Annotated in this window: 45 protein-coding genes and 1 other RNA gene (2 of these 46 cut by a window edge); 23 read left to right on the forward strand and 23 right to left on the reverse strand. The window is 33.6% G+C overall.

The genetic code is table 11. The annotated features are described in order from the left end of the window. Positions 1 to 565 carry the 5' end (the start) of a DUF1963 domain-containing protein gene (locus tag IRZ83_RS11730; protein ID WP_194568964.1) on the reverse strand. 584 nt of this gene lie to the left of the window's left edge, so only the first 565 of its 1,149 coding nucleotides appear in the window; the start codon lies at positions 563 to 565; its stop codon lies beyond the left edge, outside the window. 214 nt (positions 566 to 779) lie between these two features. Here IRZ83_RS11730 and dnaX point away from each other — a divergent pair, with 214 nt between their 5' ends. Both dnaX and IRZ83_RS11740 read left to right on the forward strand, forming a co-directional pair. Then, on the forward strand, positions 780 to 1,865 hold the full coding sequence (gene dnaX, locus IRZ83_RS11735; protein WP_194568966.1) for a DNA polymerase III subunit gamma/tau: 1,086 nt from the start codon (positions 780 to 782) through the stop codon (positions 1,863 to 1,865). Positions 1,866 to 2,128: 263 nt separating this feature from the next. Next, positions 2,129 to 2,545: a hypothetical protein gene (locus IRZ83_RS11740; RefSeq protein WP_029273641.1), complete on the forward strand. Its 417-nt coding sequence runs from the start codon at positions 2,129 to 2,131 to the stop codon at positions 2,543 to 2,545. 77 nt (positions 2,546 to 2,622) lie between these two features. Here the strand turns inward: IRZ83_RS11740 and IRZ83_RS11745 are convergent, their stop codons facing one another. The 4 genes from IRZ83_RS11745 to IRZ83_RS11760 are packed head-to-tail and all read right to left on the reverse strand — an operon-like array spanning position 2,623 to position 6,719. Further along, entirely contained in the window at positions 2,623 to 3,201 is a 579-nt protein-coding gene (locus IRZ83_RS11745) for a TMEM175 family protein (RefSeq protein ID WP_029273642.1), read from the reverse strand. A gap of 25 nt (positions 3,202 to 3,226) precedes the next feature. Next, positions 3,227 to 4,117: a Ppx/GppA phosphatase family protein gene (locus tag IRZ83_RS11750; protein WP_029273643.1), complete on the reverse strand. Its 891-nt coding sequence runs from the start codon at positions 4,115 to 4,117 to the stop codon at positions 3,227 to 3,229. Positions 4,118 to 4,143: 26 nt separating this feature from the next. Beyond that, positions 4,144 to 6,228, reverse strand: coding sequence for a polyphosphate kinase 1 (gene ppk1, locus IRZ83_RS11755; protein WP_029273644.1), 2,085 nt, complete (start codon positions 6,226 to 6,228; stop codon positions 4,144 to 4,146). Positions 6,229 to 6,233: 5 nt separating this feature from the next. Next, positions 6,234 to 6,719, reverse strand: a complete 486-nt coding sequence (locus IRZ83_RS11760; RefSeq protein ID WP_029273645.1) for a SixA phosphatase family protein — start codon at positions 6,717 to 6,719, stop codon at positions 6,234 to 6,236. 497 nt (positions 6,720 to 7,216) lie between these two features. Here IRZ83_RS11760 and IRZ83_RS11765 point away from each other — a divergent pair, with 497 nt between their 5' ends. The 4 genes from IRZ83_RS11765 (at position 7,217) to IRZ83_RS11780 (ending at position 17,280) form a co-directional block, all read left to right on the forward strand. After that, positions 7,217 to 7,765, forward strand: a complete 549-nt coding sequence (locus IRZ83_RS11765; protein ID WP_194568968.1) for a hypothetical protein — start codon at positions 7,217 to 7,219, stop codon at positions 7,763 to 7,765. Positions 7,766 to 7,803: 38 nt separating this feature from the next. Then, positions 7,804 to 14,259: a gliding motility-associated C-terminal domain-containing protein gene (locus IRZ83_RS11770; protein WP_194568970.1), complete on the forward strand. Its 6,456-nt coding sequence runs from the start codon at positions 7,804 to 7,806 to the stop codon at positions 14,257 to 14,259. A 154-nt stretch (positions 14,260 to 14,413) separates the two neighbouring features. After that, a complete protein-coding gene (locus tag IRZ83_RS11775; protein ID WP_029273648.1) occupies positions 14,414 to 15,331 on the forward strand; it encodes a type IX secretion system membrane protein PorP/SprF in 918 nt (305 codons plus the stop codon). Positions 15,332 to 15,342: 11 nt separating this feature from the next. Further along, a complete protein-coding gene (locus tag IRZ83_RS11780) occupies positions 15,343 to 17,280 on the forward strand; it encodes an OmpA family protein (protein WP_194568972.1) in 1,938 nt (645 codons plus the stop codon). A 122-nt stretch (positions 17,281 to 17,402) separates the two neighbouring features. On the opposite strand, the gene IRZ83_RS11785 is transcribed toward IRZ83_RS11780, so the two are convergent. From IRZ83_RS11785 to pyrR, 6 genes are all read right to left on the reverse strand, one after another. Then, complete coding sequence (locus IRZ83_RS11785; RefSeq protein WP_029273650.1) at positions 17,403 to 17,906, reverse strand: CAP domain-containing protein; 504 nt, start codon at positions 17,904 to 17,906, stop codon at positions 17,403 to 17,405. Positions 17,907 to 18,078: 172 nt separating this feature from the next. Further along, a complete protein-coding gene (pdxH, locus tag IRZ83_RS11790; protein ID WP_194568974.1) occupies positions 18,079 to 18,723 on the reverse strand; it encodes a pyridoxamine 5'-phosphate oxidase in 645 nt (214 codons plus the stop codon). 381 nt (positions 18,724 to 19,104) lie between these two features. Beyond that, a complete protein-coding gene (locus tag IRZ83_RS11795) occupies positions 19,105 to 20,010 on the reverse strand; it encodes a ribonuclease Z (protein ID WP_194568976.1) in 906 nt (301 codons plus the stop codon). Positions 20,011 to 20,104: 94 nt separating this feature from the next. Then, complete coding sequence (locus tag IRZ83_RS11800; RefSeq protein ID WP_029273653.1) at positions 20,105 to 20,437, reverse strand: hypothetical protein; 333 nt, start codon at positions 20,435 to 20,437, stop codon at positions 20,105 to 20,107. Positions 20,438 to 20,546: 109 nt separating this feature from the next. Then, entirely contained in the window at positions 20,547 to 21,473 is a 927-nt protein-coding gene (locus IRZ83_RS11805) for an aspartate carbamoyltransferase catalytic subunit (protein ID WP_029273654.1), read from the reverse strand. 94 nt (positions 21,474 to 21,567) lie between these two features. After that, the gene (gene pyrR / locus IRZ83_RS11810; RefSeq protein WP_029273655.1) at positions 21,568 to 22,107 is read right to left on the reverse strand and encodes a bifunctional pyr operon transcriptional regulator/uracil phosphoribosyltransferase PyrR; all 540 of its coding nucleotides are present in this window, start codon (positions 22,105 to 22,107) and stop codon (positions 21,568 to 21,570) included. Between the two features lie 184 nt (positions 22,108 to 22,291). Here pyrR and IRZ83_RS11815 point away from each other — a divergent pair, with 184 nt between their 5' ends. From IRZ83_RS11815 to IRZ83_RS11840, 6 genes are all read left to right on the forward strand, one after another. Further along, positions 22,292 to 22,885: a hypothetical protein gene (locus tag IRZ83_RS11815; RefSeq protein ID WP_194568978.1), complete on the forward strand. Its 594-nt coding sequence runs from the start codon at positions 22,292 to 22,294 to the stop codon at positions 22,883 to 22,885. 140 nt (positions 22,886 to 23,025) lie between these two features. After that, positions 23,026 to 23,658 (forward strand): class I SAM-dependent methyltransferase, encoded by a 633-nt coding sequence (locus tag IRZ83_RS11820; protein WP_194568980.1) that lies wholly within the window; start codon positions 23,026 to 23,028, stop codon positions 23,656 to 23,658. 136 nt (positions 23,659 to 23,794) lie between these two features. Further along, a complete protein-coding gene (locus IRZ83_RS11825; RefSeq protein WP_194568982.1) occupies positions 23,795 to 24,220 on the forward strand; it encodes a helix-turn-helix domain-containing protein in 426 nt (141 codons plus the stop codon). 11 nt (positions 24,221 to 24,231) lie between these two features. Then, complete coding sequence (locus tag IRZ83_RS11830) at positions 24,232 to 24,627, forward strand: VOC family protein (protein WP_194568984.1); 396 nt, start codon at positions 24,232 to 24,234, stop codon at positions 24,625 to 24,627. 42 nt (positions 24,628 to 24,669) lie between these two features. After that, a complete protein-coding gene (locus IRZ83_RS11835) occupies positions 24,670 to 25,263 on the forward strand; it encodes a dihydrofolate reductase family protein (protein WP_194568986.1) in 594 nt (197 codons plus the stop codon). Between the two features lie 206 nt (positions 25,264 to 25,469). After that, a complete protein-coding gene (locus IRZ83_RS11840) occupies positions 25,470 to 25,640 on the forward strand; it encodes a hypothetical protein (RefSeq protein ID WP_194568988.1) in 171 nt (56 codons plus the stop codon). A 58-nt stretch (positions 25,641 to 25,698) separates the two neighbouring features. Here the strand turns inward: IRZ83_RS11840 and IRZ83_RS11845 are convergent, their stop codons facing one another. After that, complete coding sequence (locus IRZ83_RS11845) at positions 25,699 to 27,318, reverse strand: ABC-F family ATP-binding cassette domain-containing protein (RefSeq protein WP_029273662.1); 1,620 nt, start codon at positions 27,316 to 27,318, stop codon at positions 25,699 to 25,701. Positions 27,319 to 27,446: 128 nt separating this feature from the next. Further along, on the reverse strand, positions 27,447 to 28,220 hold the full coding sequence (locus IRZ83_RS11850; protein ID WP_194568990.1) for a TlpA family protein disulfide reductase: 774 nt from the start codon (positions 28,218 to 28,220) through the stop codon (positions 27,447 to 27,449). A 218-nt stretch (positions 28,221 to 28,438) separates the two neighbouring features. Between IRZ83_RS11850 and IRZ83_RS11855 the strand changes: the two genes are divergently transcribed. From IRZ83_RS11855 to IRZ83_RS11870, 4 genes are read left to right on the forward strand one after another with little or no spacing between them, the layout of a single operon-like run. Then, entirely contained in the window at positions 28,439 to 29,179 is a 741-nt protein-coding gene (locus IRZ83_RS11855; RefSeq protein ID WP_194568992.1) for a prolipoprotein diacylglyceryl transferase family protein, read from the forward strand. Between the two features lie 31 nt (positions 29,180 to 29,210). Then, complete coding sequence (locus IRZ83_RS11860; protein ID WP_194568994.1) at positions 29,211 to 30,599, forward strand: radical SAM protein; 1,389 nt, start codon at positions 29,211 to 29,213, stop codon at positions 30,597 to 30,599. 21 nt (positions 30,600 to 30,620) lie between these two features. Further along, complete coding sequence (locus tag IRZ83_RS11865) at positions 30,621 to 30,794, forward strand: hypothetical protein (RefSeq protein ID WP_194568996.1); 174 nt, start codon at positions 30,621 to 30,623, stop codon at positions 30,792 to 30,794. 37 nt (positions 30,795 to 30,831) lie between these two features. Then, the gene (locus tag IRZ83_RS11870; protein WP_194568998.1) at positions 30,832 to 31,029 is read left to right on the forward strand and encodes a hypothetical protein; all 198 of its coding nucleotides are present in this window, start codon (positions 30,832 to 30,834) and stop codon (positions 31,027 to 31,029) included. Positions 31,030 to 31,209: 180 nt separating this feature from the next. Here the strand turns inward: IRZ83_RS11870 and IRZ83_RS11875 are convergent, their stop codons facing one another. The 5 genes from IRZ83_RS11875 to IRZ83_RS11895 all read right to left on the reverse strand — a co-directional run bounded on the left by IRZ83_RS11875 (position 31,210) and on the right by IRZ83_RS11895 (position 46,351). Then, complete coding sequence (locus IRZ83_RS11875) at positions 31,210 to 36,972, reverse strand: glycosyl hydrolase family 18 protein (RefSeq protein ID WP_194569000.1); 5,763 nt, start codon at positions 36,970 to 36,972, stop codon at positions 31,210 to 31,212. Between the two features lie 489 nt (positions 36,973 to 37,461). After that, positions 37,462 to 39,528 carry a beta-N-acetylhexosaminidase gene (locus IRZ83_RS11880; RefSeq protein WP_194569002.1) on the reverse strand — a complete coding sequence of 689 codons (2,067 nt, stop codon included), beginning with the start codon at positions 39,526 to 39,528 and terminating at the stop codon, positions 37,462 to 37,464. Positions 39,529 to 39,683: 155 nt separating this feature from the next. Further along, positions 39,684 to 41,621 carry a glucosamine-6-phosphate deaminase gene (gene nagB / locus IRZ83_RS11885; RefSeq protein WP_194569003.1) on the reverse strand — a complete coding sequence of 646 codons (1,938 nt, stop codon included), beginning with the start codon at positions 41,619 to 41,621 and terminating at the stop codon, positions 39,684 to 39,686. Positions 41,622 to 41,727: 106 nt separating this feature from the next. Then, on the reverse strand, positions 41,728 to 43,311 hold the full coding sequence (locus tag IRZ83_RS11890; RefSeq protein WP_029273139.1) for a RagB/SusD family nutrient uptake outer membrane protein: 1,584 nt from the start codon (positions 43,309 to 43,311) through the stop codon (positions 41,728 to 41,730). A 10-nt stretch (positions 43,312 to 43,321) separates the two neighbouring features. Then, positions 43,322 to 46,351: a SusC/RagA family TonB-linked outer membrane protein gene (locus tag IRZ83_RS11895; protein ID WP_194569005.1), complete on the reverse strand. Its 3,030-nt coding sequence runs from the start codon at positions 46,349 to 46,351 to the stop codon at positions 43,322 to 43,324. 268 nt (positions 46,352 to 46,619) lie between these two features. On the opposite strand from IRZ83_RS11895, the gene IRZ83_RS11900 reads away from it, so the two are divergent. The 3 genes from IRZ83_RS11900 (at position 46,620) to IRZ83_RS11910 (ending at position 49,978) form a co-directional block, all read left to right on the forward strand. Next, positions 46,620 to 47,672, forward strand: coding sequence for a sensor histidine kinase (locus IRZ83_RS11900; protein WP_029273137.1), 1,053 nt, complete (start codon positions 46,620 to 46,622; stop codon positions 47,670 to 47,672). Further along, a complete protein-coding gene (locus IRZ83_RS11905) occupies positions 47,662 to 48,363 on the forward strand; it encodes a LytR/AlgR family response regulator transcription factor (RefSeq protein WP_029273136.1) in 702 nt (233 codons plus the stop codon). The genes IRZ83_RS11900 and IRZ83_RS11905 overlap by 11 nt, the downstream gene beginning before the upstream one ends. A 178-nt stretch (positions 48,364 to 48,541) precedes the next feature. After that, positions 48,542 to 49,978, forward strand: coding sequence for an MFS transporter (locus tag IRZ83_RS11910; protein WP_029273135.1), 1,437 nt, complete (start codon positions 48,542 to 48,544; stop codon positions 49,976 to 49,978). A gap of 82 nt (positions 49,979 to 50,060) precedes the next feature. Here the strand turns inward: IRZ83_RS11910 and IRZ83_RS11915 are convergent, their stop codons facing one another. Both IRZ83_RS11915 and fsa read right to left on the reverse strand, forming a co-directional pair. Next, on the reverse strand, positions 50,061 to 50,555 hold the full coding sequence (locus tag IRZ83_RS11915) for a hypothetical protein (RefSeq protein WP_194569007.1): 495 nt from the start codon (positions 50,553 to 50,555) through the stop codon (positions 50,061 to 50,063). 89 nt (positions 50,556 to 50,644) lie between these two features. Continuing rightward, complete coding sequence (gene fsa, locus IRZ83_RS11920) at positions 50,645 to 51,301, reverse strand: fructose-6-phosphate aldolase (protein WP_029273133.1); 657 nt, start codon at positions 51,299 to 51,301, stop codon at positions 50,645 to 50,647. 273 nt (positions 51,302 to 51,574) lie between these two features. Here fsa and IRZ83_RS19630 point away from each other — a divergent pair, with 273 nt between their 5' ends. Next, entirely contained in the window at positions 51,575 to 52,891 is a 1,317-nt protein-coding gene (locus IRZ83_RS19630; protein ID WP_194569009.1) for an ATP-binding protein, read from the forward strand. A gap of 26 nt (positions 52,892 to 52,917) precedes the next feature. On the opposite strand, the gene IRZ83_RS11930 is transcribed toward IRZ83_RS19630, so the two are convergent. After that, complete coding sequence (locus tag IRZ83_RS11930; RefSeq protein WP_194569011.1) at positions 52,918 to 53,721, reverse strand: SDR family oxidoreductase; 804 nt, start codon at positions 53,719 to 53,721, stop codon at positions 52,918 to 52,920. A gap of 177 nt (positions 53,722 to 53,898) precedes the next feature. After that, positions 53,899 to 53,996, reverse strand: an RNA gene (gene ffs, locus IRZ83_RS11935) — signal recognition particle sRNA small type. Between the two features lie 88 nt (positions 53,997 to 54,084). Here ffs and IRZ83_RS11940 point away from each other — a divergent pair. Both IRZ83_RS11940 and hutI read left to right on the forward strand, forming a co-directional pair. Continuing rightward, positions 54,085 to 55,137 (forward strand): glutaminyl-peptide cyclotransferase, encoded by a 1,053-nt coding sequence (locus IRZ83_RS11940; protein WP_194569013.1) that lies wholly within the window; start codon positions 54,085 to 54,087, stop codon positions 55,135 to 55,137. Between the two features lie 89 nt (positions 55,138 to 55,226). Next, complete coding sequence (gene hutI / locus IRZ83_RS11945) at positions 55,227 to 56,465, forward strand: imidazolonepropionase (RefSeq protein ID WP_194569015.1); 1,239 nt, start codon at positions 55,227 to 55,229, stop codon at positions 56,463 to 56,465. Between the two features lie 86 nt (positions 56,466 to 56,551). On the opposite strand, the gene IRZ83_RS11950 is transcribed toward hutI, so the two are convergent. Beyond that, positions 56,552 to 57,430, reverse strand: coding sequence for a hypothetical protein (locus IRZ83_RS11950; protein WP_029273126.1), 879 nt, complete (start codon positions 57,428 to 57,430; stop codon positions 56,552 to 56,554). Between the two features lie 97 nt (positions 57,431 to 57,527). Here IRZ83_RS11950 and IRZ83_RS11955 point away from each other — a divergent pair, with 97 nt between their 5' ends. Then, positions 57,528 to 57,671: the beginning of a formimidoylglutamase gene (locus tag IRZ83_RS11955; RefSeq protein ID WP_194569017.1), read on the forward strand. 894 nt of this gene lie beyond the right edge of the window; the window shows 144 of its 1,038 coding nt (coding positions 1-144); the start codon lies at positions 57,528 to 57,530; the stop codon falls past the right edge of the window.

The raw sequence follows: 57,671 nt of genomic DNA on the forward strand, positions 1-57,671 counted from the left end.
AACTTTTGCAAACATCACATTTTGGATATTCTGAAAAAGATTCCATATTTGGATAACCTCCAAATTTACTTTCTTTCCAACTTATTTCACGCTGCAGATTACGTGACTGTAGCAAAATTGTACTCTTTTTATATTTTTCAATAATAGCATACATAGAATCTTTATTTACAACTTTATTAGACTCGACAGGTTGATTTGTCATTTGGTAATCTGGATAAAGTGGCAACTCAGAAGAATCCGATAGTTCAAGTTGAAATTTTGTATAATAATTTGTTCCATAAAGAATTACAGCAAGTAAAGGAAAAATTAGAATCTTCGTAAGATATCGTACGCGTTCTCTATTTACATTTTTATTATGACTTTCGAACATAGAAGTCTGATTCTTTATTATTAAATGAACTAATATTCCATTCATTAAAATCAAAACTCCTAAAATAACATGGTAAAAAGTTGCGGCTATGCCAAGACCATGATTCATTTTATAATCATAAATCCAATAAACCAGTAATAATATTGATACAAATCGAATTGTTTCAGTAAGCCTTACTATTTGTTTGCCGTTCATTATATCTATTTTTTTACCGGCAAAAATAGTAAACTTTTTACTACAAATAATCACTTTTAATTTTTAAAATAAAATTCAAAAATCACTTTTTCAATAAAAAACAACGTTAGTAACTCAAACTCAATCCACTCAAAAAACCTCCAAAAGATTTATCATTTTCAGATTTGTGATTTGGTAATTTTCAGCCTATATTTGCTATCGAATAAAAAAGAACATGGAACAATTTGTAGTATCGGCTCGTAAATATCGCCCGCAGACCTTTAAGGATGTTGTGGGGCAAAAAGCCATTACCAATACGTTGTTGAATGCTATCGAAAGCAATCACCTTGCTTCTGCCCTTTTATTTACAGGACCACGCGGAGTTGGAAAAACTACCTGTGCGCGTATTTTGGCTCGTAAAATAAATCAGCCTGGATATGATGATCCTAATGAAGATTTTGCTTTTAATGTTTTTGAGTTAGACGCCGCTTCAAACAACTCGGTTGATGATATTCGAAGCTTGATTGATCAAGTTAGAATCCCGCCTCAGACTGGACAATACAAAGTATATATTATTGACGAGGTTCATATGTTGTCTTCGGCTGCTTTTAATGCTTTTTTGAAAACATTAGAAGAACCGCCAAAACATGCTATTTTTATTTTAGCAACAACGGAAAAACACAAGATTATTCCAACGATTTTATCACGTTGTCAGATATTTGATTTTAAAAGAATTACCGTAAAAGATGCTAAAGAACACTTAGCAGAAGTTGCCACAAGTCAAGGAATCAATTTTGAAGACGATGCTTTGCACATTATTGCACAAAAGGCTGATGGTGCAATGCGTGACGCCTTATCTATTTTTGATCGTGTAGTTTCATACTGCGGTACAAACTTAACACGTCAGGCCGTAACTGAAAACCTAAACGTTTTAGATTACGAAACCTATATCAGCATTACCGATTTACTTTTAGAAAATAAAATTCCGCATCTTTTATTAGCATATAATGATATTTTGTCTAAAGGTTTTGACGGACATCATTTTATTGCTGGATTGGCTTCACATTTTAGAGATTTATTGGTGAGCAAAACTCCTGCAACAATCTCATTACTTGAAGTTGGAGAACAAGCACAGCAAATGTATGGCGTTCAAGCTCAAAAATGCTCTCAAGATTTTTTACTTAAAGGGATTGACATTGCAAACGACTGCGATTTAAAATACAAACTAAGCCAAAATCAGCGACTTTTGGTCGAATTATGTTTGATGCAATTAGCCTCTATCAACTTTGATGGAGAAAAAAAAAAGTTGAGCAATTCATAATTCCGCCTACCTATTTTAAAAATGGCGGTTATTCTATTGTAGAAGTTCCAAATACTAAATCCCAAATTCCAAACGAAAAAGAAAACAGCAATGTCAATCAAAATGACAATGACAATTCTAATATTGAAAATAAAACAGTTAAAATCCCTGAAGCCCCAACTGCTGAAACTCAAAATTCAAAACCCATAACTCAAAATTTACAAACAAGCAGCGAACCAAAAATTTCGGCGTTTTCCTTATCTAGCATTCGCAAGAAAAAAGAGTTGGAAGCTAGCAGTAAATCTTACGTAAAGCCTTCTTCAGTATTGCCAACAGAAGAGTTTAACGAAACTGATATGCTAGTGGAATGGAATAAATACGCACAGCGTTTAGGAGATAAAGGTTTGAAAATCATGGAATCGTTATTGCTAATTAACGATCCAACCTTGAACGGAACAGTAATTACGCTTGAATTGCCAAATGAAGGATCTAAACTAGATTTTGAAAGTCAGATTCACGGTCTTTTAGGACATTTAAAAGGACATTTGCACAATCACGATATTACAATTGAAGTTGTTGTAAACGAAAAAATTGAAAGCAAAAGAAGCTTTAACGATCAAGATCGATACAATCGTTTATTGGAAATAAATCCAAACATTGAACTTTTGCGTTCTACTTTTGGATTGGATTTACATTCTTAATTTTTCAAACACCAATTTTACTAATTATTTTTTGACAGCAAAATATAATTCTTGATTGTTGAAATCGAATACAGTACCTAATTTTTTGAAGTAATTCGTTCAATTCTTTTATCAGGAATCAGCCATAATAATGCTAAAGTAAGATAAGCAGCGCCAGAAATCCATTCGTTATAAAAAGAAAAAATAACACCGGCAACACATAAAACTGATGAAGCTTTTCCTTTTAAATCGTTTCCTATTGCTTTTGCCAATACTGAATCTTTTCCTTCAGTGCTAATTATAATTCGCTGTAAAATAAAATAAGCAATTGAGGATAAAAACAATACCACTCCATACAAAGTCATAGATGCTTTTGCAAAATTATTTTCTCCCATCCAGCCAGTTGCAATAGGAATTAACGATAGCCAAAAAAGCAAATGCAAATTTGCCCAAAGGATTTTTCCGTTTATTTTAGTTAGGCTATGAATTAGATAATGATGATTGTTCCAGTAAATTCCAACATAAATAAAACTTAAAATATAGCTCAAAAATTTAGGTATAAGCGGTTTTAGATCTGCAAACTCGTGTCCGTGAGGCACTTTAATTTCTAAAATCATAATAGTGATAATGATTGCTAAAACACCATCACTAAAAGCTTCGAGCCTGGTTTTATTCATTTTAAATTTATTTGAGCTTTGCTATTTAAATTTTACCGTAATACATTGCTTTTACGATTCCGTCAGAAAGTCCAATTTTTGGAACGTAAATTTGTCGCGCTCCGCTCCATTTCATCGCATTCAGGTAAATTCTGGTCGCATGAATAATAACGTCGGCACGGTCAGAGTTCAAACCCAGTTCTGCGATTCTTTGTTCATAAGTCAACGAATTTAAAAATGCATATTGCGAATTGATATAAATGTATGAAAGCGGTTTTTCCTGCTGTTTTCCAGACATTTTAAATAATTTATTGATATTTCCTCCAGAACCAATTAAGGTAACCTCATCATAATCTGCAGTATTAGTTTTGATCCATTTTTCGATTTCATCCCAAACAACATCGTGAACCATGCCATTTAACAAACGTACCGTCCCTGCTTTAAAAGATCTTGAGTTGATCATTTTTCCGTCAGAGAATAAAGTAAATTCGGTACTTCCGCCGCCAACATCTACAAAAAGATAGGTTTCGTCGGTTTTTAATAAATGATGGAGATCTGTAGAAGCGATAATTGCTGCTTCTTTTTTTCCATCAATTATTTCGATTTTAATGTCGGCTTTCTTTTTAATCAAAGCCACTACTTCTTTAGCATTATACGCTTCACGCATGGCCGAAGTAGCAAATGCCATATAACGTTCTACTTTATGTACTTTCATCAAAAGATTAAATGCTTTCATAGCATCAACCATTCGATCTATATTTTCTGCTGAAATTTCTCCAACGGTAAAGGCATCTTGTCCCAAACGGATTGGCACACGCACAAGCGAACTTTTATTAAATTGCGGTTCTTTTCCGTCTTGTTCTACAACATTCGATATCAGAAGCCTCATGGCATTTGAACCGATATCTATTGCTGCAAATTTCTTTATATTAATCATGCTCACTTATGATTTGAAATTGGTTTTTATTGATTTATTTTCTGCGGAGCCTGTTCAAGTGCTTCAATTTTATTTTGATAGTACTTATATGTTTCAAACTGGGCTCTAAATGGGGCATGATGATTTCTAGGCTTATATTTATTATCTAATTTATAGGAATGATATCTCACTTTAACATTCCCTTTCCATGCTATATTAAAATTATCGATCAGTTCCTTTTTAATTTCAAGGTCGTAAATCGGGCACGTTACTTCTACTCTTCCATCAAGATTTCGGGTCATAAAATCGGCAGACGAAATATATACTTCAGTTAAACCGGCATTTCCAAAAATGTAAACTCTCGAATGTTCTAAATAATTATCTACAATACTTATCGCTTCGATGTTTTCGCTCATTCCTGGAATTCCAGGGATCAGGGAACAAATGCCTCTAACTTGAAGCTGAATCTTAACTCCGGCATTACTGGCTTCGTATAATTTATCGATCATTTTAAAATCAGATAAACTATTCATTTTTAATTTTATATGCGTTTTTCTGCCCGCTAAAGCATGCAAAATTTCACGGTCGATCAACTTAATAAATTTGGTTCGCGTATAATGCGGAGACACAATTAAATGTTTGTATCTGTGAACTCTATAATTGATGTCAAAGAATTCAAATATTTTAGAAATGTCTTTCAGAATCCCTTGATGACACGTAAAAAGTGTAACATCAGTATAAATTTTAGCCGTTGACTCGTTGAAATTTCCTGTCGAAATAAATCCGTAACGGCGTGTTTTTCCTTCTTCAGCTCTTTCGATTACACAAATTTTACTGTGCACTTTAAGGCCTTTTATTCCAAAAATAAGATCAATTCCTTCTGTCTGCATTTGTTCTGCGTACGATATATTCGTGGCTTCATCAAAACGCGCCTGAAGTTCAATCTGAACGGTTACTTTTTTACCATTTTTTGCGGCGTTTATCAATGAACTGATAATCTGCGAATTCTTAGCCAAACGATATAAAGTAATTTTAATACTGGTCACTTTTGGATCTAAAGCCGCTTCACGCAAAAACTTGGTTAGATATGAAAATGACTGATATGGAGCATGCAATAAATAATCTTTTTTGCTGATTTTCTCCAGAATACTCCCTCCTAAACTCAAACCTGGGATTGGTAAGGGCTCATTTGGTTTATAAAGCAGATCGAATCTTCCTAAATTTGGGAAACTCATGTAATCGCGTCGATTGTGATATCTTCCGCCAGGAATTATACTGTCTGTCTCTACAATTTTCATTTTATCAAGAAAGAAACGCAAAGTATCTTCTTCGATTAAACTATCATAAATAAAACGCACTGGTTCGCCAATTCTTCGATCTTTAACCGAAGTTGCAATTTTTTCGAGCATACTTTTACTCAAATCACTGTCAATATCCAGCTGTGCATCACGTGTAATTTTGATCATGTGTGCCGAAACACTTTTATAATCGAAAATATTAAAAATGTTTTTCAGATTGTAACGAATAACATCATCAATTAAAATAACATAATGTTTGTCATCCGGTGAAGGCAAGACTACAAATCTGTTTATTGTTTTTGGAATTTCGATCACAGCGTATCGAACTTCGTCATTTGTATTCATCTCCAAACGAACCGCTAAATATCCTAAAGTATCTTTAAGAACAGGAAATTCAGCCAGGTCATTCAAAATAATTGTTACCAATTCTGGACTTAATCTCTGGGTAAAAAAGTCTTTTAGAAATTTTTCCTGATCACAATTAATCTGATCTTCGTTTATAATAAAGATATTTTCTGCTTCTAATTCTGTTTCAATATTGCCAAGGATACGCAAACTTTCAGACTGCTGCTGAATCACGATTTCAGTAATATCTTTTACCAATTGATGCGCTGAAACGCCGCCAAGATATTTTTCGCCGGAAATACCAGAAAGACTCAATCTTCGAATTGCAGCATAACGAACCCTAAAAAATTCATCTAAATTGTTTGAAAAAATTCCAACAAAACGCAGCCTGTCTAAAAGTGGAACTGTGTTGTCTGCTGCTTCTTGAAGCACTCTTGCATTAAACGCTAACCAACTTTTTTCTCTATCGATATATTTCTGTTCGTACACTGTATTTATTTTAAATCTTTGGGGAAAATTGTTTTATGGGTTTTGCCTTTATTTAGAGCATCCCAGCTCTCTGTATCAAACTGCAGGGATACAAAGCCTGAAGTAGGAACGTTTTCAATAAAAACATCCCCAAATTTATTAACAAAATTTGTAATAGCCTCGTTATGTCCAAAAAGAATAACGCTTTCGAAACTATTATCACACGATTTAATAACTTTTTCGAGCTGTTTGCTGTCGAAGGTGTAAAGTTCGTCTTTGTAAACGATGCTTTCTATGGGGTAAGAAATGTTTTGAGCAAAAATAAGAGCAGTCTCTGAGGCACGCGCCGCAGTACTGCTCCATATAATATATGTTTTAGGAAGATATTTTGAAATATTTGAAGAAACTTCGTGGGCATCTAAAATCCCTCTTTTCATTAAAGGTCTGTCAAAATCTTTTAAAGGTGCTTCCCAACTTGATTTTGCGTGTCGTATTAAGATTAAGTTTTTCATAAAAAGAGATTATTAATAAAAATGCGTAGACGAAAACTATTTTCTAAGTTCTAATTTACAAAAGAATTCTCAATAGTCTCTTATTTTTTATTTCTGTTAACATTGAAATGAAAATTTTAACAAGAATAACATCTAAAAAACTTACGTGATTTTCTATTACTCATTTTTTCAATTTTTTGCAAAAAGTGCACTTCATCCCTTAAAGCGGGCAGTTGGTCGATATTTTAGTATTTGCAAAAAATTAACTAAATAATTGATTATTAATACTTTATAATCCATGAAATACATGGTTTTTCATCAAAAAAAGAACAAAATTGAGTTTCTGAATTTGATGAAATTGATCAAAAAAGCATTTTTTTGAGACAATAATTATCTAAAAAGAAGTAGTTGAACGAGTTTTTAGGTTAGTTGCAGACAAAAAAAATCAAAACCAAAAACTCTCATATAATTTTGATTCTGTTAAAATATAATAAATAACACAAACTAAATCTTAAATTATGAAAACTACATCTACTCTTGAAAAAGCAGTAAAGTTTGTTAACAATTGTAAGTTTATTTTTTCCTTTAGAAAAAACATTTTTCAAAAAAACATTTTCTCTATACTGTTTTGTTTAATCTCTACTATTTCATTTGCACAATCTGGTTCTTGTAATGTAAACTTGATTGTTGAAAATAATGGAAATACAAGAAGCACGCCATTAGATGGAACTTATTATTCAATGATTCTTACCAATACGGGAACCTCAACAGATACTTATGTTTTAGAGATTTTAAATATAAACTCGACTTGTTCTAATACAGACGGAACCTCAACAGCTTCGAACATTTCAATTACCAGCTCTTTTATTGACTCTGCAAAAAGTACCATTACAGAGATTACGCTAAGTCCTGGAGAATCTTCAAATTTTTACATTCATGTAACTGTTCCTGCTGGAACTGCAATAAACAAATGGTCCTGTGATCAGGTTTCTGCAAAATCTAAAAACTGTTCTGTTGCTGCGTCTACAGTTTTGCACACTCTTGTCATTAATCCAGTTAATGATTAAAAAACGCTATATCAGGTATTCCCTTAAAATCATTTAAAATGGAAAAACTATTACTCTCTTTCAGAACTAATTTACTAGATATAAAAAAAATATACTTTCCAGTATTATTTATTCTGTCATCTTCATTTGGTTTCGCTCAAAACGTAACAACAAATAAAACCGTGAGTGCGAATCCAGACAATTGCGGTATTGTCAATGTAAAAATAGACATTACAGGTTCAGATCCTACGACGAGAAATTCTGATGTAATATTGGCAATAGATATTTCTGGCAGTATGGGAAATACTATCAGCGGAGATTTAAAAACATCTATGGATTATGCAAAAAGCGCAGCAATAGCATTTATTGATCAAGCTAAAATAAATCCTCAAAATAGAATTGCAATTGTGGCATACAGTACAACTGCAAGTTTAAAAATTGGGCTTACGTACTTAAATGCGGCTGGTGTGACTGCTGTAAAAAACCAAATTAATAGTTTACAGGCAACTAATTCTACCAATATTTATGCGGGTATTTTAAAATCTGAAACCGAATTAGAAACCAATGGCAGATTTGACTGCAGTACGGCAAGAAGTATCATTTTATTGACAGATGGAGTAACAAATAAAACAGGCGTAAATGGATCTACTGATTGTAATGTCAGCAAAACGTCTCAATGCGTTACCGATGCCATAAACGCTTCTACAAATGCAAAAACCACAACAAAATCAAGTGTTGTATACAATAATCAAGTTTTTGCTGTTGGTCTTTTTGGAGGTATCAGCGGAAATATAAATACCGAAGGAAGTGACCGAAATGTGGCTAAATATACGCTAGATCAAATACAGGGAAGTGCAGCATATATTACAAACAGCGGTGCCAATTTAACATCCATTTACAACCAGATTGCTTCACAACTATCTTGGGTTGCTCAGACTCTAGTACAACAAGAAACTGTTATTGCAGGCTTTACAATTAGTGATATTACGACTACAAAAGGAACCGCTTCAGCATCTGGACAGGTAATTACATGGAATACAGACTTTTTGAATTCTGAAACAATTACATTAAATTATCAATTGACTCCAACAGGCAGTGTTTGTGGAACTCAAAATGTGAGCAGTTCAACTTTTAATTATAAAAATTCATCTTGTGCGAACGATTCAAAAACAATAACAACTCCAACTTATTTTGTTCCATGTATTCCAACAATTACGGGAGTTCTGACTGCATGCGGTTCGACTACATTAACCGCAAATACAAATGCATCTTCACCAACATATGTTTGGTACAAGGATAATATTGTGCTTAATGGCGAAACAAAATCAACATTAGCTGTGACTTCTAGTGGAGTTTATAAAGTAAAAGTTAAAAATGGCTCAACCAATTGTGAATTAACCTCAGCAGCTTCGACAGTTACAATTAGTCCAGCCGCCGCGCTTATAGCTCCTGGAAATGAAACTGTTTCCGGATGTGATACTAGTGCAATTACAAGTTTACAATATAAAACTATCGATACTGCTATTACGCTTGCTCAGTTGACAAATGCAGGAGGGTCTATTTCGAATAATGCGAATATCGGAAATTATACTTTGACCTACAGTGATGTCTCAACTGGAACTTGCCCGAAAATAGTTACTAGAACTTTTAAAGTTGTTACCAGTTGCGGTACTATAACAAAATCTCAAACTATCACAATTCAGGACACAACGGCGCCAGCATGGACAACAGCTGCAACAGCTTTGAATGTAAATTTGCAGTGCAACGATGGGGCTGGTCTGTTAATTGCACAAGCGAAAGCCCCTTTGGCAACAGATAACTGCACCGGAACAGTCACTTATACCAAAACAAGCGGAGCGTTTACAGCTTCTGTATCTTGTTCCAATGCAGGAACTTATACCAATACATGGATAGCAAAAGATATTTGTAATAATACTTCTGAAACTTTTACACAGGTAATTACAATTCAGGACACAATGGCCCCGACTTGGATTACTCAAACTGCTTCTTTAAACAAAACAATCGAATGCAGTGACCAGACTGCTTTGACATCCGCGCAAGCGTTATTTCCTGTCGCTTCTGATTTATGTGACGGTGGCGTCAGCAATATTGTAAAAATCAGCGGTTCATTTGTATCTTCTGCTGGATGTTCCAACGCTGGAACTTATACCAATACTTGGACTGTAAAAGACGATTGCGGGAATACTTCTCAAACTTTTACACAGGTAATAACAATTCAGGACACAATGGCTCCGACTTGGATTACTCAAACTGCTTCTTTAAACAAAACAATCGAATGCAGTGACCAGAATGCTTTGGCATCCGCGCAAGCGTTATTTCCTGTCGCTTCTGATTTATGTGGCGGTGACGTCAGCAATATTGTAAAAATCAGCGGTTCATTTGTACCGTCTGCTGGATGTTCCAACGCTGGAACTTATACCAATACTTGGACTGTAAAAGACGATTGTGGCAATACTTCTCAAACTTTTACACAGGTAATTACAATTCAGGACACAACGGCTCCTACATGGATTACTCAAACTGCCTCTTTAAACAAAACAATCGAATGCAGTGACCAGACTGCTTTGGCATCCGCGCAAGCGTTATTTCCTGTGGCTTCTGATTTATGTGACGGCGACGTCAGCAATATTGTAAAAATCAGCGGTTCATTTGTATCTTCTGCTGGATGTTCCAACGCTGGAACTTATACCAATACTTGGGCTGTAAAAGACGATTGCGGGAATACTTCTGAAACTTTTACACAGGTAATTACAATTCAGGACACAACGGCTCCAACTTGGATTACTCAAACTGCCTCTTTAAACAAAACAATCGAATGCAGTGACCAGACTGCTTTGGCATCCGCGCAAGCGTTATTTCCTGTGGCTTCTGATTTATGTGATAATGACGTCAGCAATATTGTAAAAATCAGCGGCTCATTTGTACCGTCTACCAGATGTTCCAATGCAGGAACTTATACCAATACTTGGACTGTAAAAGACGATTGCGGGAATACTTCTCAAACTTTTACGCAAGTAATTACAATTCAAGACACAACGGCTCCACTATTTGCAGGCGATCTTCCAACAGATATTACAGTTTCCTGTGATGCTGTTCCAAAAGCTGCGGATGTTGAAGCTTCTGATAATTGTAATGGAAACTTACCAATTGTATTCTCAGAAACTAAAAACAATATTCAAAATACTTGTGCTACGAACTATACTTTAACACGAAAATGGTCTACGAGTGATTGTGCAGGAAACCAGGCAACATATACTCAAATTATAACTGTAAAAGACAGTATTGCACCAACAGGAACAGCTCCTGCAGATATTGCAGGTTTACAAAACATCACTGACATTCCAGCGGCAAATCCACAAGAAATAACAAATGCTAGAGACAATTGCAGTGGAGATGTAAAAATTACTGTTAGTGACTCAAACAACGGAGCCAGCGGTTGTGAAGGAAATGCCTATATCTTAACCAGAACATACACTTTGACAGATTGTGCGGGCAATAAAACGGATTTGGTACAAACTTTCACAGTAGAAAATAAGGTTGCTGTATCTGGAGTTGCTGTAAACACTACTTGTTTTGGCGGAAAAGACGGCTCTATTTTAGTTACGAACAGTTTGGGTTCAACTGTAGTTATTACAAATGAAAATAACGAGGTTGTTGGCAATTCTAATTTGCCCGCAGGAACTTACACACTTACTGCAGCAGCAGTAAATAGTAACCAAACATGTACTGCAACTGCTTCAGTTACTATAAAACAGCCGACTTACACTGTCAAAATATTTGGACATGTAATAAATGGAGATAAAAATATGCCTCTTGCCAATCTACCAGTGACATTGATTCCGCAAGGCACGACTCCTGGTTCTACGCAAATACGCATAACCAATATAGATGGTCTTTACAGTTTTTCTGGAATGCCAAAAGGAAATTACTTAGTTCAAGTTCAGGATGCTAATTTAAATAGTGCTTACCAATTGTATCCTGTTGATTCAAGTTTGTTTTTTACTGCTCTTGAGGATTGTGTAATTCAGGAACATGATTTCAAATATGGAAAATCAGATCTTCCTGTTTTAGGAGATTACGTTTGGTATGATACAAATGGAAACGGGCTTCAAGATGAATGGTATGATGCGAATAATGACGGCATTGTAACTAAAAATATTCCGGACAGCGAAGGCGCGATTGACTACAGCAAATGGGAATGGCTTGATTTGAATGGAGACGGAAGTTTTGCAGGTCCGTTAAATGCAGGCGAATTAAATGCAGGAGGTTTTGGAAATGCAAACAGCTCAAATATTATTATTGATGGACCTAATGGATATCATGATGAAGTAATTATTGGGATTCAGGGTTTTTGGAGAAACAGACCAGAAAGTGCAAATCCGTTTGGCGACTATAATATAAAATTAGTTAGAGATGGAAATTTAAATGCTGTTGCCGCAGCTTTGGGAGCTACAGGTTTAGTAAAAGTACTGCCATCAAATACAGCAAAGAAAATAACATCTAAAACTAATAAATCGCAATTGCATACTGTTTGTCAGACTACCACTAATGCCGAATTAATTGTAACTGTAACACCAGAAGATTTAGTTCATTTAGATGCTGATTTTGGTGTGAATTGTAGAGAATACTTAGATATTGTTGCCAATGATGATACTGCTGGCCCAATAGCTGGTGTTAATCACATCACCACAAATGTGCTGAATGTATTGCCAAATGATACGCTTGAAGGCGTTGTTGTAAAAGCTTCGGATGTTATTATAACTACAGTAACACCAAATGCGTTTTTACAATTAAATCCTGATGGTTCTGTAGATGTTTTGCCAAATGCTCCCGTTGGAAATTTAACTTTAGTTTATCAGATTTGCGAAGCTGATCAAACTTCTAATTGTGATACTGCAACGGTAAGTATTACCATAGAAGCTCCTGTAATGACTGTTACTGCAACTCCAATTTGTGTGAATGATGTTCCCTATGTTGACTATGCCATAATTCCCGGAAATTTCATTCCGATAAATGGTGTAACCATTGTCTGGGCTGACAACAACAATAACATAATTACCACTATGACTAATTTGCCGCTTAGCGGAAGAATATTATGGCCAGGGGCAGTAGTAGATCAGGCAGGTAATGGAATCGATTGGCCAGGATGGCTGTTTCAAAACAACAAATGGATTCAAGGCGCAGACGGATTTGAAACATTGCGTGCAACAGCGAAATTGACGATATCTGTCAATCCAAGTGAAACTATAATTGTAAATTATCCGCCGGCAGATCCGTACTGTATTGCCAGACCAACATTTGCAATAGTAGCGAATGATGATACAGCTGGGCCTATAAATGGAGTTTCTGGAGGAACCAATGTGGTAAATGTTTACACTAATGATACGTTAAACAATTTGCCAATAAATCCTAACGACGTGACGCTGACAACCGTGACACCAGATCCTACTGGAACTTTGGCTTTAAATCCTGATGGGTCAGTAAATGTTGCTCCAAATACACCGGCAGGAACTTATATTTTAACTTACCAAATTTGTGAAAATGCCAATTTTGGAAACTGCGACACCGCAACAGTAACTATAATAGTTTCATCAGGTGCAATTATTGCTAATGACGATTCTTATAACAATATTGGCTGCAACACCTTTGGACTGGTTGGAAATGTTTTAACCAATGACCTGTTATATCAAGCTCCTGCAACATTGCAAGTAGTGAATTTTACTTTGGCAACTGCAAACAATACAGCAGTAAAAACAGATCCCAACATTACGATTGATACTTCTGGCAATATTAATGTCGGAAGTTTGACTCCAGCAGGAACTTATACTTACACCTATCAAATATGTGAAAAGCTAAATCCATCGAACTGCGATAGTGGACTTGTTACTGTAACTGTTCTTCCAATTGGCGTGACTACTATTTCTAGTCAGGCTTGCGCCGATGATTCAACGCTTGTCGATCTGCGTGCCTTGCTTCCTGCAAATACTCCTGCAACTGGAACATGGATTGACACAAGCAACACTAATGCATTAAACGGAAATACCCTCAATCCCTTTGGTCTCGCTCTTGGAAATTATGTATTTGAATATAAAATAACGGATCAAAGCTGTCCAAGAAGTATTGTCGTTAATATGGAAATAAACGATGACTGCCAAGTATTAGCCTGTGGCAATGTTGTTATACACAATGCTTTCTCACCTAATGGGGACGGAATAAATGATATTTTCAAAATTGACAGTATTGATGATATTGCATGTTATCCTGAAAATACAGTCGAGATTTATAATCGCTGGGGAATATTAGTATTTGAAACATCTAACTATAACAACACCACAAATGTATTTGACGGAACTTCAAGAGGCAGAACTACAGTGAAAGAATCAGATGGCTTGCCAACCGGAACTTATTTCTATATCGTTACTTATAAATCCTTAGACGGAAATAATGCAATTCAAAACAATAAGAAAGACGGCTACCTGTATCTTTCTAAATAAAAATCATAACACCCTGATAACTAAAGCTATATATCATTAATTTATATTATTTTATAAAAAAATTCCTTAAATTTGTTCTTAAAATTATTTTGGATTTTTTAATAGGATTTAATTGATAAATCAATAGTAATAATTGACATAATAAATATCTACTATGAGAACAAAACTATTTTACTTCGTCATTCTGTTTGTCACCATTGCAAGTAATGCGCAACAAGATGCACAATATACGCAATATATGTACAACACAATAAACATAAATCCTGCCTATGCAGGTTCTCGTGGAGCTTTAAGTGTATTTGGGTTATACCGAACGCAATGGGTCGGATTGGATGGAGCACCAGAAACAAGCAGTTTTTCTGTGAACACGCCAATTAACAACAGTAATTTAGGAGTTGGTCTTTCATTAGTAAATGACAAAATTGGTCCAACAAACCAAAATGATTTCTCTGTAGATTTGTCATACACTGTTCAAACATCCGCCAATTTTAAACTTTCATTTGGTATTAAGGGAACGGCTAATTTATTCAATTTAGATGTAAATAAGCTAAATCCAGAAGACCAAGGCGATCCTCAATTTCAGGATTTAAACAATAAATTTTCTCCAAATGTAGGAGCTGGAGTTTATTGGCATTCTGATAAAGCCTATGTTGGTCTGTCTGTACCAAATTTCATTGAAACCAATCGATACGATGACAACGATGTCGCCATTTACAAAGATAAAATCAATTATTATTTGATGGCGGGTTATGTATTTGATTTGGATAAATATCAATATGTAAAATTCAAACCAGCAGCGCTGGCTAAAATGGTAGAAGGTGCACCACTGCAGGTAGACATTTCTGCTAACTTTATGTTTGTCGAAAAATTCGTAGTTGGTATAGCATACAGATGGAGTGCTTCATTAAGCGCAATGGTTGGTTTTCAAATCACAGACGGTCTTTATTTAGGTTATGGCTATGATCGTGAAACTACTAACTTAAACAATTACAATTCAGGATCGCACGAAATTTTTCTGCGCTATGAATTCTTCAAAAACAATAGTAAAATGACAACTCCTCGTTTCTTCTAAAAATAATAATTATGAAAAATTCTATTTTACTTTGCTTAACATTTGTCTGTATTTTTTCATTCGACAGTTACTCGCAGCAATCAAAGATAAATGCAGCCGATAAAAAATACGATAGCTACGCTTATGTTGATGCAATAAAGGCCTACGAAAGAGTAGCTGAAAAAGGATATAAGTCTGAAGATATGTTCAAAAAACTTGGAAATTCCTATTACTTTAATTCGGATTTTGAAGGCGCTGCAAAATGGTACGGAGAATTATTTGCCATGAATACTGCAGTAGAACCTGAATATTATTACAGATACGGACAATCATTAAAATCAATTGGACAAACAGAAAAAGCAAACAAAATCTTCGACGAATTTAACTCCAAAAACAAAACAGACAATAGAGCAAAACTGTATAAAGAAGATGTCAATTATCTAGAGCAAATTAAAGCAAATTCTGGACGTTACAAAATAGAAGATGCTGGAGTTAACAGCAAATATTCAGATTATGGATCATTCGTTTATAAAAACAAATTGTATTTCGCTTCTGCCAGAGATACGGGTAATTTTTCTCAAAGAAAACACAAATGGACTGGAGAATATTTCACCAATCTTTATGATGCAGATATCGATCCGTCAACAAACACAACAACTAAAGTAAACAAATTCAAAACATCATTAAACAGTAAGTTTCACGAAGCAACACCTGTTTTTTCGAAAGATGGAAAAACAGTTTATTTTACAAGAAACAATTTTATTAATGGCAAGAAGGGAAAAGACGACAATAAAATTACGTTAGTAAAATTATACAAAGCTACGCTTGATAATGATAAATGGACAAATATAACAGCACTGCCTTTTACCAGTGACAACTACAGTACGGCGCATCCTGCATTAAGTCCTGATGAGAAAACTCTGTATTTTGCATCTGACATGCCGGGAACGCTTGGCCAGTCTGATATTTATAAAGTAACGATAAATAACGACGGAAGCTATGGTACTCCAGAAAATTTAGGAAATAGCATTAATACTGAAGGAAAAGAAACATTCCCATACGTAACCAGCGAAGATGAAATTTACTTTTCATCAGACGGGCATCCCGGACTTGGAGGCTTAGATGTTTTTGTGGGAGAAATTGAAAGTAACGGAACGATAAGCAGTATTCAGAATGTAGGAGCCGATGTCAATTCTCCAAAAGATGATTTTGCTTATATAATAGATCCGGTAACACGACAAGGTTATTTCAGTTCTAACAAAGATGGCGGTCAAGGTTCTGACGACATTTATAAATTTTTAGAAACTCGAAAACTAAAATGCATTCAAGAATTAAACGGAACTATTACCGACATCGAAACAAATGCAATTTTGCCAGGATCAAAAGTCACTTTATATGAAAATATGGCAATCAAAAATACAGTTATTGCAGACGCAGCTGGTCTTTACAGTTTTCCTGTTGAATGTGGCAAAACATACAACGTAAGAGCTGAAAAACAAGACTATGAAACCAAGGAAGTAAATATAACCATCGGAAAAGTAACCGGAAAAACAAGTCTGCCAATTGGGTTGGTAAATGGCAAATGCAAAGTAACGGTTGGTGATGATTTAGGAAAATGTTTTGGCATTAAAATGATTTACTTTGATTTGGATAAATCGAATATCAGACCAGAAGCAGCTCTTGATTTAGAAAAAATATTAGCTGTATTAAATGACCATCCGACAATGAAACTTGACATCCGCTCACATACAGACAGCCGTGCAACATTCAAATACAATGAAGCATTGTCTGACAGAAGAGCAAAATCTACTATACAATGGCTTATTAAAAATGGTGTAGCGGCCAACAGATTGATTGGAAAAGGATATGGAGAAACGCAGCTTGTAAATAAATGTGCAGATGGAGTTGCATGTAGCGAGGCTGAGCATCAGGAAAACAGACGAAGCGAATTTATTATTACCGCACTTTAGTTAATTAGATTATCATACTTCTTAAGCTGTCTGCAAAGACAGCTTTTTTTATAAAAAAAGAAACCGTTGCAACTCTAGGAGTTACAACGATCACTAAAAAACCAACCAGTTTTCAATTAATCTTAAATCTTAACAAATATGTTAGTGTAATATTTTTTTCCAGTTTTATCAGTAGTTACTGCCAGACCAAAATGAGTATAATCTCCTTCGATATTTTCTTTGTGTCCTGGGCTTTCTAACCAAGCTTTTACAACTGCTTCTGAAGTTTTGTAATTGTAGGCAACATTCTCTCCTACTTTTTTTGCTCCAAGCACTTTTACAAGATTATCAGATCGCAAGACAAAATCGTTATGATTCATCACATTATTCGCGATCATATAAGTATTGTGTTCTTGGCATTTAGCAGAAATGTGATTAATTATTTGCAATGCATTCAAACCAATACTTAATCGATATTCGTTTATTAATTGCATTGTTTCTAACTCTGAATCGTTGTAAGTGTAGTTTGTTATCAGAGTCTCTTCTGTTGGAGTACTATTATCATTTCCATCTGCTGTATCAGCAGAGCATGAGTTCATTGCAATTAGCATTGCAATGAACAACATGACGCGCATAATCTTCTTCATAATCAAACAGTAGTTAATGCATTAAAGTAAATGTTGGGGCAAATCCTTTAAATCTTTATATTTGGGTAATACTTTCTTTTTCTGGACCAAACATATTTAAATTATCGGTAAACTACAAAATTAATCGATGAACTACACTTAAAATAATAAATATAAAATAATTTTCTTACAACTAAGAAGACAATCTTTCAATCTTCCATGAAAAATCAGATTGGCTTGAATAGCGAATTCTGTCATGAAGTCTATTTGGTCTTCCTTGCCAAAATTCTACTTCTAATGGAGTCACTAAAAAGCCTCCCCAATTTTCCGGTCTCGGAATTGATTTTCCTTCAAAAGCAGCTTCCAGTTTTTTTAAATTTTCCTCTAAAAAAGCGCGTGAGGGAATCACTTCACTTTGATTTGATACAATCGCGCCTAACTTGCTTCCGTCCGGGCGAGAATCAAAATAGCCATCTGATATATTTTCAGAAGTTCGCTGCGCAATTCCTTTAATAATTACCTGACGTTCCATTTCCTGCCAAAAAAAAGACAAGCAAACATGCGGATTCGCAGCTATTGCTTTTCCTTTTTCAGAATTATAGTTGGTATAAAAAATAAAACCTTCTTCAGAAAATTTCTTCAATAAAACAACACGAGATTTAGGAAATCCATCCAAACCAATTGTAGAAACTGTCATTGCATTGACTTCTCCGCCTGCACCGAAATCTTCAACTTCATGAAACCACCTATTAAATAAATTAATTGGATCTTCTGGAATATTAGTTTCTAATAATTCGCTTTTCTCGTAAGACTTTCTATAATTGCTTAAATCATTCATTTTTTTAGATTATTAGATTTTTGGATTCTTAGATTTTTGGATATTAGACTTCTTAGATGTTAGACTTCTTAGATGTTAGACTTCTTAGATGTTAGACTTCTTAGATTAGACTTCTTAGATGTTAGACTTCTTGGATGTTGGACTTCTTGGATGTTGGACTTCTTAGATATTAGACTTCTTGGATGTTGGACTTCTTGGATGTTGGCTTCTTAGATGTTGGCTTCTTAGATGTTAGACTTCTTAGATGTTAGACTTCTTGGATGTTGGACTTCTTAGATATTATACTTCTTAGATATTATACTTCTTAGATGTTGGACTTCTTAGATGTTAGATTTTATATTAAATGTTCCTAATTAGAAACCCATAACTAATTTCTAATTTCTACCATTCAAAACTTCTCCCGTCATCTCCTAAAAGCACATTCGGAAAAATGGTTTCTGCTTCTTCTTTAAAACGTTCTATGCCGTCGTATCTTGTTGAATAATGTCCTAAAACTAAATGTTTTGCATTTGCTTTAAGTGCAATATTCGCTGCTTCTTTTGCTGTAGAATGCAAGGTTTTTTGTGCCAAAGGAGCTTCTGATTCTAAAAAGGTAGATTCATGATACAGAACATCTACATTTTTAATTATCGGAATTATATCTTCCTTATAAGCAGTGTCTGAGCAAAAAGCATAACTCAAAGGCAAAATTGGATCAAAAGATAACTGTTCGTTTTTAATAACAGTTCCGTTGTCAAGGGTAACATCACCTCCATTTTTTATTTTCTGATAATAAGCAGTATGAATTTCATATTGCTGTACGGCATCAACATTTAGTTTTCTTTCGCCTGGCTTTTCTTGAAACAAAAATCCGTTCGTGTAAACGCGGTGTTTCAGCGGAATCGTTTTTACCACAACTTTTTGATCTTCAAAAATAATTTCGCTTTCTTTTGATTCTAATTCATGAAAAAACAAATCATAAGTTGTCCAAGAATTTGATAATTTTAATTGCAACGTAATAATTTCCTTCACTCCTTTTGGACCGTAAATGTGCAGATCAGTTGTTCGTCCTAAAAGTGCAAAAGTTGATATGGTTCCTATTAATCCAAAAAAGTGATCTCCATGCAAATGCGAAATAAAAATGTGATTAATTTTTGAGAATTTAATCTTATTTTTTCGTAATTGAACTTGAGTTCCTTCTCCACAGTCAATTAAAAACATTCTGTTTTTAATTTCTAAAACCTGCGAAGTTGGGTTTGTGAGTGTTCTAGGAGTTGCGGCGTAACAGCCAAGTATAGTTAATTTCATTTTAGATTATTGATTTTAGATTTTAGATTGAAGATGATTTAGACTTCAACATTCAAAATCTAAAAATCTGAACTCTAAAATCTAAAATCTACAATTAAAACCCGAGGTCTCTCTCAATTTCTTCCATTTCGATAATATCGTGTGCTTCTAAAAGAGAAGGAACTACAATTAATTTATCAGAAATTGCGTTAAAATCAAGATCAGCAACTACAATTACAAATGATTTTTTTGATTTTTTCTGTTGTTTCGAAAGCGGTAAAAAAAGTTTCAAATCACTTTCTGACAATGCTTGATCAGATGATAAATCGATTATAATATTATGTTTTTCAAAGGTTTTAAACTGTTGCGTCACTTTATCCAAAAAAGAATTAATATCTCCTTGAGTATCTTTAATAGTAACGGTATGTCCTTTTTGATCTACTTTCATTTTACTAAGGTACAAAGTTTTTATTTTTGTTTCAAGTTTCAAGTTTCAAGTTTACCAAGCTGAACGTCAAACAACGTGAAACTTGAAAACTGAAACAAAAAAACTAAATTTATTGTATTTTAGACGCCAAAAGATAAATAACCGCCATTCTGATTGCTACACCATTCTCCACCTGATTCAAAATTACTGAATGATCAGAATCTGCCACTTCAGAAGTTATCTCTACTCCTCTATTGATTGGTCCCGGGTGCATAATAACAATTTCTTTTCCAAGAGAATCTAAAAGCGGTTTATCAACTCCATATTGTTGTGCGTATTCGCGTGTTGAAGGAAAAAAATTCACATCCATACGCTCGTTTTGTACCCGAAGCATATTGGCAACATCGCACCATTCTAATGCTTTTCTCAAATTTGGCTCGACCGTAACGCCAAGCGATTCGATGTATCTCGGAATCAGGGTTTTTGGCCCGCACACTTTTACTTCTGCACCTTGCATCTGCAAAGCATATATATTAGACAAGGCAACTCTCGAATGCAGAATATCGCCTACAATAACTACTTTTTTTCCGGCAACATCGCCCAGTTTTTCTCTGATAGAATAACTGTCTAGCAAAGCCTGCGTTGGATGTTCGTGCGCCCCGTCGCCAGCGTTTACGATACTTGCTTTGACATTTTTAGACAAAAAATAAGCCGCTCCGGGATTAGAGTGGCGCATTACAACCATATCTACTTTCATAGAAAGGATATTGTTTACAGTATCAATAAGTGTTTCTCCTTTTTTAACCGAAGACTGTGCTGCAGAAAAACTGATGACATCTGCAGATAATCTTTTTTGGGCTAACTCAAACGAAAGTTTTGTTCTGGTACTGTTTTCAAAGAAAATGTTAGCAATAGTAATATCTCGTAATGAAGGAACTTTTTTAATAGGTCGGTTAATGACTTCTTTAAAATGATCTGCCGTTTCAAAAATTAGGTTAATATCATTCTCGTTGATGTATTTAATTCCTAATAAATGATTTACGCTTAATTCTTTCATCTTTATGTTTAATTATTTTATTTGTCTAATCGTTTTTGTTAAACCGTTTAATCGTTTCTCCCGATTAAACAATTAACCGGTTAACCGATTAAACTTAATTTGTCACTAAGTAAACTACATCTTCGCCTTCATTTTCTTTCCAGCTTACTTTTACTTTTTCATTATTAATAGCATCAACCTGACGGCCGCGGTAATCGGGCTGAATTGGCAGGTTTCGGCTAAAACGCCTGTCAATTAACACTAACAATTCGATTTCTGATGGTCGCCCAAAAGACTGAATTGCGGTTAAGGCAGAACGAATGCTTCGTCCAGTAAACAAAACGTCATCGATAAAAATGACCTTTTTGTCTTCGACTATAAAATTGATTTGTGTTTTGTTGGCTTCAAGTGGTTTATCTGTACGACGAAAGTCATCTCTAAAAAAAGTGATGTCTAGATATCCCAAAGAAATTTCGGGAACCTTATATTCGTTTTCTAAAATTTGTTTTAAACGTTCAGCTAAAAAAACGCCTCTTGGCTGGATTCCGACTAAAATAGTATCCGAGAAATCAAGATGTTTTTCGATTAACTGACAAGCCAAACGATGGAGTATGATAGTAACTTCTTTTGAATTAAGTAATACTTTTTGGCTCATAATTAAGTGTAATGTTTGGTTGGGCAAATATACGAAATCAGAATTTATTTGTTGGGGTGTTGGGTGGGGAAATATTTTTTTTTGGTTTTGGGTGGGAAATTTGGAATTTGGAATTTTGTTATTTTAGAAAATAAAATCTTACTTTTAAAAGTTCGCATTTAATATTTAAACTGAAAAATAATAAATGGCCACACCAAGAAAAAAAACTGAGCAAGTTAGCCCCAAAATAGCCGATGCATTAATCATTGAAAAGGCAAACTTCAAATTGAACTTTAAAACATTTAAAATGAAAAAACTATTACTTTTAATTTTATTATTTTCTCTTAATATATATTCTCAAGACAGCTTAAGATATAAACAAGTATATTTTGATAAGGGATTATGTTATAAAGTTGAAACAGGTCAACTTTATAGCGGAAAAGTACAAAGTTATAAGCATAAAAAACATCTAGTTTATGAAGAGAATTTCATCGATGGACAATTAAAAAAATATACAATATATTTTAATGGGAAAACAAGAAAAGTAGCTGAAGAATTCTTTTATGATGATAATGGTTTTAAAGAAAAAAGAATTAGATATGAATATTCAATTGATTTTAAATGGATAACCTATTACAACACAAAAAAAGAAAAAACTTTAGAAGAAGATTTTAAAGATGGCGTAATAGTTTATAGGTGCGAATATTTGAATAATAAAAAAAATGGAATCTTATTTTCAATAAATGATGAAGGAGTAAAAACAGAGTGTAAATATGTAAATGGAAAGTATATAAAATAAAAAATGACCAAAGAAGCTAAAACCTAATTCCTCTATAGCTGCGCCATATTTTATAATAAAAAGAACGGTTATTAGTCCAAAAAAATAAGATTATAATTAATACATAATTCAAAGTCCAAGCAAAAACACAAATAAATTTTATGGATCCTTACAAAGAAACTTTTGAGACTTGGAATAAAATTGCAAGTCTTTATGAAGATAAGTTTATGAATTTAAGTTTGTATAATGAAACTTATGACTTTTTTCTTGACACTCTAAAAGAGGATCAACTCAATATTTTTGAAATTGGTTGTGGCCCAGGAAATATTACCAAATATTTGTTATCAAAAAATCCTGATTTAAAAATTAAAGGCATCGATATTGCGCCAAAAATGGTCGAATTGGCTAAAATAAACAATCCTTCTGCTAGTTTTGAAATCATGGACACACGAAAATTAGACGAAGTCAATGAAAAATTTGATGCCGTTATGTGTGGTTTTTGTTTACCTTATCTTTCAGAAGAAGATGCTTCAAAATTAATATACGACGCTAATACATTACTTACTACGAAAGGCATTTTGTACATCAGTTTTATTGAAGGAAAGCCTTCTCAATCGGGTTTTATTTCGGGAAGTACAGGCGATCGCACCTATTTTTATTATCATCTTTTTGCAGATGTAGAGAATCAACTTATTAAAAATCATTTTGAAATTGTTAAATCATTCGAAGTTCAATATCCAAAAGCCACTGATTTTGAAATTCACACTATAATAATGGCAAAGAAAATCGAATAGTATAGTATTTAATTTATTTGAAAATCTTTTTCATAAATTTGATAGAACAAGAAAAATCCAATCGCCAGATCTACACAACGATAAATCAGAAATATTTCTGTGCCGGCAAAGTATCTCAAATTAAAAGAATTATTAAATGAACTTTTATCAGCAAGAACTTAATCGCATTAAAAGCATTTGTTATTCGAACGAAGGGCAAATTCGAACCGTGATTCGTACGCGAAAGTTTATTGAACACAATTTTGATAAAGAACTGGATTTGAACTTGCTTTCTCATACTCAATTTACTTCAAAATTTCATTTATTACGATTGTTTAAAAAATATTATGGCGTAACACCCAAACAATATTTGATAGATAAAAGAATTGAAAAATCGAAGCAATACCTAAAAAACGGAATGACCGTAACCGAAACTTGTTTTGCTGTTGGATTTGAAAGTCCGAGTTCGTTTAGTACTTTATTCAAAAGTAAAATTGGAGTCGCTCCTATTGAATTTCAAAAAAAGCAATTTTCGCAAAGTAATTTAAAATTAGATTTACAAACTTGCACTAGTCAATTTTAAAAGAGAAAAAGATGAGAGTAAAAGTTATGGGAATTCCCGTTGAAGACCAAGAAAAAGCATTGCAATTTTATACCGGAAAATTGGGATTTGTAAAAAAATACGATGTGCCTTTAAGTGAAACCAGCAGATGGCTGACCGTTGTTGCAAAAGACGAACAAGAGGGAACTGAAGTGTTATTAGAACCATCACCTAACCATTTTGAACCTGCAAAAGTATATCAAAAAGCACTTTTTGAAGCCGGAATTCCGTACACACAATTTAACGTAGATAATGTTCAGGCAGAATACGACCGTTTGATCAATCTTGGCGTCGAATTCAGCATGAAACCAACTGAAATGGGAACTGTAAAAATTGCTGTATTAAACGATACTTGCGGCAACCATATTCAGCTTATTGAAATGTTATAGTATTTTATTTCAGTATATTTGAGAAACAAAAAACTTACGACTATGAGAAAAATAATTGTCTTATCGATGATTACAATCGACGGAGTAATGCAAGCACCGGGCGCACCTGAAGAAGATACCTCAGGCGGTTTTGAATATGGTGGCTGGGTGGCGCCTTTTGGAGATGAAGAATATGGCAAGGTTATGCAAAAACAAATGGAACCGGCAGATATTCTTTTAGGCAGAAAAACATTCGATATTTTTGAAGAATATTGGCCAAAACACGCAGAAGGCTGGCCGGGAATTAATGAAGTAACAAAATACGTTTTGTCCTCAACCAGAAAAAACTCTGATTGGGAAAACTCCGAATTTCTTTCTACTGTAGAAGACATCAAAAAACTTAAAAATTCTGAAGGCGGTGATATAAAAGTTTGGGGAAGCGCAACACTTGTGCAGCTGTTACTCAAAAATGATTTAGTCGACGAACTTGGACTAAAGATTCATCCCATAATTTTGGGTAAAGGGAAAAAACTATTTGACGATGGCGCTTTTCCATCCGGATTTAAACTAACAGAAAGTACTATAACGCCAAGCGGTGTAATTGCTGTAAGTTATAAACGGGATGGAGAAGTTAAAACTGGAACTATTGGAGAATAAAATCTAGATTTATGTGTTAATGATTTCAAACTGAATTAAAATCCAGCACTCGAATATAATTCGATAGAAGGCTTTTTATTATATAAGGCAAATCATAGAACTTTTACTAAAAATTATATAAGACATTTTTTTGCTGATTAAAGTAATTTTATTGTACGATAATTAGAATACTAAATTCTTTTTAAAACAATTAAAACAGCAAAATCATGCAAAAGAACATTACACGTTTGTTAATGGTATTCGTAATACTATTTTCATTTACAAGTTGCGAAGTTATTGGAGACATTTTTAAAGCCGGAATGGGATTCGGGATATTTATCGTAATCTTTATTGTTGCGATCATTATTTGGATCTTCGCCAGACTTTTCAAAAAATAAACATAAAAAAATCCCGATCGCAAAACGATCGGGATTTTTTTTATACGCTCTTACAATATTATAAATTGTACATCTTCTTTCTCAATTCCTGAATTTTTTCATCATCCAAGTACTCATCAAACGTCATATAGCGATCGATAACTCCATTTGGCGTTAACTCCACTACTCTATTACCAACAGTCTGAGCAAATTCGTGGTCATGTGTGGTAAAAATCACAGAACCTTTAAAGTTTTTCAAAGAGTTGTTAAAAGCTGTAATCGACTCTAAGTCTAAGTGATTGGTTGGTTCGTCAAGCATTAAGATGTTAGCGCGTTCCATCATCATTCTAGAAAGCATACAACGTACTTTTTCTCCTCCAGATAACACTCGGCTTGTTTTTAAAGCTTCTTCTCCTGAGAAAATCATTTTCCCTAAGAAACCTCTAATAAAAACCTCATCACGCTCTTCTTCTGTTTTAGCATATTGGCGCAACCAATCTACTAGTGTTAAATCATTTTCAAAAAACGAATGGTTTTCAGCTGGCAAATACGCTTGATTTGTTGTAATTCCCCAATCAAAAGTTCCAGAATCTGCTTTTTGGTTGTTATTTAAAATTTCGTAGAAAGCTGTTGTAGCACGTGAATCTTTAGAAAAAAGAACGATTTTATCGCCTTTTGCCATATTTAAATCAACATCTTTAAACAAAAGATCACCATCAATAGACGCCGATAAATTTTCAACGTTTAAAATCTGATCTCCAGCTTCACGATCTTGATCAAAAATAATCGCAGGATAACGACGGCTCGATGGTTTGATTTCAGAAATATTCAATTTAGAAATCATTTTTTTACGAGAAGTTGCTTGTTTAGATTTTGCAACGTTCGCACTAAAACGACGAATAAATTCTTCAAGTTCCTGTTTCTTTTCTTCTGCTTTTTTGTTTTGCTGTGCACGTTGTTTTGCCGCTAATTGGCTAGACTCGTACCAGAAAGTATAATTTCCTGAATAGTGATTAATTTTTCCAAAATCGATATCCGAAATATGTGTACAAACCGCATCTAAAAAGTGACGGTCGTGAGATACTACTATTACAGTATTTTCATAATTTGCCAAGAAATTCTCTAACCAAGCGATTGTCTCAAAATCCAAATCGTTGGTAGGCTCATCCATAATAAGCAGATCTGGGTTTCCAAAAAGTGCCTGCGCCAAAAGTACACGAACTTTGATTTTTCCCTCCAAATCACCCATTAAAGTATAATGATGTTCTTCATTGATTCCTAAGTTAGACAACATTGCAGCGGCATCAGAATCTGCATTCCAACCGTTCATTTCTTCAAACTGAACTTGAAGTTCTCCAATTCTGTCTGCGTTTTTATCGTTATAGTCTAAATAAAGCTCATCCATTTCTTTTTTAACAGCATACAAAACTTTATTTCCCATCAAAACCGTTTCCAAGACAGTATGCTCATCAAACATGTTGTGATTTTGATTCAAAACCGACATACGTTTTCCCGGTTCTAAATGAATATGTCCAGAAGTTGGGTCGATATCGCCTGAAATGATTTTTAGAAATGTTGATTTTCCAGCACCATTGGCTCCAATAACGCCGTAAATATTTCCGTGAGTGAATGTGGTATTTACTTCGTCAAACAAAATTCGTTTGCCAAATTGAACTGATAAATTATTGACTGTTAACATGAATGTCTTTTTAATTAATTTCGTGCAAAAGTAGTGAAAAAGGTTCAGAGTTGCAAAGGTGTCATGATGTGAAATGTAAATTGTAAAATATAAAATGATTATCCTAAAAACATCTAACTTCTAATCTTTTACAATTTACTTTCCTTGGTCAGCGCAACTTCCAGACTTTCAAAATTCGGAAGGACTTTAGCAATCAAACCTTCTTTATTTAAAATAAAATGTGTTGGAAATGAATTCAACTGCAAAGATTCATTCATATATTCTTTCATATCTGGAACTACCGAATATGACAATGGTTTTCTAGCCAAAAATGTTTTTAATTGTTCTGGTGAATCTTCGGCTAAACTCATAAAAACAATATCTTTTCGATCTTTGTATTCTTCAACCAATTTATTGACTTGCGGAAATTCTTTTATACAAGGTGTACAATGAATGTACCAGCATTTTATCACGATAATTTTTCCTTTCATGGATTCGTTGGTCACTAAATTTCCATTTAAATCCTTAAAGGAGAATTTCGGAAAAACAATTCCTTCCATTTTATAATTTTTGTAAGCGTCAAAACCAATCTGATTGATTGTTGCTTTGATGCTTGTATCTGTCTTTGGCAGAATTTTGAACAACTTATAATAGAATGTAGAGTTATCTGTTTTTAACCGAATTGGAATAAAATTTCCATTTGCTAATTGATCCAAAAAAGCCTCTTTTGAAATTTCTTTAGAAGAAGAATCAAGAGCTGTAAAATCTCGCGAAAGCATTATTTTTTTATTCTGATAAACCGACCATTCCGTATAACTTTTCTGAATTTGAATGGGATCAACTTCAGGATTTCCGAATTTGTTTTGGGCCGAACAGAAATTAAGAATTAAAAGAAAAGTATTTATGTAAATGAATTTATGCATGAATTTTAATCAGATATAATGAGATTCAAAAGTACTTAAAAATCTATGGAGTTTTTTAGAACAAAACTTTTACTTTTTTACAACTACAATGACAGCTTGGCTAATTTTGATAATTTCACTGTGTAAAAAATATAATTAAACAGATTGTCATTCTTTTTTGAAAGTTTATTTAAATGTTGATGTGATTTCCTTATATTCGCAAAAAATTCTGACTAAAAATGACGTTTCCTTTTCAATTTGAAATTTTTGAAAAAACTTTTTACTGGCATTTTATATTTGAAACGTTAGCTTTTTTTGTTGGAATAAGAATTTATTATTTTCTAAGAAAGAGAACTCAAGATTCAATATCAGACACCAATCGTTTAGTTATTATGATCGGAGCAATGGTTGGAGCGTTGATCGGATCGCGATTTATTGCTTTATTAGAAAATCCATCTCAAATAACCCATCAAACTTTTTTAACCTTATATCAAAATAAAACGGTTGCAGGCGGCTTTCTAGGAGGATTATTTGGTGTCGAGCTTATAAAAAAAGCGATTGGAGAAAAATCTTCGTCGGGAGATTTATACGTAATTCCAATAATAACAGCTCTGTTTATTGGACGTATCGGATGTTTTTCGATGGGAATGGCAGAACCTACTTACGGTATAGAAACTAACTTTTTTACAGGAATTAATTTAGGTGACGGTTTAAAAAGACATCCTATTGCATTATATGAAATGTTTTTCATGATTCTGCTTTTTATCTTTTTTCAAAGTATAAAAAATAAAGCGCTGCTGAATGGTGACCGTTTTAAAATCTTTATGATTTTATATTTTCTGTTTCGTTTTTTAATTGAATTTTTAAAACCATACGAGCCTTTGCTGCTTAATTTGAGCAGTATACAATGGAGCTCTATTTTAATTTTTGTTTACTATTGGAAATTTCTTTACAAGGAATTTTCCTTTAGCTATAAATAAAAAACGTACTTTATAACATAAAAATATTTTAATGAAAACTCGCGACTATATATTTTACGATTACACCAAGAGTCTATGTCATCAATGTCTGGCACTTGTAGATACAAAAATTGTATTTCAGGACGATAAAGTTTGGATGCTCAAACATTGTAAAACACATGGTGAATCAAAGTCGATGATTGCGGATGATGTAAATTATTATAAACAATTACGTAATTACAACAAGAAGTCTGAAATGCCCTTAAAATTCAATACAAAAGTGCATTACGGATGTCCTTACGACTGCGGATTATGTACAGATCATGAACAGCATTCTTGTCTGACGATTGTAGAAGTTACAGACCGATGTAATTTAGCATGTCCTACTTGCTATGCAAACTCAGCTCCAAACTATGGAAGACACCGGACTTTAGAAGAAATAGAAAAAATGTTTGATGCTGTTGTGGCTAATGAAGGAGAACCCGATGTTGTTCAGATTTCTGGAGGAGAACCAACAGTACATCCAGAATTTTTTAAAATTTTAGATATAGCCAAAAGCAAACCAATCAAGCATTTAATGCTTAATACAAATGGTATTCGAATTGCAAAAGACATCAAATTTGTAGAAACATTGGCCACGTATATGCCTGACTTTGAAATTTATTTGCAGTTTGACAGTTTTAAACCAGAAGTATTAGAAAAATTACGAGGTGAAGACCTAACAGAAATACGCAAAAAAGCAATAGAAAATTTAAATCAGTTTAATATCTCAACCACACTAGTAATCACACTTCAAAAAGGAGAAAATGACGATGAGATTGGAAAAATAATTGAGTATGCATTACAACAGAAATGTGTTCGTGGTGTCACTTTTCAACCTACACAGGTTGCAGGCAGAAATGACAACTATGATGATATTTCGGGAAGAATAACCTTGACAGAAGTACGAAGAAAAATTTACGAGCAATATCCTCTTTTTACACCTCAGGATCTCATTCCTGTTCCTTGTAATCCAGACGCTTTGTGTATGGCATATGCTCTTAAAATAGATGGCGAAGTTTTTCCAATGACTCATTTAATAAACCCAGAAGATTTGTTAAACAACTCAAAAAATACAATTGTTTTTGAGCATGATGAAAAGCTAAAAACACATATGCTTAACTTATTTAGTACTGGTATTTCTGTGGATTGTGCAGAAGGAGAATTTAATGAATTGATGTGCTGTCTGCCAAGAGTTCAGTCAGATACCTTGAATTATAATAATTTATTTCGAATTTTAATTATGAATTTTATGGATGCCCATGATTTTGATGTAAGAGCTGTAAAAAAATCATGTGTTCACATTGTAAGCGATAAAATGAAAATTATTCCTTTCGAAACCATGAATTTATTTTACAGGGATAATAAAATTGAAAAAATCCGACAAGAATTAACTGTCTAGTTGTTTAAATTAGTCTGAAATATGGAAGCATTAATATTTATTGGCGTTATTTTTACAGCAATGTTCTTGATTGGTCTAATTGGTTTAATTTTTAGAAAAGAAGACAAAAAATTTTATCTAACCCTAATGTTAATTCCTATTGTCATTACCGTAATTGGATTTGGAACATGTGCCTTAATAATAAGCGGTCTGTAACTTTATAGTTTAACTCACCTAAAAAAAAGATCTAAATATGGGAGATTTTTTAGTTTTTACAGGAGGCCTAATTGCCTTAGCAAGTATACTTGCTTTTTTTATCGGATTATTGCGTTTGATATTTATATCAGATGACAAAAATACATCATTAAAAATCATCTTGTATTCTGTGGTTGGTTTTGTAATTGGCTTTGGTACATGTGCTGCAAATTTCTCATTGGGAGGAATGCACTAAAAAAAACCTGGCAATAAAATTGCCAGGTTCATAATGCTCTCGTCTAGGTGAAAACCAAATAACAAATCACCCAAACTCGATACATTTATTCGAAATATAAAATCAGATTAAAAAATAAATAACCAAACTCAATTTTAACCTCCCCAATTTTGTATTTCTAAATTTTTCATTCATTATAACTTAGTTTAAAAAGTTTATTACTTTGAATGATTTTTTATTTCCTGCTTTGTCTGTTACCACAACTATAAACAATTGTTTAGTAGTGAAACTTTGGTTATGCAGCAGTACTTCTCTACTGTTTTGAACGTTTTTATAACTTACTAATGATTGACCGATTGTGTTGAATACATCAACTTGGGCAATATCTTCTGAGTCATTTGTAACTGATAAGGCATCATTTTTAAAATAGGCTATCGTTGCATTGCTTTTTGAAGAAATATCACCTAGAGCTAATGTTTTTGCTGCTAACTGCGATGCGAAATAAGCGGCATACGCTTTAGATAATTCAGATGAATTACCACAAGAAGATGCATCCCAGTTTACAGACCAAGTCATTAAACCTCTTAAAGAAGGATATGGTCCGCCTGGCTGCATAGTGTATGTTCTTCCTGAAAAAGTGGTTCCATTTCTTAAATAATCCATAGCACTAATCCCCTCTGCTGGAGTTATATAACCGCTTCCTGCGGCACTTGGACAAGCTGGTAATGCAATAAGAACTTTTGAGGCTGGTAAACCATCAAAATGCATTCCTGTTGTACCAATATTATACCCTTTTATAACCATATCAGTTAGGGCTGTTACCATATTTGCTCTCTTAGCTGAACCATAATATTGGCCATCTAATCCGTTTTCTCCTCCTGTATTATACAATTGAACAGCTAACAAATCCAATTCATTACGCAAGTTTTGAATGATTGGCAGGAAAGACCCAAAAGTATCCGTATAGGTAGAATATCCTCCTTGTACGTATTGTGTTTCTGGAGCTGCAGTTAATAAAAATCCAGGGCCATAGTAAGCTTTTAATTCTTTGCAGGCATCTACTATGTTTTTTAATCTTGGATAAGCAGAAATACCTGTATAAGAAATATCTCTTAAACCTCCTGCATTAAAATTCATCGATCCGCCTTCAAAATCCAAATCAACTCCATCAAATTGATACTCATCAATAATGGCTTTTAGACCATTAACAAAAATATTTTTTTGAGTTACATTGTCCAAAACAACATGACCATTTTGACCACCGATAGAGACAATAACAGGAACGCCGCTATCTCTTAATGATTTTATATCATTTTTCAACAATTGCTTATTGAAAACACCATTGGTCAAATATCTAGTATCATTTGTGGTTAATACAGGTGTATAACCATCACGATTAACGGTTTCTACGAAAGAATAATCAACTACGTTAAACTTACTTCCCACCATTTGAGAAAAATATAAAAATGGAGCTGAAGTATTTTCCCAAGAATGTGCATATCCTAAAATAACTTTAGACGGAAGCGCAATAAATCTATTAGTGCTTACCGGGGCAATTTTAATTGTATTGTTTAATGTAGTCACAGCAGCTTTATCATCTGTTGCTTTGATTACAACTGGATAATCCTGATAAGCAGATGGTGTGAAATTATAGGTATAAGTATTATTTGTACCTGCTGTCATATTAAATGTACCACCATTTATTGTGATAGTAACACCAGAAACTGATCCGTCACTATCAACAGCTGTCACCGAAATTGGCACAACTTGAAAAGAACTTTGGTTTACAGTAGTATTCGATGGTGAATTCCATGTAATTACAGGCGCTGCATTTGGGCAGTTTGCACCTGAACAATTTAATGTAAAACTATATGTTTTTGAATCTGTTGTTCCGTTTGATGCAGTAGCCGTTACGGTTAAAGTGTGATTAAGCGAAAACTGATTTGCTGCTGGTGTCCAAGTCGATGTATAAGTTCCTGCAGAGTTAGTCGCACTCAAGCTTTGTCCGTCTAAACTAAATACTACAGATGAGATTGTAGTGGCATCAACAGCACTTAATCCAACACTTGCAACAAAATTAATTGCCGATCCTAAATTTATAGCAATCGCCGAAGCTGTTGGTGCTGTAATGGCAACTACTGGGGTCGTTACAACCGCCGTTTGTCTATTAAAATTATAAACCGTTGGAGTTGTTGGAACTGCAAAGTTGGCTAAGTTATTTGGATAATAAGTCACTTCACCATTTTCCCATGAATTCAATTTTAAACTTGATATAGTTGAATATCCTGCTAAAGCTGAATTGTTATAGCTAAAATTTCCTGAAGCATCTGTAGTTGCAATAATACTTACATAACCGTGTGTATTATCCGTCCAAGGTAAAATCAGTTCTACTTTTGCACCAGAAACTGGAGCCGAACCATTTTTAACTGTTCCGCTTATTAAGTTTCCACTCGTAACATTTTGAGTAAAATTCAATGTTTTATTTGCATTAATTGCACTATAAACTGTGGAAGCCGGACTAAAACTTAAACCGGTTTTTGCAGCGGTTACAATATAATCTGAGCCTGCCACTAAATTAGCAACAGTATAATTTCCAGAAGCATCTGAAGTTGCTGTTAAAGTAGTTGTTCCAGAAGTAGCAGAAACTGTAACGCCAGAAACGGCAGTTGTTCCATTTTTTGTCGTTCCGCTTACTGTATAATAAACTGGAGTTACAACCTGAGTAAAATTCAATGTTTTGTTTGAACTTATTGCATTGTAAACCGTTGAAGCCGGCGTAAATGTTAATCCAGCTTTTGCAATTGTTACAGTATAATTTGATCCCGAAACCAAATTAGCAACACTATAATTTCCTGAAGCATCTGAAGTCGCTGTTAAAGTAGTTGTTCCTGCAACTGCTGAAATCGTTGCGCCAGAAACCGGAGTTGCTCCGTTTAAAACTGTACCGCTAACTGTATAATATACTGGAGTAACAACCTGAGTAAAATTCAACGTTTTGTTTGAACTTATAGCGCTGTAAACTGTCGATGCCGGAGTAAATGTTAATCCAGTTTTTGCAATAGTTACAGTGTAATCTGAACCTGCTGCTAAATTAGCAATACTATAATTTCCTGAAGCATCAGAAGTTGCTGTCAAAGTTGTTGCTCCTGAAACTGCCGAAATCGTTGCTCCTGAAACTGGAGTCGCTCCATTTAAAACTGTTCCACTTACTGTGTAATAAACCGGAGTTACAACCTGAGTAAAATTCAACGTTTTATTTGAACTTATCGCACTGTAAACCGTTGAAGCCGGTGTGAATGTCAAACCTATTTTTGCAATTGTTACAGTATAATTTGATCCTGAAACCAAATTAGCAATACTATAATTTCCTGAAGCATCAGAAGTTGCTGTCAAAGTTGTTGCTCCTGAAACTGCCGAAATCGTTGCTCCTGAAACTGGAGTCGCTCCGTTAAGAACTGTTCCGCTAACTGTATAAGTTGTTGTAACTGCACCAGTATTAAAATCGTAAACTGTTGCTGTAGCTGGAATAGGGAAATTTGCCAAATTAGAAGGCAGATAAGTTATATCTCCATTCTCCCAAGTATTTAATTTTAGGCTTGAAATAGTAGCATAACCTGCTAGAATAGCATTATCAAAACTGTATTTTCCTTGTGCATCTGTAACTGCAAGCTTACTTAAATATTGATGAGTACTATCTGTCCAAGGCAAGATCAATTCTACTTTTGCACCAGAAACTGGAACTGTACCATTTTTAACTGTTCCGCTAATTTTGCTGGCTCCAACTACAATGACATCTTGCGTGAAATTCAATGTTTTGTTGGCAATTAAATTAGTATAAACTGTTGAAGCAGGTGTATAAGTTTGTCCTGTCAAGGCAGCTGTTACTGTATAATTTCCAGCAGAAGGCAAACTAAGTAAATAAACACCGCTTGCATTAGAAACAGCAGTAAAAGTTCCTCCTGTAGAAGTTGCTGTAACGGTTACACCTGAAACCGGAGTTGTATTGTTTAAAATAGTACCGCTTACGGTATAATAAACAATCGGGGCACTTTGAGTAAAATTCAACGTTTTATTTGCATCGATTGCAGTATAAACTGTTGAAGCTGGCGTATATGAAAATCCGGTTTTTGCAGCTGTAACTGTAAAATTAAGTCCAGCAGTCAAACCTGCAACGCTGTAAACACCGCTTGCATTAGAAACTGCTGTTAAAACTGTAGCTCCAGAAGTTGCAGAAACTGTGGCTCCAGAAACTGGAGTTGTTCCGTCTAAAACTGTTCCGCTAACTGTATATGTTGGCTGCGTTCCATTAATAACAACTGCCGTTTGATTAACTGTTACATTTGTCAATGTTACAGGAGTAAAAGTATAAGTAGCTTTTAAAGCTGTTAGTGTATAATTTTGTCCTGAAGTTAAATTGTTAAATGTAAAATTACCTGCTGTAGAAACTACAGTCTGCAATACTGCATTACTTGCGTTGCGTAATTCAACTGTAACGTCTGGAACTAAAGCTGTTCCGTTTTTAACAGAACCCGAAATACTTACTGTTCCTGCAACAATACTTCCAAAAGAAGTATCCACTTGCGTTAGCAAAGCATTAGGAATAGAACCTCTGGTGTCTTGAGATAATTCCCAAACCATACCTCCTGCTAAATTTCTAGATTTAATGTATTGTACTTTTAAATCCATTGATTGTTTATCTTCATAAGAGATAAACTGTTTTAAAGCAGCATTGTATAAATAAGGAACTTTAGTTGTATTATCAAAATAGCGGATCCATCCGGCCGAAGCGGCAGTTGGCGTTACTAACATTGTAGTAGGATCTAGATAAGCATGTGAGTTTGTAACTGGATTTCCAACCAAATCACAGATTTCGATACTTCCTGAACGTTCGCATGCGGCAGGTCCGTCCCAAGTTCCGATTGGATTTTGCGGATTTGTACATCCTGAAACGATATCTCTTGGTGCTGAAACGAATAATCCAGGTAAATTTGGATTTGTTCCATTATTGGCAACATGATCAAATTTCTTTCCGTAGAAAGGCAATCCCATGATTAATTTATTTGCAGGAAAACCGACAACATTCAAATATTGATTGGTTAATTCATCAAGAGATTCAGATTGAGTTGCTCCATATAGAGGATCATTGGTATTGCCACTCGCGTATAAAGGTGCATTGTAGCATGTTTTGTCATACCAGTTACCTCCAAAATCATATCCAAAATAAGTGATATAATCACAATAAGTAGAAATGTCTTCTGTCATTCCGTATTGTGCTCTATTTCCTGGTCCTAAATATTGTTTGGCAACATTTCTAACGTTGTTTCCGGCAGCAATAGAAATTAACTTATTTGGCATTGCCTGACGCATTGCTTTTAACAAATACACTAAATTTTTGTTGTCGTCCGGGCTGTACTTTTGTGGAGGAATTGGCGCTCCGTTAATTACTTCAGTACCGTCTGTTCCTCCAGAAAGAGGATACTCCCAGTCAATGTCAAATCCATCAATAAAAGGATAAGTCACAATAAAGTTTGCCATGTCTGCGGCCAAAGCGGCCCTTGCAACTGGACTTGCTGCAATTGGAGAAAGATCCTGACCTTTTGTCCATCCTCCAACAGAAATTAAAATTTTTAAATGCGGATACTTTTGCTTGAGCTTCATCAAGTCATAGAAGTTTCCTTTTACTGGGGCATCCCACGGAATTCCACCTTCCATATGCTCAAAATCAGCATATGAATCTAAACATAATAACTTTGTATTCTCCGGATGGGCTGGATCATAAGTTGTCCCATAAAAAGAATAATTCAAATGCGTCAATTTACTTCCATCTATCTTCGGGATATTAAAATCCCTGGCATAAATAGACCATTGCGCATAATACCCTACTACTTTTTTACCGTGAGCTGGTTGGGCTAACGCGAGTAAGGGAAACAGTAACAAAAAAAGCAATCTGTAATAATGTTTCATAATTAATTAATATTGGTTAATAGAAAATAAATATTCCAGTACGATATACTAAATGCGAAAATGCAGCACTTAAAACAACAACTGGGGTTTCAGTCGACTGCAGGTTGGAAAATTGCAGTCAATTGGAAATTAATTCATTACTTCTAAAAATAAATATTACTATTACCGATTTCATCCATAATTCAGTAGCGAATAGCAGTGATTGATATTTATTTAATTTTTTAAAAAAATTAGTATTAAATACAGGCAGATAAATTTGGGGACAACTCATCAATCTTAAATACTTTTGTTTGTCATGTTTTTGTTTCTATTCTTTTTATTTGGTTTTAAAGTTGTTACTATTTGGTTATTTTTTTGGTATTATTTTTTATCAATAAGGTTTAAATTTCAGCAGTTTACCATATTTTATCTCTACCAGAAATTGCTGGTAGAGATAAAAAAAGCTCATGGTAACAAAACATACTAAACACTAATTCAAACCAAACTCTTTTATAATAATTTTTTCAAACTTTTGTAAACTCCAAGCTCAACATCTGCATGGTCTTTCGAGTTGCATTGTTCTATTAAATTTTTCAGATCTTCTCCTTTTAGAGTTGATTTATTATCTAAAACAAGCAATAGTTCCTGCGATGCATCATTTAATTTTTTAGACAAAGGCAAAACTGGCTGTATTAGCGGTGCATTGGCACTTAATTCAATTAATCCTTTGTTTACAGCGATCCATTTGGAGAAAAACGCTGCTAATTTTGCTTTATTCTCGGGCGATTTATTTGCTAAGTATTGTGTAACAGTTTCATCAAAAGCTACTGCATCTTTTGCATCTGGCGTACATGCATCTGCAAAAAGTGTCAGAGGAGAATACATTTGATATTCAATTCCTCCTTTATTTCTTGTATATCCTTTTAGAGGTTCGCATACATTCGAGAATTCGTTTATTGATTTTATATTTTGATTGTTTGCGATATTTCTTAAAATCACTGCTTTATTACGAATATGTGTCAATCCTAAATCTTCTAATCTGAAAGAAACCACGTCAAGACGTCTTCTCATACTAGCTAAATCTGTAATATCTTCAGCAGACCATAGTCTTTCCGCAATTGCAGCAGTTCTCGGCCAAAGTCTAGAATCGATAGTTGTTGGCGATACAAGTTCTGTCCACATTGTAGCTTCACCGCCCAGTATTCTGGCTTTTTCTTCTGCTGATAAATCAGCTCCTTTTGGCATTGGATCATTCAGATAATGACTTTCAACCGGATACATTAAATCAATATAATAGCCGTTTGATAAAACTGTTTTATATCCTTTTTTAACTGCATCAACTAAAGATTGTCCGGCAACAACACCTTCGTTTGGACCTCTCCAAGAATGGATGATAGCTTCTTTTGACATGTTTTTAGTCAAAATTTCTTCCCACCCCATTAATTGTTTTCCATGTTTTTTAAGCATTGGCACTAACTGCATAGTAAAATAAGTCTGCAATTCATGATTTGTAGCCAGCTTGTTTTTCTTTTTAAACTCTTGAATTTTCGGATTGGCATCCCAATCTTTCCCTTCGTTTTCATCTCCCCCAATATGAAAATAATCTCCTGGAAATAATGGACACACCTCATCAAAAAGTTCACTTAATATTTGATATGTTTTAGGATTTGAAGGATCTAATGTTGGAGAAAAAATTCCAGCATTTCTTTCAATTCCATAGGTAGCAATTGCTGTACCTTGAATATTTTTTTCAGAAGTTCCGCCTGTCAGCGTAATCACTTTGCTTCCAATTTCTGGATAAGCTGTTAATATAGCCGATCCGTGACCCGGAACATCTATTTCTGGAACGATCAAAATACCGCGTTCATCAGCATACTTTACGATATTTTTAATTTCCTCTTGTGTGTAATACAAACCATCCGAAGCTAATTCAATTAATTTTGGATGTTTTTTCATTTCTATTCTCCAGCCTTGATCATCTACTAGATGCCAATGAAAAACATTCATTTTCATTGCTGCCAATCCATCAATATTTCTTTTGATAACATCAACCGGCTGAAAATGTCTTGAGGCATCAATCATTAAACCTCTCCAAGTAAATCTTGGAAAATCTGAAATCTGCGAATTCGGAAAATAAAATGAATTACTATTGTTTTGCAGCAATTGCAGTAACGTTTCTAAACCGTGCAATGCTCCTAAATCGCTCGAAGCATTAAGCGTAATTTTGTTTTGCTTGATGTCTAGATGATAACTTTCATCTTCATATAAACCAATCTTGCCGCTTTTGGTACAATTGATTTGAAGTTCTGCTGTTGGAACTTCATTTAATTTACCAATAAAACCCTGCTCGAAAAAAATACCAGTTCTACCATCTAAGCGTCGCAAAAAACGAGTAACCCCGCCAAAAATTCTTTGATTTGGGTTTCCGGTAATATTTACTTTAAAACTTTTAGTTAAAGCAAAAATCCCATCGTTTAACACAACACTTTGAGGCCATGGCATAAGATTTAATTGCTCTTTTTGAATTTGAGCACTAGATGTTATACCCGCTAGCAGTAGGACTAATAAATATTTCATTTTATAATGTTTGAAAAGATGTTACCCACAGATAACATTAATAAATGGCTAAAAGAAACAAAACTCAGAATGACTTTTAGTGAACCTCACTCATCATTATAAATCAATCTGAATTTTGAATTTGATTCGCTCTAACCGAACCTTAAAAAATTATTTTAGTAATCAAAACGTTTGAAAGCTTCGATTGCTTCGTATTCTGCCAAACCTAATTCATCATAAAGAATGGCGGTATTTTTATTACGGTCTTCTGCCCTAACCCAGAATTCTCTTGAATCATTTCCTTGGAACATCACTCTGTCTTTTTGAGACTGGTGATACAAAATGGCGTGGCGTTTCAGCAGTACTTCTGATGGAGAAAGCGGAACAGCCATGTCAATTTCATGAATATCCCATTCGTGCCAAGCTCCTCTGTAAAGCCATAACCAGCAGTCATCCATATATTTTTCTGGCTTTAATTGTTTCATTGCTGCAAAGATAGCGTTCAAACAAACCTCATGTGTTCCATGCGGATCAGCAAGATCTCCTGCAGCAAATACCTGATGCGGTTTGATTTTGGCAATAATATCTTTTACAATAGCAATATCTTCTGGCCCTAACGGATTTTTCTTAACCTGCCCTGTTTCATAAAAAGGAAGATCTAAGAAATGTGTATTTTCATCTTTTAATCCGATGTATCTTGTTGCTGCATAAGACTCCCTTCTTCTGATAAGTCCTTTCAATTTTCGAACTTCAAGAGAATCAATTTGGTTTTCAGATTTATTATTTAAAAATTCAATTACAGATTTGAAGTTTATTGCACTTGCATTTTCACCAACAAAATCTTTCGCAACTTCAGCAAATTTCAATGCTTCATCATCTGTAACAGCTATATTTCCAGAGGTTTGATATACAACATGTACATCGTGGCCTTGTTTTATCAATTTTGAAAAAGTTCCTCCCATAGAAATCACATCATCATCTGGATGCGGACTGAAAAGAATCACTCGTTTTTTTGCAGGATTTGCTCTTTCCGGACGATGTGAATCGTCAGTATTTGGCTTTCCGCCTGGCCATCCTGTAATGGTATGCTGCAATACATTAAACATATTAATATTTAAATCATAAGCAGAACCTTCCTGTGCCAAAAGATCAGACATTCCGTTATTGTTGTAATCACGGTCTGTTAATTTTAAAATAGACTGTTTTGTTTTTTGGCATAACCAAACAATCGCTTTGCTTTTTAATTCATGCGTCCAGATGCATTCTCCAACCAACCAAGGTGTTTTAAAACGTGTTAATTCTGAAGCTGCAGACTGATCCAATACAAATGTTGCATTAGAATGATTTTGCAAAAATGTAGCAGGAACTTCTGAACTGATATCACCCTGAATAGTCCTTTTGATGATATCGGCTTTATTTTGTCCCCAAGCCATTAATACAATTCTTTTTGATCTCATGATGGTAGAAACTCCCATTGTGATCGCTCTTTTTGGAACATTATCAATACCATTAAAGTCAGATGAAGCATCGACTCTTGTAATGTGATCCAGTGTAATAATACGAGTACCAGAGTTGATGTGAGATCCCGGTTCATTAAAACCTACGTGACCTGTACGCCCGATACCTAATAGTTGAAAATCAAGACCTCCTGCATTTTTAATATTCATTTCGTAATCAATGCAATATTGATTTAATTCATCAATAGAAACTGTACCATCTGGAATATTAACATTTTGGGGATTAATATCAATATGATTAAAAAGGTGCTGATGCATAAAATAGTGATAGCTCTGATTGTTTTCTTTTGTCATCGGATAATATTCATCCAGATTAAAAGTGATTACATTGCTAAAACTTAAGCCTTCTTCTCTGTGCATTCTAACTAATTCCTCATATACTTTTATAGGAGAAGAACCTGTTGCCAAACCTAATACGCAAGATTTGTTTTTTTCTTGTTTAGATCTAATTAACTGAGCGATTTCCTGCGCTACAATTATTGACGCTTCAGCAGAACTTTTGAAGATTTCGTTGTGAATTTTTTCGAATCTTGTTTCTTCAAATTTTCCTGCGCTTTTATAGCTGATATCAGGTTTTATTTCTAAAGCACTTTTCATTTTTTTCTTTTTTTGTATGTACAATTTTGGTTTTTGAAATGGTATAAGCAATTTGCACTGCTTATACCATTTGCTAACCAAACTTAAATTCTTTATTCTTTTATTCTTAGAAATTTGCTTTGTTAACATCCCACCAAACTCTTGTGCCTCCATTGTCTGCTCCGCCAAGTTTAGAAACTCCGGTCGCAACACCACCAGCATTTCCAGCTTTCTCAGAGTTAACAAAATTGACTCTTCTTACACCAAACTCAGTAGTGATTGTTCCACCACTATAGTTTTTAAGTACAGGGAAAAGTTTAGGATATCCTGTTCTTCTGTAATCAGACCATGCTTCTTGTCCTTCTGGGAAACCAGCAATCCATTTTTGAGTAATGATTTTTTGCAGCTTCACTTCGTTAGTTGCCGCATCATCCCAAGCAATAGTAACATTGTTTAATGCTGGTGAATTATTTTCAGGGAAATTTGGATCTACATATGCAACAGCAGTTTTTGTATTATCCGCAATATAGGCAGCTGCTCCTGAAGCTCCTCTTTGCTCGAATGAACTTGAAATACCCAACTCATATAATGATTTAGCATCTCCGCCCATATTCCAGCCTCTTAAAGCACCTTCTGCTCTTAAGAAATAAGCTTCAGCAGTTGTAAATAAGTAAATTTCTTTTGATCTTACAACAGCTCCAATTCCTGAAAAATCTTGGTGATCTGATTTTGCTGCAATTGCAATACCTGTACGAACTCCTTTATACTGCCCTGGAAATTGAGTCGAAGTATCAAAGAAGGTAGCAATTCTAGGGTCATTATATCCTTTTAAGATAGACTCCATATCAGCAGACATACGAATATCTAACCAAGAATTACTAATTGTTGCAATAGGGTTTGTATAAACTGGAGATACAATTTTAAACGCATCAGCATTTGTAGTCATAACTCCAAATTTTTGTGCAATTGCTTTTTCAGCTTGTGTTTTAGCTAAAGTTGGATTAACTTTTACAATTCGCATTGCCAATCTTAAACGCAGCGTGTTAGCAAATTTAACCCAAGCTTTATAATCTCCTCCGTAACCTGACAAGTCAGTTGAGGTAAAAGTCGAAGGCTCAGCTGCATCAACTCTTTTTGTTAATTCAGCAACAGCAGTATCTAACTCTGCAAACATTTGGTTATAAACTTCTTCTTGAGAATCATAAGCAATAGTTGCACCTGATGTACCAAATTGAGAATAAATAATTGGTCCAAAAGTATCTGTAACTCTATGCATTCCTTCTACTTTCAAAATCAATGATAAAGCATAAAACTGATCATATTTACCTTTAGATTTGTTAGCAATATCATATGCATTAAACATTACATTTTGATATGCATAATCCCAAATAAATCCGTTCCAGCCATCAACTAATGAATAGGTTGTATTGTTTATTCCTCCTGCAAAACCTGTAGGAGTTGCCATATAGCCAGACCAGATATCACAACTTAATCCTTGCTGTAATTGATAAACCCATTCTGGAGTTAAAACCTGAATATTATTAAACATAGGTGCAAATCCACCTTTGATATGATTAAAATCTTGCTCTAATAATTGAGGCGTAATACCATTTTGGTTGGTATTGATTTCCTCAAAATTATCTGTACAGCCTACCGCAGCCAGTAATGACATGCAGATAGCTACTTTTGTTATTTTTGTATTTAGTTTCATGTTTTTAGTATTAGAAAGTTACATTTAAATTAAGACCGATACTTCTAGTAGATGGCAAACCATAAATATCTACCCCTTGTAAGCCTTGACCAGTACTTAATGCAATATTTGGATCAAAAGGAGCATCTTTGTAAATAAAGAATAAGTTTCTAGCAATTAACGAAACACTAGCTGTTTGAATAAAAGGCAATGCTTTTGCATTGAAACTATATCCGATAGAAACCTCTCTAACACTTACATTTGTTGCAGAATAAACATATTCACCAGTAATTCCTGCTCTACCTCCAACTTGAGTGTAATAAGATTGTGCATCCATTTTTGTTACTGCTGTTCCATCAGGTTTAACTGCATTGATTGTAACTCCACCTGCATTTCTAGCATCTCCTGTTACTTTAGAAACTCCAAATGAATCATTTTGAGCTTGAGTCAAACTCATAACATCCCCGCCAAAACGGCCGTCAAGCAATACATTTGCGAAGAAAGATCCAAATTTGAAAGAGTTAGAAAAACCTAACATAAAATCAGGATTTGAGTTACCAACTGTTTCGAAACCGGTTTTTTGGAAAGTTCCATCATCATTCAATAAAATTCTTCCCTGAGTATCTTTTTTAAAGTTGATTCCTTCGATTACACCGTAAGGCTGTCCTTCAATTAATGCATATCTGTAACTGTTTACACCTGCATCAGTCAAGTTTACTCTTCCTCCTAATTCAGTAGGTATTTCTTTAACTTTATTTTTGTTTTGTGAGAAATTGATAGATGTTTCCCAAGAGAATTTATCTCCTCTAACGATATCAGCACCTAACACAACTTCAATACCTTTATTTTCGATACTACCTGCGTTAATACCATAATAAGTTACACCTTCTTTATTACCAACTGGTGCTAAGATTTGTAAATATTGGTTTTTAGTTTCAGAATTGTAATAAGAAACTTCAAATCGCAATCTGTTATTAAACATTCTCCATTCTGTACCAAGCTCATATTCTGATTTTAATTCAGGTTTTAAAGTTGTACCTTCTTTAGGACCAGCAGATGGTTTTGGATCAGAGATACCTGGATTATAGTAATAAGTTGGAGATGTAATAAAAGGATAAATATCGTTACCAACTTGTGCATAGGTAGCACGAACTTTTCCAAAATTAATCCATTCCGGTAATGTTGTCATTTCGCTGATCAATGCAGTTAAACCAACTGAAGGATAAAAATAACTTGGTGTACCAGTATTTACTAATGTAGATGACCAGTCATTTCTTCCTGTAAGATCTAAGAACAACATATCTTTATAACCAAATGTTGTAGCAGCAAATACAGACTGAACTTCTCTTTGAGAATCAACAGTTTGATAATTTCCTGAGTTATTATTAAAATTATGCAAAGTAAACCAGTTAGCATATTGTAATCCTGCGCTGATTCCTGAATCTAAAATTGTTTTTTGATTCGTTAAAGTATTAGTGATACTTGTTCCAACGTTTGCAGTAAAACTAAAATCATCACCAATTTTTGTATTGATTGTTGCAATTAAATCAGCATAACGTTGCGTGCTTAAAGCATTTTCGTTGTAGTATCTACCGTTTACATTAGAAAGAGTTCCTTGAGTTGTAGCGTAGATTTTTTTATCAAAAGAACTTGTTACTCTATTATAGCTGTATCTAGAAGCTATAGTTAACCAATTATTTGCTTTGTAAGATAATGCTAAAGCGCCATTAAAGAAATCATTTTTATCTTCAGATCTATTTCTGTTAATTGCCCAGTATGGATTTTGCATAATATCTCTATTAGTCATCCAGTTTTGTGCCATTAAATTTCTAGTAGGATCAAAAACCTCATAATTATCTTTGTAATAATCAAAGTCATTACCTCTTGGCATTAAATAAACTCCTGTTAAAGGATTGAAATAAAATCCATTAACTGGCTTATTAACAATATTTTGACTTGTATAATTTGCATTTGCAGAAAAAGTTAACTTATCTCCAAAGAATTTAGCCGTTTGTCTGATTCCAAAGTTGTTTTTCTTAATACTATTTCCTGGAGTAATTCCTGTACCAGAAGTATTAGCATATGAAAACGCAGTTGTAGAATTGTCAGAAGCCATTGAATAACCTAATGAAGTAATTTGAGTAGTTCCTGTATTAAAGAAATCTTTTACATGATCTTTAGATTTTCCAGCTGCACCCCAAGATTCATCTGCTCCAGGAGCCGCGATATAATCTGTTTGAAAATCTGGCAAGTAAGCAGCCGTTTCAAAAGTTGTTACAGAAGAAGCTGTAATATTTGCTTTACCGCTTTTTGCTTTTTTAGATGAAAGCAAAATTACACCATTAGCACCTTGAGAACCATATAATACAGAAGCGGCAGCACCTTTAAGAACTGTCATTCCTTCATAATCATCAGGATTAACTAAAGAGATAACATCACCACCATCACGGTTACCACCAGCTAAGCTACCAAAGGTATCATTTGGCTGTCCTGAACCTGAGTTCAACATCGGAATACCATCAATAACATATAAAGGTTGGCTATTAGAAACTGATGAATTTCCACGAATTACAACTTTTGTAGAACCTCCAGTACCTCCAGAACTTTTTGTTACAGCTACACCGGCAATTTTACCAGCGATAGTATTAATAACGTTAGCATCTTTTACACGAGTCAGCTCTTCTCCTTTAAGCTCTTGAGCAGCATATGTTAAAGATTTTCTTGTTTTCTTAATACCTAATGAAGTTACAACAACTTCACTTAATGCGTTAGAAGATGCAGTAACCATTTTAACGTTAATTGTAGCAGCATCACCTACAACTATACTTTGTGTTTCTAGACCAACATAGCTAAAAACTAAAGTTTGTCCTTTTTGTACCTCAATTGAGTACAAACCGTCAAAATCGGTAGTAGAACCTTTTTGACCTCCTTGTACAGCAACAGATGCCCCTGGTAATGGCATCCCATCAGAATCTGTAATCACACCCTTGACATTTTTTACTTGAGCAAGAGAAACTTGCGCCGTAAAAACAATCATAAAGATTAAGAAAATTTTTTTCATGTTTATTTATTTTGTTAGTTATGGTGTAAATTTATTCTTAACGTATTGTTAAAAAAAATAATTTATACAAACTGCCGAAAAGTTTAAACGAACGACATAAAACAATCAATAATACGTTTTTCGAAAACGTTTTCACATGAAAATATTATTCCTTTTTAAGTTTTTCTTGATTTTTTATTCAAAAGAATTGCGTTTTACCAACTAATTGTTTAAAGTTGCAGAATAATTTAGTCTTTAGCTAAATTTCACTAAACCCCTATTAATTAAGTTGAACGAAATTCAAAAACTTAAATTTGACATAAAACTTCAAAATCATATTTGGTTTTGGGGCGGTTATTTTACTCTTAACTTTTTGAGATGGGGAGCCTACTTTAATGATTATCCTTATTCATTCAAATCAAATCTAGTTGAGTTTTCATTGCACATTCCTCTAGTTTATTTTAATCTATTTGTTTTAGTCCCTCGTTATGTACTGAAACAGAAATATATAACCTATACTTTTTCACTTCTGTTAAGTCTGTTTGCTATTTATCTAATCAAAACTGCACTCACCTATTATATTATATCTGAAAATATCTGGCCCGAAGCCAATCGAGAATACCATCCTTTTGAAATCAATCATATTGTAGCTGTTTGTATTGGAGAATTGTATGTTTTAGCAATGGCATCTTCAGTTTATCTGACATTAACATGGCTGAGAGAACGCGAAAGAAACAGATCTTTGAGAGAAAATCAATTCAAAATAAAATTGAAATATTTGGAGAATCAAATTCAGCCGCATTTTTTCTTCAATACCTTAAATAATTTATACGCTTTATCACTAGAATCTTCAGACAAGGTTCCGGACGTGATTATTAAGTTATCAAAATTGATGGAATATGTTTTATATGATGTAAAAGGAACCAAGTTTGTTCCGTTAATAAAAGAAATAGATTATATTCAAAATTATGTTGAAATTGAGAAACTTCGCTTTGAAAATGTTGAAGTTACAATAAACCTAGAATCTGAAATTGAAGACATTGTTGTGCCTCCGTTAATTTTTATTTCATTAGTCGAAAACGCTTTTAAACACGGCGGATTAAATAATAGAAACTTAAAAATTAAAATCAACTGTAAAGTTATCGACAATAAATTGTTAGATTTTGAAATCCTAAATAATTTTGTAATTTCACAAAATCTAAATCCAAAAGGAGGAATTGGATTAGCCAATACCAAAAAGAGATTGAAATTAATTTACAAGAATAATTTCAGTCTAAAAAATAAGACTAAACTAAACTACTACATAATCCGTTTGCAAATACCTATCAATAATGAAGATTAAATGCGTATTGATTGATGATGAACCATTAGCTATCAAAGTGCTGCAAAATTACTTTGCCAATTTTACAGATTTTGAAGTTATTGCTACATTCAATAACTCTTTAGAAGCGCTTGATTTTATAAACAGCACGCCTGTTGACGCTGTCTTTTTAGACATCAATATGCCAATGATGACAGGATTTGAATTGATTAGTTTGATCGAAACCAAAACCAAAGTTATTATTACAACTGCTTTTAGAGAATTTGCTGCCGAAAGCTACGATCTTGATGTTTTAGATTATTTAGTAAAACCAATTCCGCTTCCAAGATTTATAAAATGCATTAACAAAATCACAACCGAATACAATTTAAAAAACAATATTAAAGTCGAAACTACAAAAGGCGATTCTCATATTTTTATTAAAGTAGATAAAAAGATGATGAAAATTAATATTGAAGAAATTTTATTTGTCGAAGGAATGAAAGAATATATTAAGGTAGTAACTCCAGACAAAACCTATATTACCCACAAATCACTGACATCTCTATCTGAAGAATTGCCCGCGGATCGTTTTCTGCGTATTCACAAATCATACGTGATTGCCTTAAACAAGGTCAAATCTATTGAAGGAAACCGAATTCAAATACAATCTTATACTATTCCGATTGGGAGAAACTACAGCAAAGAAGTAAAAAACAAAATTCTAGAATAAATTCAATTCCATATTTCGTTTTCTAACTCGGTAAAAATTAACACATTGTTGAAAAAATGATGCTGTTGGTTTAATTTTAACATTATTTGTGCCTTTTTATTTTTTTTTGATAGTCTTAACAAATATATTTACGGTCTTCAAAAAACAATAAAATTAAAAAATTAACCTTATTACAATTATGAGTTCAGAAAATGTACAAACCAAATGGGGACAGTTTATTCCCCTAGTTATCGTATTCTTCTTTTGGGGCTTTGTTGCTGCAAGTAATGACATCTTAATTCCTGTTTTTAAAACAGCTTTTAATTTATCACAGGGAGAAAGTCAATTAGTTTCATTAGCTTTTTATATCGCTTATACGGTAGGATCCTTAATTTATATGGGAATTTCTGCTGTAATCAAAGAAGATTTAGTTAACAAAATAGGATATAAAAATGGTCTTTCATTAGGTTTGCTTATCTCTGCATTAGGAACTTTATTATTTTACCCTGCAGCAAATACAGGATCGTTTCCTTTAATGTTGTCAGGTTTATTTATTGTGGCCTTAGGCTTCTCATTACAGCAAACAGTTGCTAATCCTTTGGCAATTGCACTTGGACCTATTACGACAGGATCTCAGCGTTTAACTTTAGCTGGAGGAATCAACAATTTAGGAACTACTATTGGACCGCTTATTGTGAGTTTTGCGATTTTTGGATCTAGTACAGGATCTTCAACTTTAAGCATCGAAAGTGTAAAAATTCCTTATTTAATATTAGGACTAGCATTTTTATTAGTTGCAATTTTATTGAAATTCTCTTCTTTGCCAGACAGACCAGCATTAATAGAAGAAGAAATTGCTCACGACGGATCAACTGCAAAAAAATCTGCACTACAATACCCGCAATTAGTAATGGGAATGATTGCTATTTTCCTTTATGTTGGTGTTGAAGTTTCTACAGCAAGTAATTTACCTGCATATATGGAAAGCAAATTAGGCTTTTTAACAAAAGACGTTGCGCCATACATATCATTATATTGGGCGAGTTTAATGATTGGCCGTTGGACAGGAGCTATCGAAGCTTTTACTGATAAAGCAAGCTTACAGCAAATATTACGTTTCGTTGCACCTTACTTAGCTTTTGGAGTTTTCTTAGCGGTAAATGCAATTGCAAAACACGATTTAACACCTTTCTACATTTACGGATTAATCATTTTAGTCTTAATTGCTGCTGATATTGCAAGTAAAGGAAACCCTGCAAGAATGTTGCTTATATTTTCTGCATTAGGAATCGTTGCCTTAGCTATCGGAATTTCAACAAGCGGTATTGTGAGTGTTTACGCTTTCACTAGTGTTGGTTTATTCTGCAGTACACTTTGGCCATGTATCTTTACATTAGCTGTAAGCGGATTAGGAAAAAATACCAGTCAAGGCAGCAGCTTCCTTATCATGATGATTATGGGTGGCGGAGTTATCAGCTGGTTACAAGGATTTGTATCTGAATTCATTGGTATCCAAGCCAGTTATGTTGTTGGAATTTTATGTTTTGCTTACCTTGCATTTTATGCTTGGAGCGTAAGCGGTATTCTAAGAAAACAAGGAATTAATTTCGACAAAAAACTTTCAGGAGGTCACTAAAAAAATCTTAGAAAAAATAAAAAATCCAAATTCCAATTTTAACAATTGGAATTTGGATTTTTTTTATTTCTTACTTTTAATTTTATTTTGCAGTCAAAATAGCATTCAAGTTTTTCTTAAAAACAGCCTTGTTTTGTTCTGACAATGTATAAACAACATCTTTATCAGCATGAACAATAACCTTAACAATATTAGCTGCTAGAAGTGCTTTTGGGTCTTTAATTTTCAACGTACAAGCTCCATCAAAAAAACCATCATCTTCAATTATTTTTCTGGCTTCAATTATGTTTCCATCACTTAAAACTGCTGAGATTGTCATACTGTTATTTAATGTTTTCGAATAAAAACCGTCCGCAACCAGCAAAAGTCGGTATGAATTTTTCATCTCTGGACCTTTAAACTCATGCCTTGTAATATTATATCTCAAACCTTTTGCGAGGGTTTGAAACTTAACCGTACAATCCAATTCAAAAGTGGCGACATCCCCAGCTTCATTTACTTCTTTTAAAACTCTAGCTTGCGCATGTACCTGCAAGCCAATCATTAAGAACACGAACATTGCTATTACTTTTTTCATACGCAGCTTTATTTGATGAATAAAAATAATAAAAAAAGCGCCAGCTTTTACAAGAAAAGGCAGCGCTTTAAAATATGTTTAATTCTTATTTATTTGTTACCTTTTTCAAAATCAGCTACAAATTGTGCCAATCCAATATCAGTTAAAGGGTGTTTTAATAATCCCGCAATTGCAGAAAGTGGTCCAGTCATAACATCAGCTCCAATTTTAGCACAGTTTACAATGTGCATAGTGTGACGTACAGAAGCCGCTAAAATTTGAGTTTCGTAACCGTAGTTATCGTAAATCAATCTGATTTCTTCAATTAAATTTAAACCATCTGTCGAAATATCATCCAAACGTCCGATGAAAGGAGAAACATAAGTAGCTCCAGCTTTTGCAGCCAATAAAGCTTGCCCAGCAGAAAACACAAGAGTTACATTCGTTTTAATTCCCTTATCAGAAAAATATTTTGCAGCCATTACACCTTCTTTTGTCATAGGCAATTTTACTACGATTTGGTCATGCAATTCAGCTAATTCTTCACCTTCTTTGATCATTCCATCATAATCCAACGCATTTACTTCTGCACTTACATCGCCTTCAACAAGATTGCAAATGTCAACATAATGCTTTAAGATGTTGTTTTTTCCTGTGATTCCTTCTTTTGCCATCAAAGATGGATTTGTTGTTACACCATCTAAAACGCCTAAAGCTTGTGCTTCTTTAATCTGAGCTAAATTAGCTGTGTCAATAAAAAATTTCATAATTATATCTATTTAATTGTGTTGATATTTAGGGCGTGACCACAAGAGTCGTCCTGAGTTTTTGAATCAGCTATATTTTCTAATCCGTTTCACTTCATAAAAGGATAACTCCTCTATCCCTCACGCAAATTTCGCAGCAAAATTACAATTAATAATTTTCCAAATATTAAAATCTCACAAATAATTATAACGCCCTATAATAATCTCTAAAAATAGTTTGCCTGAAATGGGTAAAAAAAACGTAATTTTAAAAAATATTATTACCCCAATAAAGTGCTAGAAGAAAATTTCAAAAAAGATATTATAAATATTGAGAACATTTCAATTGTTCCTACTTTACTTAATGTAATTTGCCAAACTACAGGAATGGGATTCGCTGCAGTAGCAAGGGTTACAGACGAGCGATGGATAACTTGTACAGTTCTTGATAATTTACAATTTGGCTTAAAAACAGGAGATGAACTGGAGTTAAAAACAACCCTTTGCGATGATATTAGAAAAAATCCAAAATCTATAATAATCGACAACGTAAGTGAAGATGCACAGTACCACGATCATCATACACCTGAAATATACAAATTTCAGAGTTATATTTCGGTACCGATAATACGCAGAGACGGAAGTTTTTTTGGGACATTATGTGCTATTGACCCAAAACCAAACCAATTAAAAGAATTTAAAGTAGGTGAAATGTTCAATCTTTTTGCTGAGCTTATTTCTTTTCATTTAACAGCAATTGAAAAAGAAGCTGAAAATGAAATCGTTTTAAACGAAAAAACTAGTCTTCTTGAAAAAACACAAGGTGAAAAGAAAGAAGTAGAAAAATTAAAATCAGACGCGGAAAAAAAGCTTATTGAAAAAAACATTTCTCTTGAAAAAATGAATAGCGAACTCGAAGCATTCAACTATATTTCAAGTCATGATCTTCAGGAACCTTTACGAAAAATTCAGCTTTTTACTGATGTTATCGAACGTGACGAAACTCAAAACTTATCTGAAAAAAGCAAAATGGCATTTCAGAAAATTAAGACTTCAGCATTTCGAATGCAGCATTTGATAAATGATCTTCTATCTTATTCTAAAACAAAATTTGACGAAAGAAAGTTTGAATTGAAAGATTTAAACATAATCGCTAATGATGTTATTGAAGACCTTAAAGAAGAGTCACAAAACAAAAATGTAATATTTAAAATTAATGAATTAGGAAAGCTTTCCGTTATTGAATTTCAATTCAGGCAATTATTATATAATTTGATAGGAAATTCATTGAAATTTGCTCATCCAGAAAGAAAATTAACCATTACCGTTACATCTGAAATTATAGAAAATGCCCAATTAATATATGATAGGCTTTCTCCAGATGTAAAATATTTTCACTTAACCGTTTCTGACAACGGTATTGGTTTTGATCCAGAATACAGCGATAAAATATTTGGTCTTTTTCAGGCATTGCATACAAAACCTTTAAAAAGTACTGGAATTGGACTTACAATTGTAAAAAGAATTGTAGAAAATCACCATGGATTTATTAAGGCAGAAGGAGTTTTAAATGAAGGAGCAAAATTTGAAATTTTTATTCCAGTAGAATAATTTCAAATTTTGATCCAAATCAATTCTTATAATTTATAATGATTCATTAACATTTTCTCATACATTTTGTCCGGTAGCGCACGTTTTAGTACAATAGAGAATTTCTGCATGAAAACACCAACTTTATAATGCACTTTCGGTTTTTTTTCTTGAATGATTTTAAAAATAGCTTCTGCCATTTCGTTTGGATTACTTCCTGCATCAACATGTTCGTTCATCGTTGCAAGCGTATCACCATAAACTTTTTCGTAAGCTGAACCTTTAATAACTGGAGCGTGATAACGTCCTGATGCAATATTAGTTGCAAAATCACCAGGTGCTACATTTGTAATTTCAATTCCAAATGATTTCACTTCCATTCTTAAAGCTTCAGTAATTAATTCTAAAGCTCCTTTAGAAGCAGAATAAACGCTTCTATACGGCAGTCCCATATAAGCGGCAATTGAAGTAATATTAATAATCAAACCTGATTCTTGTTCGCGCATTTGAGGCAAAACCGTTTTCATGACTTCGATTGGTCCAAAAAAATTGGTTTCAAAATTATTTTTGATTTCTTCCATCGGAATTTCTTCTAATGGTCCCGTTATTCCAACTCCTGCGTTATTGATAACAACATCTAATCGTCCTGAAATTTCAATAATTTTTGCAACAGCCGATCTTATAGACGCAGCATCGCGAACATCTAAAGCCACGAGCGGAAAAAGAGAATTCAATACTTTTTCAGGATTTCTGCTGGTTCCGTAAACCACAAAACCTCTTTTATGCAAAAATTCTCCAATTGATTTTCCAATCCCTGAGGATCCTCCGGTAATTAAAACGACTTTACTCATTTGTTAGTTTAGATGTTAAATGTTATAGGTTGAATGTGATCCCGTATCTGCAGAATTTGATGTTTTAGGTAAAAACTTCTAACCTGTCACATATAAATTCTAACGTACGAAAGGTCCAAAAATAAAAAAATCCTCCCGAAGGAAGACTACTTTTGTATTAAATCTAAAAAATAAAAAAAATGGCAAGCGACCTACATCGCACCGCTCAACCACGTACCCTTGCTATGTTCCCATCCTGGGGGAGTCTGCAGGAGCTGGTCGTGTAGGACTTGCCAGTGCAAATATACAATCTTTTTATATTTTTGCAAGAGCTTTGTTGCTATAAAAATATCGTCGTATATTGGCTTATTCAAATTTTTAACTATGAAAAAATATAACTTCCTAACTGTCATTTTATTAGGAATCACATTAATTGGATGTGGAGATACAAAAAAAGGTGAAAATTCTTTATTTACTATTGATGATTCGGCATTTCCGGCTCATTTTTCACAAAAAGAAGCAGTTTCAATTGGTATTTTAAATCCCAATTCGAAAGAAGTTGACAGTATTGTTTACTTTATTAATGATAAAAAAGCAGGAAGCACAAAAGGTGATGAAAAATTTAAATTTGAATTAAAAGATCAAAAATTGGGTTATCAATACTTGAAAGCTACCGTTTATTTTGGATCTGATTCATCTGATGCAACCAAACGAATTGAATTAATTTCAGACGTTGAGCCTAAATTATTAAAATATAAGGTGGTAAATACTTATCCTCATGATAAAGGATCTTTTACTGAAGGGTTAGAATTTTACAAAGACACTTTATATGAAAGTACGGGACAAAACGGAACTTCATTTCTAAGAAAATACGATTATAAAACCGGAAAAGTTTTCAAACAAATTGATCTTGACAAAAAATATTTCGGAGAAGGAATTACGTTTATAAATGGTAAATTATATCAATTAACCTGGCAGGAAAAAACAGGTTTTATTTATAATGCAAATAGTTTAAAACTAGAAAAAACTTTTGCTTACGACAAAGATATTGAAGGCTGGGGAATGACAAATGACGGAAAATTCATTTATCAGACAGATAAAACAGAAAAAATCTGGAAAATGGACCCTGCAACTCAAAAAATGGTAGATTACATTAACGTTTATTCTGGTGCTTCAAAAATTAAAGCCATTAATGAGTTAGAGTGGATTAACGGAAAAATATATACTAATGTTTGGCTGAAAGATGCTATTGCAGTTGTAAATCCTAATTCTGGTGCTGTTGAAGGAATTCTAGATATGTCAGGTTTGCGTAAGTTCATGAGTGACATTACGAAAGATGATGTTCTAAACGGAATTGCTTATAATCCTAAAAATAAAACCATTTTTGTAACCGGAAAAAACTGGAGTAAAATGTTTGAAATTACAGTTTCAGAATAATTCAAATAAAAATTAATAACACGAATTTCACAGATTTCACGAATTAGTGCGTGATAATTTGTGAAATTTGTGTTTATACAACACCAGCAATGACAACATTAATTACCAACATACAAGAACTCCTTCAAGTTCGTGAAACTTCAATTTCTAAAGTTTCAGGTGATGAAATGGCAGTACTTCCCACTATTAAAAACGCTTTTTTAATTTTAAAAGATGATTTAATTGAAGATTTTGGATCGATGGAAAATCTTCCAGAAATCAAATCAGATAAAGTGATTGACGCAACCGGACGCGTTGTTTTACCTTCTTGGTGCGACAGTCACACGCATATTGTCTACGCAGGAAATCGCGAACAAGAATTTGTGGACCGCATAAATGGATTTACTTACGAAGAGATTGCGAATCGCGGTGGCGGTATTTTAAATTCAGCTAAAAAACTCAATGAAACCTCAGAAGAAGAAATATATGAGCAGTCAAAACTTCGCTTGGAAGAAGTCATGCATTTAGGAACCGGGGCAGTTGAAATAAAATCCGGTTACGGATTAACAATTGAAGGCGAATTGAAAATGCTCCGTGTTATTAAAAAACTAGCCGAAAACTATCCAATTTCAATTAAAGCTACATTTTTAGGGGCACATGCTTTCCCTCTTCATTACAAAGAAAACAAAGCCGGTTATATTGATGAAATTATAACTAAAATGTTGCCAGAAATCGCTAAAAACAATTTAGCTGATTATATTGATGTTTTCTGTGAAACCGGTTATTTTTCTGTTGAAGAAATGGAGAAAATTATGGAGGCTGGAATTCAATTCGGTTTAAAGCCAAAAATTCACGTCAACCAGTTTAATTCTATTGGAGGAATTCAGGCAGGAATTAAATTTAAAGCCCTTTCTGTAGATCATCTTGAAATCATGAACCCAGAAGACGTTGAAGCTTTAAAAGGCACAGAAACGATGCCTGTTGCATTGCCGTCTTGTTCTTATTTTTTAAGCATTCCGTATACTCCAGCACGCGAAATGATAAAAGCAGGACTTCCGTTAGCATTGGCAACAGATTTTAACCCTGGCTCTACTCCATCTGGAAATATGAATTTTGTTGTGGCAACAGCCTGCATAAAGATGAAAATGACACCTGAAGAAGCCATAAATGCGGCTACCATAAATGGTGCGTATGCAATGGGATTTTCAGAAACTCATGGAAGTATTACAAAAGGAAAAAAGGCAAATCTTATCTTAACAAAGCCTATTTCATCATACTATCAAATTCCATATGCGTTTGGAAGCAATTTGATTGAAAGCATTTTTCTTGAAGGAAAAATACTCGAATAAATCATAAAGTATTCCAAATAAAAAAGGTCTGCGAAAAAATCACAGACCTTTAATATCTTAGTGGTATTATTGTCCTCTTCGACGTATTATCTTAAGTTGAAACTAGTTTTAGAAACTAATTCATCGTTATCGAAAATATTTATAAAGTAAGCTCCTTTTACGAAATCTTTACCAAGTAAATCTTCAGAAACATTTACAGTTTTATTTTCATACTTAACTGTAGTTTTAAAACTATATGTTAATGTGTTATCTCCAAAAGTTTCAGTTTTTTTGTCTCCTAAAACATTGTTTTTAGCATCGATAACTTGTACATAATACGTTTTGTCTCCAGATTTAGCAATTTGGTTTTCAGCAATTGTAAAACTTACTTTCAAAACATCTGCACGGCTAGCTTTATCTGTTTCTACTTGTTTACCAGAACCTTTTACTTTGTAAGCAATTGTTTTAGTATTTAAAACTGATAATTTAGCACCTTTTTCAACTGTTTTAGCCAATTCTTCATTTTGACCAACTAATACTTCATTGTATTTTTTAGATTCTCCTAAAACTACAATTGTACTGTCTCTTTGAACTGTTAGAACACCATTTTGTTTTTTCAATTCGTCATTTTCAGCAACTAAAGTTTTCATTTTACCTTGCATTGCCTGAACTTGAGATCTGTATTTAGACACATCTCCTTTTGATTTATTTAAATCATCCATTAGAGCGACTACTTTATCTCTTTCCTGAATTAATTCATCAGACATTGAAGTATTTTCAGCAATTGCCGCATCATAAGTTGCTTTCAATTCTTGCAAATCTTTCATAACAGATTCTTTTTCTGTCATCGTTGATGTAAGTTCAGTTTTAACTACTTCTGTATCAGAAGATAATTTAAAAATGTACACTAAGCTACCGATCAGTAGGACTGCTAAAACTGCGATTACCGCTTTTAGACTTGAGTTGTTGTTCTTTGGGTTTTCCATATTTAATAATTTTCTTTAAAAACAAATTTAAGAATTAATATATCCTAATAACGTAAGTTGTTACAATTATATTATTTTTGGACAATATTTTTTTTTTATGGAGAAATTAATTCCTTTTACTATAAATGATTTAGCAAAAGTCACAAATCATCGAAGCGGCGAGATAAAGTTTGGAGAAAAGATGATTGTTATTCCAAAAGGAGCAGACAAAATTGATTTTCTAAAAGAGAGCGAAGCCAAA

The sequence above is a fragment of the Flavobacterium sp. JLP genome (genome assembly GCF_015350755.1).
Lineage (GTDB): Bacteria > Bacteroidota > Bacteroidia > Flavobacteriales > Flavobacteriaceae > Flavobacterium.

Excerpts from the sequence above, each read along its gene's own strand:
- dnaX (WP_194568966.1), top strand. The coding sequence starts at position 780 with ATGGAACAATTTGTAGTATCGGCTCGTAAATATCGCCCGCAGACCTTT.
- IRZ83_RS11745 (WP_029273642.1), bottom strand. The coding sequence starts at position 3,201 with ATGAATAAAACCAGGCTCGAAGCTTTTAGTGATGGTGTTTTAGCAATC.
- IRZ83_RS11750 (WP_029273643.1), bottom strand. The coding sequence starts at position 4,117 with ATGATTAATATAAAGAAATTTGCAGCAATAGATATCGGTTCAAATGCC.
- IRZ83_RS11760 (WP_029273645.1), bottom strand. The coding sequence starts at position 6,719 with ATGAAAAACTTAATCTTAATACGACACGCAAAATCAAGTTGGGAAGCA.
- IRZ83_RS11765 (WP_194568968.1), top strand. The coding sequence starts at position 7,217 with ATGAAAACTACATCTACTCTTGAAAAAGCAGTAAAGTTTGTTAACAAT.
- IRZ83_RS11770 (WP_194568970.1), top strand. The coding sequence starts at position 7,804 with ATGGAAAAACTATTACTCTCTTTCAGAACTAATTTACTAGATATAAAA.
- IRZ83_RS11775 (WP_029273648.1), top strand. The coding sequence starts at position 14,414 with ATGAGAACAAAACTATTTTACTTCGTCATTCTGTTTGTCACCATTGCA.
- IRZ83_RS11780 (WP_194568972.1), top strand. The coding sequence starts at position 15,343 with ATGAAAAATTCTATTTTACTTTGCTTAACATTTGTCTGTATTTTTTCA.
- IRZ83_RS11785 (WP_029273650.1), bottom strand. The coding sequence starts at position 17,906 with ATGAAGAAGATTATGCGCGTCATGTTGTTCATTGCAATGCTAATTGCA.
- pdxH (WP_194568974.1), bottom strand. The coding sequence starts at position 18,723 with ATGAATGATTTAAGCAATTATAGAAAGTCTTACGAGAAAAGCGAATTA.
- IRZ83_RS11795 (WP_194568976.1), bottom strand. The coding sequence starts at position 20,010 with ATGAAATTAACTATACTTGGCTGTTACGCCGCAACTCCTAGAACACTC.
- IRZ83_RS11800 (WP_029273653.1), bottom strand. The coding sequence starts at position 20,437 with ATGAAAGTAGATCAAAAAGGACATACCGTTACTATTAAAGATACTCAA.
- IRZ83_RS11805 (WP_029273654.1), bottom strand. The coding sequence starts at position 21,473 with ATGAAAGAATTAAGCGTAAATCATTTATTAGGAATTAAATACATCAAC.
- pyrR (WP_029273655.1), bottom strand. The coding sequence starts at position 22,107 with ATGAGCCAAAAAGTATTACTTAATTCAAAAGAAGTTACTATCATACTC.
- IRZ83_RS11815 (WP_194568978.1), top strand. The coding sequence starts at position 22,292 with ATGGCCACACCAAGAAAAAAAACTGAGCAAGTTAGCCCCAAAATAGCC.
- IRZ83_RS11820 (WP_194568980.1), top strand. The coding sequence starts at position 23,026 with ATGGATCCTTACAAAGAAACTTTTGAGACTTGGAATAAAATTGCAAGT.
- IRZ83_RS11825 (WP_194568982.1), top strand. The coding sequence starts at position 23,795 with ATGAACTTTTATCAGCAAGAACTTAATCGCATTAAAAGCATTTGTTAT.
- IRZ83_RS11830 (WP_194568984.1), top strand. The coding sequence starts at position 24,232 with ATGAGAGTAAAAGTTATGGGAATTCCCGTTGAAGACCAAGAAAAAGCA.
- IRZ83_RS11835 (WP_194568986.1), top strand. The coding sequence starts at position 24,670 with ATGAGAAAAATAATTGTCTTATCGATGATTACAATCGACGGAGTAATG.
- IRZ83_RS11840 (WP_194568988.1), top strand. The coding sequence starts at position 25,470 with ATGCAAAAGAACATTACACGTTTGTTAATGGTATTCGTAATACTATTT.
- IRZ83_RS11845 (WP_029273662.1), bottom strand. The coding sequence starts at position 27,318 with ATGTTAACAGTCAATAATTTATCAGTTCAATTTGGCAAACGAATTTTG.
- IRZ83_RS11850 (WP_194568990.1), bottom strand. The coding sequence starts at position 28,220 with ATGCATAAATTCATTTACATAAATACTTTTCTTTTAATTCTTAATTTC.
- IRZ83_RS11855 (WP_194568992.1), top strand. The coding sequence starts at position 28,439 with ATGACGTTTCCTTTTCAATTTGAAATTTTTGAAAAAACTTTTTACTGG.
- IRZ83_RS11860 (WP_194568994.1), top strand. The coding sequence starts at position 29,211 with ATGAAAACTCGCGACTATATATTTTACGATTACACCAAGAGTCTATGT.
- IRZ83_RS11865 (WP_194568996.1), top strand. The coding sequence starts at position 30,621 with ATGGAAGCATTAATATTTATTGGCGTTATTTTTACAGCAATGTTCTTG.
- IRZ83_RS11870 (WP_194568998.1), top strand. The coding sequence starts at position 30,832 with ATGGGAGATTTTTTAGTTTTTACAGGAGGCCTAATTGCCTTAGCAAGT.
- IRZ83_RS11875 (WP_194569000.1), bottom strand. The coding sequence starts at position 36,972 with ATGAAACATTATTACAGATTGCTTTTTTTGTTACTGTTTCCCTTACTC.
- IRZ83_RS11880 (WP_194569002.1), bottom strand. The coding sequence starts at position 39,528 with ATGAAATATTTATTAGTCCTACTGCTAGCGGGTATAACATCTAGTGCT.
- nagB (WP_194569003.1), bottom strand. The coding sequence starts at position 41,621 with ATGAAAAGTGCTTTAGAAATAAAACCTGATATCAGCTATAAAAGCGCA.
- IRZ83_RS11890 (WP_029273139.1), bottom strand. The coding sequence starts at position 43,311 with ATGAAACTAAATACAAAAATAACAAAAGTAGCTATCTGCATGTCATTA.
- IRZ83_RS11895 (WP_194569005.1), bottom strand. The coding sequence starts at position 46,351 with ATGAAAAAAATTTTCTTAATCTTTATGATTGTTTTTACGGCGCAAGTT.
- IRZ83_RS11905 (WP_029273136.1), top strand. The coding sequence starts at position 47,662 with ATGAAGATTAAATGCGTATTGATTGATGATGAACCATTAGCTATCAAA.
- IRZ83_RS11910 (WP_029273135.1), top strand. The coding sequence starts at position 48,542 with ATGAGTTCAGAAAATGTACAAACCAAATGGGGACAGTTTATTCCCCTA.
- IRZ83_RS11915 (WP_194569007.1), bottom strand. The coding sequence starts at position 50,555 with ATGAAAAAAGTAATAGCAATGTTCGTGTTCTTAATGATTGGCTTGCAG.
- fsa (WP_029273133.1), bottom strand. The coding sequence starts at position 51,301 with ATGAAATTTTTTATTGACACAGCTAATTTAGCTCAGATTAAAGAAGCA.
- IRZ83_RS11930 (WP_194569011.1), bottom strand. The coding sequence starts at position 53,721 with ATGAGTAAAGTCGTTTTAATTACCGGAGGATCCTCAGGGATTGGAAAA.
- IRZ83_RS11940 (WP_194569013.1), top strand. The coding sequence starts at position 54,085 with ATGAAAAAATATAACTTCCTAACTGTCATTTTATTAGGAATCACATTA.
- hutI (WP_194569015.1), top strand. The coding sequence starts at position 55,227 with ATGACAACATTAATTACCAACATACAAGAACTCCTTCAAGTTCGTGAA.
- IRZ83_RS11950 (WP_029273126.1), bottom strand. The coding sequence starts at position 57,430 with ATGGAAAACCCAAAGAACAACAACTCAAGTCTAAAAGCGGTAATCGCA.